Raw genomic sequence first — 56,879 nt, 5'->3', positions numbered from 1 at the left:
GCACGAGGTGCTGGCCGCCGACCCCGGTGCGGAGGTGACGGTGCTGGACCGCGACCTGGTGGGCTCCGGCGCGACCCGCCGCTCCGCGGGCCTGCACTTCCCCCGCGGCGCCTCCCCGTCGGTGCGGGCGATGGCCTCCGAGAGCCAGCGCTACTACGCCCAGCTCCTCGCCAAGCGGCCCGAGCTGCCGATCCACCCGCTCGCGATGACCGTCGTCGCGCCCGAGTCGGCCGCGCTGCGGCTCGACGAGGTGTACCTGCCCGAGACGAACCTGCGGCGCGTGGACAAGGTGCCGTCGGCGGCCGTCAGCCTGCCGGCGGGCGCGGCGGCCTGGGCCGGGGACGGCTGCCAGTACGCGGACGTGTCGGCCCTCACCCAGGCCCTCGCCGCCGAACTGCGCCCGCGCGTGGAGTTCCGTGAAGGCGTGGCGGTGACCGGCCTGGAGCCGGACACGGACGGCGTCCGGCTGACATTCAGCACCGGCGACGTGCTCACCGCACGCCAGGTGGTGCTGGCTCCGGGACCGTGGCTCACCCACCCCGCCTGGCGCGACCTCGTGGCGCCGCTCGGGGCACGGGTGAAGAAGATCGTGGCGCTGCACATCGAGGACGCCCCGTCCGACGACGACGGCGCGATCGTTTTCCACGAAGAGGACGCGTTCCTGCTGCCGTACCGGCAGCGCGGCCACTGGCTGTTCAGCTACACCTGCACGGAGTGGGACGTGGACCCCGACGCCGTCGACCCCGGTCTCACCTCCGTCAACCGCGCGGAGGCCGTGGAGGTGCTGGCCGGCTACGCGCCCCGGCTCGCCGACCGGATCCGGTCGGGACGGGTCTTCTGCGACGCCTACAACCCGGGCGGCGGTCCGCTCGTGCAAACGCTCACCGAGGACGGGCGCCTGATCTTCGCGGGTGCCGCCGGCGGCTCCGGTTACCGCCTGGCCCCGGCCATCGCCGCGGAGAGCGTCCGCCTGCTGTCCAAGCACGCCGCCTGACCGGCGCCTTCGCGAGGCCTTCCCGGTTCTCCAATGCCTTCCCGGGCGTCCTCCGAGCGGCCTTGCCGAGCCCTCGGAACGTCCTCCCGAAAGGAACCGACATGATCTTCAGTCGCTACGACGCGCGTGCCCTCCACGACGCGTTCGGCATCCGCATGAGCAGCATCGAGGGGCTCGGCGTGGGGGCCGGCTGGGGGCGGGTCGCCCCGGGGCAGGCCTCCACCGGTCACCAGCACGACGAGACCGAGTTCTTCGTCATCGTCGCGGGCCGGGGCGAGTTCGTCGTGGACGGCCGCAGGCATCCCGCCGAGCCGGGCACGCTGGCCCTCTTCGAACCCTTCGAGACCCACGTCCTGGAGAACACCGGCGACACCGACCTGATCTTCGTCACCCAGTACTGGCGTGACCCGGGCCGCGCCCTGCGGTCCGCCGGCAACGAGGAGCGCCGCGCCTTCGGCGACCGCCCGGTGTTCGTCTTCTCCACGCCGCCCACCCCCAACGGCGACCTCCACCTCGGTCATCTGTCCGGGCCCTACCTCGGCGCCGACGCCTTCGTCCGCTTCCAGCGTATGAACGGCACCGAGGCCTGGCACCTCACCGGCAGCGACGACTACCAGAGCTATGTGGTGGGCGCCGCCCGTCAGGAGGGCAGGGAGCCCGCCGAGACGGCCGCGCACTACAGCGCCGAGATCGCCCGCACCCTCGACCTGATGGACATCAGGCCCGACCAGTACACCGTCACCGACGCGGAGCCCGGCTACCGGGACGGCCTGCGCGACTTCTTCTCCCGTGTGGTCGCCTCCGGCTGGGCCACCGTCACCGAGAAGGACGCGCTCTTCGACGCGGAGAGCGGTCAGTACCTCTACGAGGTCGACGTCAAGGGCGGTTGCCCCGGCTGCGGTTCGGGCACCAGCGGCAACATCTGCGAGGAGTGCGGCGAGCCCAACACCGTGGTGGACCTGGCCGAGCCCCGCTCCGCCGCTTCCGCCGGCGAACCGCGGCGCGCCCCGCTGGCCCGCTACTCGCTGCCGCTGCACGTGTTCCGCGAGGAGGTCGTCGCTCACCACGGCCTCGGCCGCGTCCCGGCCCGGCTGCGCGAGCTGAGCGACCGGCTCTTCGCCCGGCCCGCCATGGACATCCCCCTCACCCACCCCTCCTCATGGGGCGTCGCGCCCACGGAGACGGACGTCGGCGGACAGGTCATCTGGGTGTGGCCCGAGATGTCCTACGGCTTCCTGCACGGCATCCAGTCCCTGGGCGTGCGCCTGGGCCGCGACTGGAAGGCCGCCGAGCCCGGCCAGGACTGGAAGATCGTCCACTTCTTCGGCTACGACAACAGCTTCTACCACTCCGTGCTCTACCCGGTGCTCTACCGCTTGGCCCACCCCGACTGGGAGCCGGACATCGACTACCACGTCAACGAGTTCTATCTGCTGGAGGGCAGCAAGTTCTCGACGAGCCGGCGCCACGCCGTCTGGGGCAAGGAGATCCTGACCCCCGACTCCGTCGACGCCGTGCGCTACTTCCTGTCCCGCACCCGGCCCGAGGGTGAGCGCACCAACTTCCGCCGCGTGGACTACGCACGGACGCTCGACGAGACCCTGATCGGCACCTGGCAGCACTGGCTGCACGACCTCGGCGCGCGGATCGCCAAGCACTACGACGGCAAGGCACCCGACGCCGGCAACTGGACGCCGGAGCACTCGGCGTTCCTCGCCCGGCTCGGCGCCCGACTCGCCGCCGTCGGCGGCAGCCTGCGCGCGGACGGCTTCTCGCTGAACCAGGCCGCGGCCGAACTCGACGGTCTGGTCGCCGACACAGTCCGCTTCTCCGCCCTGGAGTCGCTCACCGCCCAGAGCGCCGGCTGGCAGAACGAGGCCCGTACCGCCATCGCGCTGGAACTGGCCGCGGCCCGGCTGCTCGCCCATGTCGCCACGCCCGTGATGCCGCGCTTCGCCGGCCGGCTCGCCGCGGCGCTTGGTCTGCCGGAGCCCGCCACCTGGCCGGACACGGTGGAACTGATCGCTCCGGGCACGGAGATCAGGCTCTCCGAGACCGTGTTCTTCAAGTCGGCCGACGCGACCGGCACGGACACCCGGCCGGGGGAGGAGGACCGGTGACGGACGACACGCTGGGCCGGATCCTCTCCGCCGAACCGGGGGACGGGCACATCCGCGTCGCCAGCCTGCTGGGCACCCAGACCCTCTCCCTGCGCGAGCTCCACCGTCGCTCCGGCCGGGTGGCCCGATGGCTGCGGGAGCAGGGCATCCGCCCCGGTGACCGGATCGGGATCCTCGCGGCCAACAGTCTGGAGTGGGTCATGCTGGACCTGGCGGCGCTGCGGCTGAAGGCCGAGACCGCCGGGTTCGAGCCGGGCAAGTTCGCAGCGACCGCCGATCTGATGGACAGCTACGGCATCCGTCTGCTGTTCACCGACCGGCCCTTTCAGGGACCCGGTATGGTCCCGATCGGCGAGGTGGCCCAGCTCGCGGAGCGGGCGGACCTGGACGGGACGCCGCTGCCGCCGGTGACCTGGGGCCCGAAGGACGTCACCACCATCAAGTTCACCTCCGGCAGCACCGGTGAGCCCAAGGGGCTCGGCGCCACCGCGGGCAGCATCGACAGCTCGCTGCGGGCGGTGCAGGAGATCTTCGAACACGGCCCGGACGACGACCTGTTCGTGTTTCTGCCGCTCTCCCTCCTCCAGCAGCGGTACTGGGTCTACTCGGCGCTGCTGCACGGCCACGACATCACGGTCAGCACCTACGAGGCCGCGTTTGCCGCGCTGCGCCGGGTGCGCCCGACCGTGGTGATGGGTGTCCCCGCGTTCTACGAGACCGCCAAGCGGCAGATCCAGGCCAGGATGCGCCGCGGCGACGGTCAGACCGCGGGGCAGGCGGCACGGACGGTCTTCGGCGACCGCGTCCGCTATCTGTGGACCGGATCGGCGCCCGCGGCCTCCAGCATGCTGCGCTTCTTCACCGAGGCGGGGCTGCCCATCTACGAGGGCTACGGGCTCAACGAGACCTGCATCGTCACCAAGAACCACCCCAAGGCCCACCGCGACGGCAGCGTCGGCAAGGTGCTGCCGGGCAAGGAGGTCCTGATCGGCGAGGACGGTGTGGTCACGGTCCGCAGCGAGCACCCGGTCAACGACCACTACGCCTACTGCCGGCCGGGCGACTCCGAGCGGGTGTTCGGTCCGGACGGCACCGTCCGCACCGGCGACCTCGGCTACATCGACGAGGACGGATTCCTCTTCATCCGCGGCCGGGCCGACGACGTGATCGTCCTGGACAACGGCAGGAAGGTGATCGTCCGGCCGATCGAGGAGGACATGAAGGCCGATCCGGCCATCGCCGAGTGCGTCCTGTTCTGCCCGGGCCAGACCGAGCTGGTGGCCGTGGTCTCGCCGGCCACCGAGCCCGCCGACGAGAAGGCGATAGCCGCCCGCCTCGCCCGCACCAACGCCTCCCGCGCCGCCGACGAACGGATCGGCCGCGCCATCGTCGCCGACCCCCCGTTCTCCATCGACAACGGCCTGCTCACCTCGCAGTACAAGCCGAAGCGAGCACGGATCCTCGACGCCTACCACGACGCCGTCCACGACCCCGAGGAGGGAATCCATGCTGTCTGAGTCCACGCAGTCCAAGTTGGAGGGCGCGGCCCGCGAGCAGCTGGCCGCCGTACTGACCCACGACATCGCCCCGACGGCGCTCGATCTGGACGCCGACATGGCCGGTTCCTACGCCCTGACGTCCTTGAACAAGGTCTTGTTCCTGACGGAGCTGTGCGAGGCTACCGGCGTCGACCTCGGACATTTCACCGAGGACGACCTCGACCGGATGCGCACCCTGCGCGACGTCGTGGAAGCACTGGCCCGTTACTCGACCGAGGGAACCTGACCTATGACCTGGGCCCAGAAGGCGGCAGCCGTCCTGGAGAACGACCATGTACGCCTGCACCCGGTGACGGAGGCCGACCGCGAGGGGATCCGGGCGGTCGCCATGGACCCGGACATCTGGCGGTACTTCGTCTCCCGGGTGGAGGACGAGGCCGACTTCAAGGTGTTCTTCGACACCTGCCTCGCCGACCAGGCGGCCGGCCGCCGGATCGTGTTCGTCGTCACCGACAAGTCCTGCGGTCGGATCGCCGGGAGCATGTCCTACGGCAACCTCGCCGAGGCGGACGCCCGGCTGGAGATCGGCTGGTCCTGGCTGGGCCGCGACTTCCGCGGCCAGGGCGTCAACCGGTGGGTGAAGTACCTGCTGCTGGAGCACGCCTTCGAGCAACTGGGTGCGGAACGGGTCGAGTTCAAGACGGACGTGCTCAACGAGCAGGCGCGACGCGGGCTGCGCAACATCGGCGCGACCGAGGAAGGCGTCCTGAGGAGCTTCAACTACATGCCCGACGGGCGTCGGCGGGACGCGATCTTCTACAGCGTCCTGCGCGCCGAATGGCCTCGGGTGAAGGAACACCTCACGATTTGAGGGGTGTGACGAAGGGGGATCGCACATGATCGACGGCCTGTTGCTCCGTAAGTTCCTGCGCGTCCACGCGCGCCAGATCGGCTACCGCTCGGCCGCGACAGGGTATGCGGCGCTGGTCGACCAGACCGAGCACGAGTACGCCCGGTTCTCCGGTGCGGAGCTGGTCAGCGCGGTGCACGGCTCGTACACGGGCTGGATGGGCGGACGCCGGGCGGTCGGGGTCCTGGGCCGTCTCGGACGACGGGCGCCCCGCGCGGCGGCCCGAACCCTCACCCTGGCGACACCGAAGCTGTTCCGGTGGCTCGTCGGCCCGATCCGGCGCACGGGCCCGACCGAACTGGTGGTGCAGCGGTGCAGGTTCCTCGCCGAGACCTCGCCGGAGATCTGCCTGCGGGTCTGCAAGGCTCCCACGGAGAGCTTCTTCACCGACACGCTCAACATCCCCACGACGCTCACCCCCGACCTCCGTCGGTCCACGTGCCGCGTCTCCTTCACCCCGGCTCCGCGCCGGGCCCGGTGACCCGTACCCCGCCGACCCCACCGGCGGGGTACGACGGGTGAACGGGCTTATGGCGTGGCCGAGATGGCGTACGGCCCCCTCACGGGGGCGATGTCATCCGGGTGCGGGGTGGACGGGATCATGGTGGTATGCCTGACACTTCCAGACGCGGCCTTCTCGCCGTCCTCGTGGCCTCGGCCGCGTCCGCGCCGCTCGCCGGGCTCGCCGCCGCGAGCCCGGCGAGCGCCGCCGGCCCGGCCGCCACCGTTCCGCCCTTCCCCGCTCCGGCGGGCCTGAGCTCCGCGCGTTCCTCGGTGACTCTGCCCCCGCTGGACGCCTCCTACTTCACCCCGGTGACGCTCGGCACCCCGCTCACCGCCACGGTGCTGCCCGGAACCCCGGCCCGCACCGAGGTCACCTCCGGCGGCCGGCGTGTCGCCCTGCTGACCCACGGCGCGCGTACCGTCGTCGTGCCCGGTCCGCAGCGCACCTTCGCCGAGAACAAGCGGCCCTTCGCGGACGACTTCCAGCGCACTCTGCCCGATGTGTCGCTGCCCGTCGCGGACCGCGAGTACTGGGGGGCCTCTCCCGGGGGCGGAAGCTGGTCCACCCTCGGGCCCGCGGACACCGACTACTCGGTCGTCCCGGGGGCCGGCGTGATCAGCCTGACGACCGACTTCGCCAGCCGCCATGCCACGCTCAGGGACGCCGACATCACGGATGTCGATGTGCGGTGCGTGGGCCGCTTCGACAAGGTGCCCACCGGTCAGGCGTGTTCGTTCGCCCTGTCCTTCGGCTACCAGGATCCCCACAACAACTACCGCGCCCGGCTGTCCTTCCTGACCACCGGCGCCGTCGAACTGCGGGTGGAGAAGGAGGTGTCCGACGCCGTCACCCAGCTGACGTCGGCCCTGACCCTCGCCACCGGCGTGCCCGCGGGCACCGACTGGACGATACGGGTACGGCGTGAAGGCCCCCGCATCCAGGCGAAGGCCTGGCGCGCGGCCTCGGCCGAGCCGTCCGCGTGGGCCGTCGACGTCACCGACCCTGACCTCGCCAACGGCCGGGTGGGCGTGCGCGCCCTGGCCAACAGCGGCTGCACCAACCTGCCCGTCAAGCTCACCGTGAGCAACTTCGAGGTGGACGCCGCGAACTGGGCGGCTCCGCCGACCGTCACCCACGGCGACTGGGTGCGGGTCCTTCCCCAGCCGTTCGACGGCACCTGGAGCGACGGACTCGAGCAGACCATCCGCGCCTGGGCCGGTTCCATGACCCCGGACGTCCTCGCGTATGCCGCGATGTTCCTCGGCGGCGCGCCCGCCGTGACGGCCGGTGCGGGGCCCGCGCAGGGCAAGCAGGTGCTGGGGGAGGCGGGCTACGGCTACCTCGATCCGCACGGCTACCGCTACGAGGGCGCCGACTTCCATGAGTACATGAATGTGGGCTGGACCTTCGACGACGGCGTCCACACGGGGCCGTCGAGCAAACAGGTGGGGAACCTGGACTGCTCCGGCTACACCCGCATGGTGTACGGCTACCACATGGGCGTGCCCATGGCCGCGGGGCAGGACACCTCAAAGGAGAGGCTGCCGCGCAAGTCCCGCGACATGGCCGAGTACGCGCCCGGGGTGCGCATCGACCGGACCGACGGCACCAACCCGCCCGCCGCCACCCTGCTCCAGCCCGGTGACCTGGTCCTGTTCAACGCCGACTCCGGTGACGACAACCCGACCGTCACGGTCGACCACGTGGGCATCTATCTGGGCCAGGACACGATGGGCAAGCGCCGTTTCCTGTCCAGCCGCAAGACGGTCAACGGGCCCACGATGGCCGACCTCGGTGGCGCCTCGCTACTGGACGGCACGGGCACGTACGCCAAGAAGCTGCACACCGTGCACCGCATCTGACACCGACCGGGCCGGGGGAGTCGTCGTGCACGGCGACTCCCCCGGCGCCGGGGGGACCTGCTCAGGAGGGCTTCACCGCCGAGACCGCGGTCACCGTCACCTTGTTGTCGCACTCGGCGAACTCGCCGTCCGCCAAGGCAACTTGGTGCGCCCCTGCCCCCGGCACTCCCACGACCAGGGTCGGGTACACCACGGGCTTCGCCCCCGACACGCAGTAGCCGTCGCCCTCGCCCTGGACCTGGACGAAGGTCAGCTTCGCCCATGACCTGCCGCCCGGCGCCAGTCGCACCGGCGAGGCCGTGCCCGTGCGGGTCACCGACAGCGGAACATTGTGCTGCGGGGACCCGTTGCCCGCTCCCGCCACGGTCGGATGGCCCTGCAGGACGCAGGGCTGCCCGGAGACATTGGTGAACTCGGCGATCACCGCTCCGGTCCCGGTGCCCTGGGGGCGATGGGCGGCCGGGTACACGGCCGCCTTGAGGGCGCCGGCCGTACAGGCCTTCGCCGGGCTGCCCGACGTCTTGACCACGGAGGAGGCGCCGGCCGCGGGCGCCGACGGGGCGGCCGTACCGGAGGCCTTCGAGGGCGCAGAGGCCGTCGCGCCTGACGCCGCCGTACTCGACACCCCGGAGGGCGCCTTCGACGTGGACCCGGCGGCCTTCGGACCGTCACCCGGCTGGCACGCGGTCACCAGCAGCGCGGTCGCGACCGCGGCCGTCGCCAGTGCGGCACCGCGGTGGGTTTTCGTGTACGGCATGACATCCCCCGACTTTCGCATTGCGTGGACACCGGTCGTGCACCGGCGCTCGCCGGTTCAGACGGCGTGGCCGGACAGCGGGTTCGCCGGCCGGTCAGCTGTCACACGACAGTGACAAGGTCCTTGCCGTTCTGCCGCAATCGCTGCGATTCTGCCTGGCTGCGGGCCCCTTGAGCGGCCGTGCACCGCACGACCCGCCGATGTCCACCGGTTGACGTAGCGTCATCTTCAATGGTTCAGTGGCTCAGCCACTCAACCACTCATCCGCCGGGGGCCGAGGTGGAACCACTGCCACGCGAGACGATCGTCGACGTTCTGGAGAAGCGGCTGCGCGAGGAGATACTCGACGGACGCCATCCGGCCGGGAGCTATCTGCCGCCCGAACGCGAACTGGCCGACGGATTCGGGGTCACGCGCACCACGCTCAAGCACGCCTTCGGCCGGCTGGTGCACGCCGGACTGCTGGAGACACGGCACGGAGTGGGCACCCGCGTCCGTGACTTCCTGCGCCTCGGCGGGGCGGATCTGCTGCCCATGCTGGTACGCCACAGCCCGGACTGGATCGGCGAGATCTTCGAAGTCCGCCGTAGCATCGGCGCGTTGATCGCGGAACGCGCCGCCGTCGGCGCCACGGCCCCGCAGATCGCCGAACTGCGCACCCTGCTCGCGGCCGTCGGGGACGCGGCGGGCGGCGACCCCGTGCAGCTGGCGGACGCCGAGGTGCACCGGGCGCTCGCCCGAGCCACGGGCAACCGGGTGTACGTCCTGCTGACCAACACCCTGTTCAACGCCTATCTGCCGGTGCGTGCCGCGCTCGTCGGCCCCTTCCAGGATCCCCGGGCCGCGCGGGACCGGCTGGCCCCGGTGGTCGAGGCCGTGGCCACCGGCGACCAGGCGGCGGCGCGCACCGCCGCCGGCGACTATCTGTCGGCCACGGAACGCATCATGCTCGAAGGGCTGGCAGCCGCCCACGGACGCCGGGACGAATCCCGGTGACCGCACGAGGGACGGTCTTCGAGGAGACGATGCTGGGCCGTGTGCGCCTCGTCCACGACGACCGCGACCGCCCCGTACGGCTCGATCTGACGGCCCGGGCCGACGACGTCCTGCTGCCGCACCGCACGACACACGCACGGCTGACCGGACGCGTGCGGATAGCCGGACGGGCCGACGACCCGGAAGCCGTAGGGCAGTTGGAGATCTCGCCCCTGGCCCGCCGCAGGATCCGCTACCGGATCACCTTCACCCTGGAGGGCCGGCGCCTGACACTGGACGGCTGGAAGTCCGTGTCGCCCCGGCGCCCGCTCACCTCGCTGACCGTGTTGCCGTACACCCTCTACGAGGACGGCGAGCGCGTCGGCGACGGCACCCTGCGCTTCCCTCTCACCATCGGCCTGCTGCCCTTCCTCACCAGCTTCCGGTTCCCCCGTGCCGGCGTGCCCGCCGCCGACCGCGATCACGCGTCACGCTGGGACGGCACCCCCGGGCGGACCGAGGTCTGGTACACCACCCTGACCGACCCGGCGACCGGCAGCGGGGTGTGGCTGCACCATGAACTGGTCGCGCCCACCGACGGCTCCGGCGCCTACGCCCACGGGTGGGCCGCCGTCTTCCCGAAGGACGGCCCCGTCGAACACGCCCTCTTCGGCCCCGTCCCCTGGGAGGCGGGTCCCGACGGCTTCACCGCCGAGGGCGTCAGCGCCGTCCCCGGCCGGCTCACCGGCTCCGTAGGGCCGTTCGCCTGGGCACTGACCGAGACACCCGAGGGCCCGCCCCTCCACACCTTCCCCCGCTGGTCCTGGCGACGCCCCTGGCTGCCGGCCGCGCAGATGCTGCCCGCCACCCGCGCCCGCTACACCGGCACGGTGCGGTACGGCACCCGCGAGCTGTCCCCGGACGGCGCTCCCGGCGCGAGCGCCCGCATCTACGGCCACGGCAATGCCCGGCGCTGGGCCTGGCTCCACGCGGACCTGGGCGGCGGCGACATCCTGGAGATCATCGCCGCGGTCTCCATGCGCCGGGGACTCGACCGGCTGCCCCCGCTCGTCTTTCTGCGGCTGCACCGCGACGGCCGCACCTGGCCCCGGCGCGTGGAGCGCTCCGCCGTGGGCTGGGCGGGTCTCGGCCGGTTCCGCGCGGACATCGGCCTGCCCGAGTGGCGGGTGGAGGGCCGGGCGGGCCGCCGCCGCATTCGTGTGACGGTGACCCAGCCGCCCGAACGGACGCTGTCCCTCGACTACACCGACCCGGACGGCTCCCGCGCGGTCTGCCGCAACAGCGAGGCGGCGGACGCGGTCGTCCAGTTGGACCGCTGGTGGGGCGGCTGGCGGCCGGAGGCCACATGGCGGCTGTCCGGCACCGCCCATGCGGAGGTCGGGGAGCGATGAGCCACTCGCCACCCGCCGCATGGGCGGGACTTGTCGCGGCGCTGCTCGCGGACGACGGCACCGCCGACTGGACACGGGCCGTGCCGCGACGGCTGGACACGCTCCTCGGCGCCATGCCCGCCGCGGCACGGGCAGCGGTGCGCGGCGCGGCCGCCGCGATCGACGCGTACGCCGTGGCCCGCACCGGACTGCGACTGTCGGGCCTGAGCCCCGCCGAACGCGAGAACGTGATGGCCTCGCTCGCGTCCCACCGCGCCCTGCTGCCCCTCCTCGACGCGGTGAAGGTACCGGTGCTGCTGGCGGCCGGTACCGAACGGACGCTGCGGCACGGCGGCATGTCCGTGCGATCCGCGGAGTCGGCCCCCGACGATCCACCGCTCCACTGCACGCCCTCCGCCCAGTGGCCCACGCGGTCCACAGCGGACGCCGTCGTCATCGGATCCGGTGCGGGTGGGGCCATGGCGGCGCGAACACTCGCCCGCGCCGGCTTGGGTGTCGTCGTGGTCGAGGAGGGCGAGCACCACTCCACCGCGTCGTTCGCGCGACGGGCCCCGCTCGACCGCTTCGGCGACCTCTACCGGGACGGCGGCGCGACCGTCGCCGTCGGCAACCCGCCGCTGGTCCTGCCCGTGGGCCGCGCGGTCGGTGGCACCACCGTCGTCAACTCCGGGACCTGCTACCGCACACCGGGCCACGTCCTCACCCGTTGGGTCCGCCGCCATGGCTTCGCGGCCGCCGAAGGCCTCGACGGCCGCCTCGACGAGGTCGAGCGCACCCTGAAGGTGGCGCCCCAGCCGCTGGACGTCCTCGGCACCAACGGGCTGCTCGCACTGGCCGGGGCCCGGCGGCTGGGCTGGCCCGCCGCACCCATCAGACGCAACGCCCCGGGCTGCGCCGGCTCCTGCCAGTGCGTGGTCGGCTGCCCCACCGGCGCCAAACAGAGCGTCCAGCTGTCCGTGCTGCCCGAGGCGTGTGCGGCCGGTGCCCGCATCGTCACGAGCGCGCGGGTGCGGCGGATCCTCACCGACCCCGACCGGCCCGGCGGCCCACGGGCCGCGGGGGTGCTGGTACGGCGCCCGGACGGCTCCGACCTGGAGATCCTCAGCGCGCTGGTCGTGGTCGCCGCCGGAGCCCTGGAGACCCCGCCGCTGCTGCGCCGCTCCGGCCTCGGCCGCCACCCCGGGCTCGGCCGGAACCTCAGCGTGCATCCGGCCATCAGCGTCGCGGGCCGCTTCGACCGGCCGGTCACCAGCCGGCAGGCGGTGCTGCAGAGCGTCGGCGTGGAACACCTGCGTGTCGACGGCATCCTCATCGAAGCCACCGCGGCACCCCCGGGCATGAGTTCGTTCGTGCTGCCCGGCGTGGGACGCGAACTGCGCCGCGAACTGGACGGAGCGGACCGGCTGGCCACCCTCGGCGCCATGATCGCCGACCGCCCCTCCGGCCGCGTCCACGGCCGGGACCGCACCCTGGTCCGCTACGACCTGGCCCCGAGCGACGCCCGCCGCCTGCTGCGCGCCCAACGCGCCATGGGCGAGCTGCTGTTCGCCGCGGGCGCCGAGGAGGTGCTCACCGGAGTGCCGCACGCCCCGCGCGCTCGTACCCCCGCCCAGCTGGAGAGGCTGCTCGACACGGTGACGGCGCGCCACCTCCATGTCTCCGCCTTCCATCCCACGGGCACGGCCGCCGCCGGGTCCGACCCCGAGCACGCACCGGTCGACCCGGACGGGTGGCTGCGCGGCATCCGCGGCGTGCTGATCGCCGACGGCTCCGTGCTGCCCAGCTGCCCCGAGGTGAATCCCCAGCTGAGCATCATGGCGGCCGCCCTGGCCATCACTGAGCGCCACGCGGCGAACGCTCTGTGACACCGCCCCCGAGTCTCGCGTAGCGGGCAGTCGCCCGAGACGACCGAACCCGCACCGCCCCCGGCGCGGCCGCCCGGTGGAGGGGGCCACTACCCGGCGGAATATCCGCCCCCGCTCCAGATGTGCCACGTCGGTTTGCGACGACTATGGAAGGAGGCACAGCGGTCACCGAGGCGCGGCACGAGCCATGACCCACTGGGAGAGGGGATCGGTGCATGGGGACGACGGACTCCTCCCGGCCCGGCCGGCGCCCGTCACCGGTCGGTCCCGCGGTGCCGCCCAGTGGCCTCCTCGATCTGCTGAGCGTCGCCGCCGTCGTGCTGGACTCGAAGGGCCGCGTGATCTTCTGGAGCTCTCACGCCGAGGAACTGTTCGGTTACACGGCGGCGGAGGCGCTGGGCCGGTTCGCGGCGCGGCTGATGGTCCACGAGGAACACTGGGACGAGGTGGTCCTCCTGTTCGCCGAGGTCATGGAGTCCGGCGTCGACTGGGCCGGGGCCTTCCCGATCCGGCACAAGGACGGCAGCACGCGCCTGGTGGAGTTCCGCAACATGCGGCTGCTGGACGACCTGGGCGACACCTACGCACTGGGACTCGCCGCCGACCAGGCCACCGTCGAGCAGGTCGAACGGGACGTCGCCCTGTCCACACGCCTGGTGTCCCAGTCCCCGATCGGGCTGGCCGTGCTGGACACCCGGCTGCGGTTCCTGAGCGTGAACCCGGCTCTGGAGCGCATCGTCGGCCTGCCCGCCGCCGAGCAGGTGGGCCGGTCGATCCCCAGGGTCCTGGGGTTCCTCGACACCACGGGCTTCGAGGAACACCTCCTTCGCGTTCTCGACACCGGGAAGCCCGTCGTCGACAGCCATGTCCTGTGTCACCCCCCGGCCGACCCGGACCACGAGCACGCCTGGTCCGTCTCCTACTACCGGCTGGAGGACTCGGGCGGCCGGGTGCTGGGCATAGCCTTCTCCGTCATCGACGTGACCGAACGTCACCGGGCGGCGACGGAGGCGGCCCACGCCCGGCAGCGGCTGGCCCTGATCGCCAGTGCCTCGGCGTCCGTGGGCACCACCCTCGATCTGGAGATCACGGCGCGCGAGCTCGCCGATGTCGTCGTGCCGGTCCTCGCCGACGTGGCCTCGGTGAACGTGCTCGACAGCGCGCTCACCGGCCGGCCCGCGGCGCCCTCGGGGCCCGCCCGCTTCCGCGTCCTCGCCGTCGCCGCGTCCCGCCCGGAGGAGGCCTACCATCCGGACGGACGGCCCGGGCGCGGCATCACCTACGACACCGACCACCTGATCACGCGGTGCGTGCAGACCCGCCGGCCGGTGCTGCTGCCGCACATCACGCCCTCGGATCTGCCGCGCATCACCCGTCACCCCGATGCCGCCGCCCGGCTCACGGCGGCCGGACTGCACTCCTATCTGGCCGTCCCGCTCATCGCCCGCGGCGAGGTCCTTGGCGCGCTCGCCCTCAAACGCACCCACCACCTGGCCCCCTTCGGCGAGGAAGACGTCTTCCTCGCCGCGGAGTTGGCCGCCCGCGCCGCCGTGTGCATCGACAACGCCCGCGGCTACCAGACCCAGCGCCATGCGGCTCTCACTCTCCAGCGCAGCCTGCTCCCCGAACTCCCGTCGAGCCGACCCGGTCTGGAGGTCGCCTGGCGCTATCAGCCCGCGGGCGCCGCCAGCGAGATCGGCGGTGACTGGTTCGACGCCATACCGCTGCACGGGGACAAGACCGCCCTGGTCGTCGGAGACGTCATGGGCAGCGGCATCAACGCCGCCGCCACCATGGGCCAGCTCCGCAGCGCCACACGCGCCTTCGCAGAACTCGACCTGGCACCCGCCGAGGCCCTCCACCATCTCGACCACCTGAGCGAGGGCATGGGGCGCGCCATCACGACGTGCCTCTACTGCGTCTACGATCCTCACCGGGGCCAGTGCGAGATCTCCCTCGCCGGCCATCTGCCGCCGGTCCTGCTGCGCTCGGGCGGTCCTGCGCAACTGCTCAACCTGCCCCCCGGTGTGCCCCTGGGCGTGGGCGGGATCCCCTTCGACACCACCACCATCGTCTTCCGCCCCGGCTATCAGCTCGTCCTCTACACCGATGGTCTGGTCGAGACCCGGAGCGACCCCATCGACGTCCGCCTGAACACCCTCCTCGACGCCCTGACCGCGGCCCAGCAGCAGGATCTGGAGGAGACCTGCGACCGTCTTCTGGCGATCCTCCGCCCGCCGGGCGGCGAGGACGACGTGGCCCTGCTCATCGCCCGGGCCCGGACCTGATCCTGCTCTCGGTCAGGCGCCGTCCGGCCGGACGTGTTTGCCGTCGGCGGGAGCGGTAACGCGGTGTCCATGAGCGAACCGAACAGCGGAACGAACCAGAAGACCGATGCCAAGCGGACGCCCGCGGCCAAGGCCGGGCGTACCGCGCAGAAGGCCACCGCTCCGGCCTCACGGGCCGCGAAGAACGGCGCGGCCGCCACGACCGACGCGGCGTCGGCGGCGAAGTCGGGCGCCGAGCGTACGGCGGAGTCGGCGGCCGGGGCCGTGCACGTCGCGGCCAAGGGGGTGGAAGTGGGCCGCCAGGCCGTCCTCGCGACCTCGGGTCATGTCGCGGCGACGGCGAAGACCGCCTGGACGGTCATAGCCCACCGCAAGCTCGTCGCCGCGGGCGTCGGGGCCGGACTGACCGCGCTGAGCGCCGCGTCGTACGCGGTGGGCCGCCGCACCGGGAACCGAGCCCAGGGTCCCCTCACCCGGCTCACCGGCGGCCGCATCTGACGCGCGAGGGCGCCGCCCCCTCGGTGGCCCGGCGACCGGATCGCCGGTGGCCCGAGGGCCGGGTCGGGCCGCGGACGGCGCGGCCACGACCACGGCCGGTCGGCAAGCGGGCCGGTCTCAGCCCAGATTGCCCAGCCGGGCGTCCTGCCACAGATCCACGCCGCCCTCGGTGGCGTACTTGTCGATCTCGGCCAGCTCCTCGCTGCTGAAGTCGGGGTTCTCCAGCGCGGCGACGTTCTGCTCCAGCTGCTCGACGCGCGAGGCGCCGATGACGAGCGAGGTGACGCGTTCGTCCCGCAGGGCCCAGGCAAGAGCCATCTGCGCCAGGGTCTGCCCCCGGCGTGCGGCGATGTCGTTGAGGGCGCGCAGCCTGTGCAGCATGTCCTCGGACAGCCAGGCGGTGTCGAACGACGTGCCCGCGGCGGCCCGCGAGCCCTCCGGGATGCCCTCGAGGTAGCGGCCGGTCAGCAGGCCCTGAGCCAGCGCCGTGAAGCCGATGACGCCGAAACCCTCCTCCTGGGCGGCGTCGAGGAGGCCCTCGGTCTCGATCCAGCGGTTCACCATGCTGTAGGACGGCTGGTGGATGAGGAGCGGGGTGCCCAGCTCGCGCAGGATGGCGACCGCCTCACGGGCGCGCTGGGTGTCGTAGGAGGAGATGCCGACGTAGAGCGCCTTGCCCTGGCGGACGGCGGTGTCGAGCGCGCCCATCGTCTCCTCGAGCGGCGTGGTCGCGTCGAGGCGGTGGGAGTAGAAGATGTCCACGTACTCCAGGCCCATGCGCTGCAGCGACTGGTCGAGCGAGGCGAGGAGGTACTTCCGGGAGCCGCCGCCCTGGCCGTAGGGCCCGGGCCACATGTCCCAGCCGGCCTTGGTGGAGATCACCAGTTCGTCCCGGTACGGCGCGAGATCCTGCTTCATCAGGCGCCCGAAGTTGATCTCGGCGGAGCCGTAGGGCGGGCCGTAGTTGTTGGCGAGGTCGTGGTGGGTGATCCCGAGGTCGAAGGCCCGCAGGGCGATCTCGCGCTGCGTCTCGAACGGCCTGTCGTCCCCGAAGTTGTGCCAGTAGCCGAGGGACAGGACGGGAAGGTCGAGCCCTGAGCGACCGGTGCGGCGGTAGCGCATGGTGCCGTTGTAACGCTCAGGATCCGCGACGTGGTTCATCGGGTGATCTCCGGATGATTCGGTGAAGGGTGCCCCCGCCGGGAGACAGGGGACGTGCCCACACTGCCTCCGCGTGATCCTGAAGTCCAATAGCTCCTTTTCATCGGATTCAGTGGTGTCGCTTCTGAATCGCTCGCGGGAGCCGCACCGCCGTCCGGATCAGCGCATCAGGGCCTTGCGGACGGTGGGGTAGCAGTCGATGACCGTGTCGAGTCCGACGATCTGCATCACGCGCATCACGGGCTCGGTGAGATGAGCCAGGCGCAGCCAGCCACGGGCGCGGTGGGCCGCGTGATGGGCGGCGACGAAGGCGTTGACGCCGCTGGAGTCCATGAAGGTGACGGCTTCGAGGTCCACCACGGTGTACCGCGGGCCGGAGCCGTCCCCGGGAATCAGTGTCCGGCGCAGGCCGTCGGCGGTGTCGTGGTCGATCTCGCCGCGCAGGGTGATGACGCGGATGCCGTCGACGGTGGTGCGGACGATCGACAGCCGGGCGGGACCGGTTGATCCTGCGGTCTCTGTCACGCTTCCCCCACCAGCAGTCGGTGACGCCGTCGGCCACCTCCTCCGTGCGAAAGGCTGCCCTGGATGCGACGGGGAATGCTTCCGGCGCCGAGTCTGTCCGCACGCATGGGGCGTGGGCGGCGCGGCTGCGGGTAGACGCGGGGCGTGAACGGGGTGGCAGAGGCGGTCCGAATGGATCCATTTCCGCAGGGCGAGAGCCGTACGAGGCCGGACGAGGGCCAGCTACGGACCACGATCGTGCTGGACGGCGGCGGCGCGTGCATCGCCGACGCCCGGCACCTCACCGCGGCGTTCCTGGCGCGGGTGCAGGCAGTACACGGGATTCCGGTGTCCCTCCGGGCGATGGACGTCACCCAGCTCGTGGTGAGCGAGCTGGTGACCAACGCCCGCAAGTACGCTCCCGGTCCCGTGCGGCTGGAGCTGCGGGTCGTCGGTGCGGCGGTCGACGTGACGGTGTGGGACAGCGATCCGGTGCTGCCGGTGGCCCAGGCGCCGGACCCGGGAAGAGTGGGCCGGCACGGTCTGGAGATCGTCAGGGCCGTCTCGCAGGGGTTCGAGGTGCGGCGCGAACGGGTCGGCAAACGCGTCAGGGCGCGTATGGCCCTGTGGGACGACCCAGAAGGCCGGCCGTCCGGACACCCTCCCCTGTAGCGGGTGCCTCGCGTCGGCCGCCGGGTACGGCCGCGGAGTTCGGGAGTCACGGTGGGGTGACGCGGGGCGCGAGGGTACCGGCCTGGGCGCCGGAGAGCTTCTCGAGGGAGTGGCCGCGGGTCTCGACACGGAAGACGAGCGTGATGAGGAACCCCAAGGCACAGGCCGCGGCCACCGCGTAGAGGAGCGCGGCCTCGCCGATGCCGGCCAGCATCACCGGGAAGAGGAACGTGCCGAGGGCCGCGCCCAGTTTGCCGCAGCCGGCCGCGAACCCGTGTCCCGCCGCGCGCATTTCGGACGGGAACACCTCGGCGGGCAGGGCGAACGTGGTGGCGTTGGGCCCCAGGTTCATAAAGGTGTTGAACAGCGCGAAGCCCAGCATCACCAGGCCGAGATGCGCCTTGGCCCCACCGGACAGCTGGGTGCTCGAGGCGAGGACGCACAGCGCGATCGCCATGACCGCGAAGCCGGTCAGTTGCAGTGGGATCCGGCCGACCCGGTCGATCAGCAGCACCGCCACGACGAACCCGATGACGAGGAAGACGTCCAGTACGGCGGTGCCCTTGGTGGACGCGATGGCGTCCGCGATGAACGTGGCGTCGGCGTGGCGAAGCGCGAACGAGGCCAGCAGGGTGGGGGTGAAGATGCCGACCCCGTAGGTGGCGATGTCCATCAGGAACCACGGGGCCGCGGTGAAGACGGTGCGTCTGCGCCACTGCCGGGAGAAGAGCTGGGGCTGGAGGAACGCCCGTACCCCCTCCGCCGGCGGCGCGTGCCGTTCCCGGTCCGCTGCGGTCACCTGCACGGGTGTGCCGACGAGCGCCCGGCCGACCTCGCGGGCCTGGTTCTCGCGCCCGTTCTGGGCGAGCCAGCGGGGACTCTCGGGCACCCGGCGGCGCAGCCAGATGATGAACAGGGCCGGGATCATCCCGAATCCCAGCATGATCCGCCACGAGCTCACCTGCGGCCGGGCCTGGAGGACCACCACTCCCGTAGCCGCCCCCAGCACGATGCCCACCGCCTGCAGGCTGAAGGCGCTGACCAGCCATCGACCACGCGCCTTGGACGGCAGGATCTCGGCCAGGTAGCTCGCGGCGATCGGGTAGTCCAGGCCGACCGCGATGCCCAGCGCGCATCGGAAGATCATCAGGGACCAGACGTCCCACGCGACCGCGCACAGGATCGAGAAGACGACGAACAGCCACAGGTCGACCCGGAAGATACGGCTGCGTCCGATGCGGTCTCCCAGGGGTCCCAGCAGCGCCGCGCCGAACACCGAGCCCACGATGGCGGCCGCGGACAGCATGCCCTTCTGCACCGCGGTGACCGAGAAGTCCTTGGCGATCAGGGGGTTGGCGACACCGATGATGAAGAAGTCGAATCCGTCGAGCAGAATGCCCAGACCGGCCAGCAGCCAGAACCGGATGTGCAGGCGGGAGATGGCGGCGTCGTCCAGTGCTTCACCCAGGGGCCGCAGTCGGTCGGCGCTCCTGAGCGGTGTCTTGGTGGTCATGTCGTCCTTACCGGTGGCTCGGGGACAGGGCTCGCCGTGGGCCATCCTCCCGACGTGATCGCGCCGGATGGGGACGACGGGCGACGCGACGGCACCAAGGCACTCGAACGGACGTACTTGCTCCGGCCGGGCCGCCGGCCCGCGCAGCCGCCGACAGCCCGGGAAGGCTCCCGATTGACCATGCTCAGCTGCTGGGTTTCTTCGCAGAACTGGCTATCGTGAAGGCATGAAACGGACCTCATTCTCCGGCTGGCCCTGCTCCATCGCGCGGACCGTCGACCTGCTCGGTGACAGCTGGACGCCCCTCGTGCTGCGCGAGGCCTTCTACGGGATCCGCCGCTTCGACGAGTTCCAGCGGGGGTTGGGCATCGCCCGCAACACGCTGACCGACCGGCTGAACGTGCTGGTGGACGAGGGAATCATGGAGAAGCGGCTCTACCAGAGCGAGCCGCGGCGCTACGAGTATCTGCCGACCGAGAAGGGGCGGGATCTCTTCGCTGTGCTCGCCGCGATGTCCCGGTGGGGCGATCGGTGGCTGGCGGGGGAGGAGGGCGTCCCCGTGGTGCTCCACCACGATGTGTGCGGTCATGACACCCATGCGGAGGTGGTGTGCGCCGCGTGCCACAAGCCGCTGGAGGCCGAGGACACATCGATACGGATGGGGCCCGGCTACCCGGAACGCCTGAAGCGGCGGCCGGATGTCCAGCGACGGTTCGGCACCGTCTGAACGATCCCAGCCGCGCGGTCCCTTGACAGGTGAGTCTCGTAAAGCAACTCTGGTGGTCATTCCCTGGATGCTGAGGAGGTCGACCGACTTGGAGTGGACGGGCGCACGCTACGCGGACAAGCCCACCCTTGAGGTGAGCACCTGGATCGACGCTCCACCGGAACGGGTGTGGGGTCTGGTCTGCGACATCAGCCTGATGCCGGGCATGAGCGATGAACTCCAGTCGGTCGAATGGCTCGACGGCGCCGCCGGACCCGCGGTGGGAGCCAGATTCGTCGGCCACAGCAAGCACGAGGCGTTCGGGGAATGGCACACGACCTCCCACGTCATCGAGTACGAGCCGGGGCGGGTGTTCGCCTGGGCGGTGGAGGATCCGGCCGACCCCTCCGCGGTCTGGCGCTTCCGCGTCCGGCCCAAGGACGGCGGGACCGAGCTGTCGGAGTGGATGCAACTGGGTCCGGGCCGCTCCGGTCTGTCGTTCGCGATCGACCGGATGCCGGAGAAGGAACAGAAGATCGTGTTCGTGCGGCTGCGCGAGTTCGAGGGTGCCATCGCCGCCACGCTGGAGAAGATCAAGGAAAGGGCGGAGGCCTGATGCGCACTGCCACAACGATCGAGGCGTCCGGCGGCGAACCGTGGTCGCAGCAGACCGACTTCGTCGTCGAGGCCGAGAAGCTGGGCCTGGACATCTGCTGGGTGGCGGAGGCATGGGGCTCGGACGCGCCCTCCGCGCTCGGCTACTACGCCGCGCTGACCGACCGCATGCTGCTGGGGTCCGGTGTGATGCAGCTAGGCACGCGTACCCCGGCGGCCGTGGCGCAGACCGCGATGACGTTGTCCAATCTGTCCGGCGGGCGGTTCCTGCTCGGCCTGGGCGCCTCGGGTCCGCAGGTGATCGAGGGCCTGCACGGGGTCCCGTTCGCTCGGCCGCTGAAGCGTATGCGTGAGACCGTGGAGATCGTGCGGCGGGTGGTCGAGGGCGGCAAACTCTCGCACTCGGGGTCGGAGTTCCAGATTCCGCTGCCCGGCGGCGACGCCGTCCCGATGCGGCTGTCGATGCGAGCGGAACACCGGATCCCCATCTACCTGGCCGCACTGTCCCCGGCCATGCTGCGACTGACCGGTGAGGTCGCCGACGGCTGGCTGGGAACCAGCTTCGTGCCCGAGGGCGCCGCCGACGCCTACTTCGCCCATCTGGACGACGGCCTGGCCCGCAGTGGGCGTACCCGGGCGGACCTCGACATCTGCCAGGGCGCCGAGGTCGCCTTCGCCCCGGACGAGGACGCACTCGGTGAGATGACCGCCCGGCGGAAGAAGGAACTCGCCTTCAGTCTGGGGGGCATGGGATCGGCGTCCACGAACTTCTACCACAACGCCTACAGCCGCCAGGGCTGGGCCGAGGTCGCCACCGAGATCCGCGCCCGCTGGCAGGCCGGTGACCGGGACGGTGCGGCGGGCCTCGTGACCGACGAGATGGTGCTGGGCACGACGCTGATCGGTACCGAGCCCATGGTGCGGCAGCGGCTGAGGGTGTGGCGCGACGCCGGCGTGGACACCGTCCGTCTCTACCCGGCCGGGGAGACCCTGGAAGCCCGGCTCACCACGCTGGCGAGGGCGATCGAACTGGTGCGGGAGGTCGACAACCCGTCATGAGCACGGTCGCCGCGCCCGGCGGCCGCAGGGCGGTTTCCGGGTGTCGGCGGGCCTGAATGAACGTCACATTCCCTTTCATCGCCCCTCCCCTCTTGGGTAACCCGCCCTTTCTGCCGCCGAAATCACCCTGGCCAGCGACGACAGCGGTGCCGCCCTGGTGAGAGCCGTTCACCGGTGTCTGGGCGACCGCTGGGACATCGCGCAGGTGCCGTACATCCACGGCGGCAGCGACGGCGATGTCGTGGTCACCGCGTTCGAGGCGAACGCGGTCAGGCAGCTCTACGGCCCGGACAGCGATGTGGTGATGACGTCGCAGGAGGCCTGCTTCGGGCACAACGGCGCGCCGTCGGGCTGTGTCGGGGTGGCGCTGAGCCTGCTGATGATGGAACGGGGCGAGGTCTGTCCCACGGCGAACTGCGAAGAGCCCGCGGACGACCTGCCGTTCGACCCCGTCGCCGGGACCCGCACCAGGCCCCTCGACTTCGACTACGCGCTGACCTGCAACTACCAGATCGGCGGGGTGAAGAGTGTGATTCTCGTCGGCAGCCCGGGCGCTGTCTGACACCGCTCCGCACACCCCGCGGGTCCGGCTCGCGCCCCGGACCCGCGGCCCGCGGAACGCGCCCGGTGCCGTGCTCACCGATCCAGCGGGCCCCGACCGCCTCCGCCCTCGGCGCGTCACCTTCAGCACCGACACACCACCCCGACGACGACCGCCAAGGGAGGGGCTAGTGGAACACAAGGAGCAGGAACCGGCAGGTGGCGACGGCGGACGCAGCGCCGTCATCGGCATGCGCTGCCGGCTTCCCGGGGACGTCGACTCGCCCGGTGCGCTGTGGCAGTTGCTCGCTGCCGGACGCGACGCGGTCGGAGACCCGCCGCCCACCCGTACGGAGATCGGACGGACACCGGATGCCGCGTCGGCCCGGCAGGGCGGCTGGCTCAGCGACATCTCCGGCTTCGACGCCGCGTTCTTCGGGGTCTCGGGACGGGAGGCGGACATACTCGACCCCAGCACCGGCTGTTGCTCGAGGTGTCCTGGGAGGCCCTGGAACACGCGGGCCTGCTGCCCGACCGCCTCGTGGGCACGCCGACCGTGGTGTTCACCGGCCTGAGCTACACCGACTACATGGACCGCCTGGCCGGGCACCCCAAGGAGCTGGAGGGGGCCGTCCTCACCAACGGGCACTGCGTCGCGCCCGGCCGTATCTCCTATCTCCTCGGGCTCCAGGGGCCGTCCGTCGCCCTGGACACCGCGTGCTCGTCCTCCTTGGTCGCCCTGCATCTGGCCGGGCAGGCCCTGGAGAGAGGGGAGTGCGATGTCGCCCTCGCCGGGGGCGTCACCCTGATGCTCGCCTCCCGCATCACGCGGTCGTTCCTCCGTATGGGCATGCTCTCGCCGACGGCGCGCTGCCGCGCGTTCGACGCGGCGGCCGACGGGTTCGTGCGCGGCGAGGGCTGCGCCGTCGTCGTGCTCAAACGGCTGCGGGACGCCGTGCGGGACGGGGACCGGGTGCTGGCCGTGGTCCGGGGCTCCGCCGTGAACCAGGACGGCCGTTCGGACGGCCTTGCCGCACCGTCGGCGGCGGCCCAGCGGGCGCTGTTCCGTCAGGCCCTCACCCGCGCCGCCGTCGACCCCGGCGACGTCGGCATGGTCGAGGCGCACGGCACGGGCACCCCGGTCGGTGACCCCGTGGAGTTCACCAGCCTGGCCCGCGTCTACGGCACGGGACCGCTGTGCCCTGGGTTCGGTGAAGACCAACCTGGGGCACCTGGAGCCCGCCGCGGGCGTCACCGGACTGCTGAAGGTGGTGATGTGCCTACGAAAGGGTGTGGTCCCGACGAGCCTGCACTTCACCCGGTTGAACACTTCCATCGAGGCGGAGGGAACGCGCTTCTTCGTGCCCGACCGGCTGACGGACTGGCCCGTACGCACCGCGACCCGGCTCGCGGCCGTCTCCTCGTTCGGATTCTCCGGCACCAACGCCCATGTGGTGCTGGAGCAGGCGCCCGCCCCTGCCCGGCGCGGCGCACCGGGCACCCGTCGTCCCGCACGTCCGGCGGCCGCCCGCTCCCATGTGCTGCTGGTACCGGCGGACTCCGCCGACGTGTTGCCCACCGCGGCCCGGCGCCTCGCCGACTGGCTGGAGGACGAGGGAGCGAGCACGCCCCTCGGCGACATCGCCCACACCCTCGCGCTGCGCCGCCCGGCCGGACGCGGCCGACTGGGCGTGGTGGCGTCCTCCCGCCCCTCTCGCGTGGCCGCCTTGCGGGCGTTCGCCGACGGACAGGCCGTGCCGGGCGTGGTCTCGGGCACCGTGGCGGCCGGTGTGTGCAGGCAGCCGGTCTGGGTCTTCTCCGGACAGGGCTCGCAGTGGCCGGGCATGGCCCGCGCGCTCCTCGCCCACGAACCCGCCTTCGCCGCCGCCCTGACCGAGGTCGACCCCCTGATCGCCGAGGAGGCGGGCTTCTCCGTCCTGGACATCGTGCGGGAGGGACGGGAGGTGACCGACTGCGGTCGCGTGCAGCCGGCGCTGTTCGCCGGGCAGACCGCGCTGGCCGCCACCTGGCGGGCCTACGGTGTGGAGCCCGCCGGGGTCATCGGCCACTCGATGGGCGACGTCGCCGCCGCGGTCGTCGCGGGAGCCCTGTCGCTGCGGGACGGCGTCCGGGTGATCTGCCGGCGCTCCGCGCTGCTGACCCGCGTCGTGTCCGCCGCGACCGCCGACGGGCTGCCGCTCCGCGGCGTGGTGCACTCGGCCACGGTCCTCGACGACGCGGTGGTCGCCCACATCACCGACGAACAACTCGAACGCGTATGGCGGCCCAAGGTCACCGCGGCATGGCGATTCCACGAGGATCTGGCGGATCAAGCGCCCGACTGGTTCGTGCTCCACTCCTCCATGGCCTCGCTCCTGGGTAATCCGGGCCAGGGTGCGTATGCCGCCGCCAACGCCTGGCTGGACGGTTTCGCCGCCTGGCAAACCACCCAGGGGCTGCCCACCTTGGCCGTCAACTGGGGCCCCTGGGGAGAGACCGGCCGCGCGACCGGCTTCGCCGACCGGGGCTGCGACACCATTCCCACCCAGGACGGCCTGCGCGCCCTGGGCGTACTGCTCACCCACCGGCGCACGGCCACCGGCGTCCTGCCCGGCCCACCGGCGACCTGGATCCTGCCCGCCGTCCGCACCACCACGTTCTTCGCGGGTCTGCTGGGCGAGGGCCACGAGGGCCAGGGCACCGCACCCGCGCACAGCGAGCCCGCGACCGGACCCGACATCCGCTCCCGGCTCGCCGGTCTCGACTCCCCGCACGCCCGCCGCGCGCGCTGGAGGACTATCTCGCCGACGAGATGCGCACCGTCCTGCAGTCCGGCAACTCCCGGCCGGACCCGCAGACACCGCTGCGCAGCCTCGGCTTCGACTCACTGCTGTCCATGGAACTGCGCACACGCCTCCAGGCGGGACTGGGCATCAGACTCGCCAACGACTTCGTGTGGAAGCACCCCACCATCGCCTCGCTCGCCACCGGCCTGGCCCGCCGGATGGGCCTGGACCTGTCGTGACGGCAGGACGGGGACGCCGAACACCAACGACCCTGCCGGGTTGTCGGGTCGCCGCGACCGGGACGTGGTGACGGCCCGGCAGTACGGCACCCGACATGTCCTGTGAATCGGTGACTGGCCGTACACTCAGCAGTCGCCCATACGGCTGTAAACCGTCTACAGGAAGGTCTTGTTGCACGTGTTCCAGGACGCCCCGATCTATCACCGGCTCGTAGCAGAGCGCGGCGACGTGCCCGCGCGCGTCCGCGACGCGGCCGAGAGCATACGCCGCGAGTTGGAGGGAGTCATGCGCACGGGGCAGCCACCCGGCCCTTCCCGACCGGACCTGTTCACTCCCACTTCGCAAGGTCGGCAGGCCTCCGCGCTGCCCCCTGGCTCGCTGCCGCAGTGACGCCGAGTCGCCGGTCGCGGCTCCCGCGAGGCAGGTGACGAGGGCGGCGCTTGCCGGGCCCGCCGCTCCGCAAGCGCCGCCCCGACCGTCTTCACACATGCCGCCCCACGCCCGCTCGCCGGGGTCTCCGGGTGGTTCGTTCCGCGTCACGGCAGACTGGGTCGCGTGGACGAAGAGGTCAGAGCTCTGCACGAGCGACTTGCGCGACTGGAACAACTGCTCACCACGGCCGTGGAGAGGCCGGCCGAGCCGGCCTGGCGCCGGCCCACGGCCCGCGAGTCGCGCTGGGCCGTCACCGCGGCCGTGCTCGGCGCGGTCGCTCTGCAACTGCTGCTCCCCGAGCGGTTGGCGTTCCGACCGGAATGGCTGCTGCCCGCGCTGGAACTGCTGCTGCTGGTCCTGCTCCTCCCGGCCCGCCGCGCGCGTACGAAACGTACGACCTCGCTGCTGCGGGGCTGCGGGCTGACGCTGGCAGGCATCGTCAGCCTCGCCAACGGCTGGTCCGCGGTGCTCCTGATCCGGGGTCTGGTGCGTGGCACCGAGGGAGGCGACGCCGGAACACTGCTGATGACGGCAGTGGCCATCTGGCTGACCAACGTCATCGTGTTCGCACTCTGGTACTGGGAGTGGGATCGGGGCGGACCGGTGGCCCGGGCCGAGGGCAGCAGTGACTACCCGGACTTCCTCTTTCCGCAGATGCAGAGCAAGGAACTGACGCAGGCGGACTGGGAGCCGGCCTTCGCCGACTACCTGTACGTGTCCTTCACCAACGCCACCGCCTTCAGCCCCACCGACACCATGCCCCTGTCCCGCTGGGCGAAGCTGCTCATGGCGGCACAGGCGTCGATCTCTCTGCTCACCCTGGCCCTGGTGGTCGCGCGTTCGGTGAACATCATCGGCGGGTGAGCGGCCGTACTCCGGCAGGGGGAGCCAGGGGCCGCGTCACGGCCGGGTGTACCTCCAACTGCTGATGACCAACCCCGCACGGCCGGGACGCACCGTCAGGACCGGCCCCACGGTGGGACGGCTCGCCCGAGGGGGGACAACCGGGTGCAGCGACGGTCGTGGGCGGGTCGGGCCCGGTACGGCGGGGACGGTGGGCTTGAGAGGCACGGCGGGTGCGGCAGTCGCAGTCGGTGGCTTGGGGACGAGGGGCACAGGGGGCACCGCGGGTGCGCTCGGGACGGCGGGCGCCGTGTGCGTGGCGGGCGCGGAAGGTGCCGGTGGTGTGGCGGTGCCCTGAAGGCGGACGGGTGTGCTCAGGTGGGCGAAGACGACGGTGTTGGACAGGTACTCATGGGCGCTGCGGTCGTAGGAGCCGCCGCAGGTGATGAGGCGTAGTTGGGGAGTGGGAGCGTCGGCGTAGACCCGCTTGTCGGGGAAGCGGGCCTTGCTGAAGGTCTCGACCGAGTCGACCCGGAAGCGGGCCGTGATGCCGTCGGCACGGGTGATGTCGATGGTGTTGCCGGGCCTGAGGAAGCGCAGGTAGACGAAGACGGCGGGCCCGGTGGTGGTGTCGACATGGCCGGCCACGATCGCCGTGCCTCGTTCACCCGGTGAGGTGCCGTTCTTGTACCAGCCCGCGAGGTTCCTGTCGGCGGCGGGCGGCGGTTTCAGATGTCCCGAGGAATCCAGGGACAGATCGGTGAAGGGGGCGTTCACGCCGATCTGGGGGATGACGAGCCGTTCGGGTGCCGACCGGGGCAGTGCTCCCAGGACGGAGGGTGCGTTCGTCCTCGGCACGGGCTCAACCGGAGGCAGAGCGGCGGGCGGCGGACCGGCCGCCGGCTGGAGGGCCGCCGCGGACGGGGTCGGGGGTTCGGGATCGGAGGGGGGCGCCATGGAGTGGTGAATGAGCAGGCCGCCCAAGGCCACGGCTGCGGCCGGCCACAGAAGGGCGCGGTTGACGGTACGGACGGGTGGGGTGGCGGGCTGGTCCGTGGGGGCCGGCAGTGAGGAGGTCATGGGAGCGCGCCTGTTCATCAGCGGGGCGGCGGTGATGCGTCGACGGGTCGGCCGTCGTCCGGCACGGGCACCGGCACCCGCGGCACCACCACGGCCGGGGCTGCTGTCGCCGTTTCGTGGAGCGACAGCAGCCCGTGACCGTGACCGCATGAGTGCCGGCGGGGGTGCGCCGGTCAGATTCCCGCGGCGTTGCGGCGGCGGAGCATGAAGGCGCCCGCGCCGAGGCCGCCGAGGAGCAGGATCGATCCTGCGGCCAGGCCGCTGGTGCTGGTGGACTGGGCGAGGAAGCCGCCGCCGGCGTGGACGCCGCCGCGGGGCGCCTGGCGGGCGTCGTCGTGGTGGCGGGCGCCGTGGCCCTCGTTGGCGGAGGCGTCGTCCTCGCCGGCACCGGCGGCGTCGCCGCCGGCCTGGGCGTCCTGGTCGGTCGCGCCGTCCTGGGCGTCGGCCTGGGGGCCTCCCTGGGATTCTTCCTGGCCCCCATTGCCCTCGTCGTCGTGCCGACCCTGCTGGCGGCCCTCGTCCTGGCCCTCGTCCTGGCCCTCGTCCTGGCCTTCCTCGCGGCCTTCGTGGCGGCCCTCGTGGTGGTCGCCGTGGTGGTCCCTGGCCAGGGCGAGGAAGCCGCCGCCGGCGTGGACGCCGCCGCGAGGCGCCTGGTGGGCCTCCTGTCCGGCCTCCGGCCGGGCTTCCTGGTGGTGGCGGCCGCCGTGCTCGGCGTGCTCGGAGTCGCCGTCCTCGAGGCCGCCCATCTCGGCCTCGGGGCCGCCCTGCGACTCGTCCTGGGCGTCCTCGCCGCCCTCTTCGTGGTGCCTGCCGTGCTGGTGGTCCCCGTCGGGGTCGTGCTCGTGGGCGGCGTAGGAGGTACCGCCGTCCGCGACCCGATGCCCGGCCGGCGACACGGCGTGCGCGGCGGGAGCGGAAAACGCGACGGCCGCGGCAACTGCCGCGGAGGCGAACATGGTCCGGGTCACTCGCATGAGGTCGTCCTTTCGCCGCCGCCGCGAAGGCCGGCACCACGCCGGCACAGCGGAATCGCAGCAGCAACGTGATTACCCTCAACCCCACCTCCGCCCGCGCCCCTGAAGGACACGGAAAGGGAGCGGCGCCCTTACTCCCTCCGAGTGCCTCCGAGCCGAAAAGTAACCCGGTCGGCCGCACGCCCGATCCGCCAGACCGACGTATGCGGCCATACAAGCGCGCCAAGCGTCAGGGACATGTCGTAGACACACGTTCGATGACGCTGTTTCAGGCTGCTCGCGGGCCACCCGACGTCGATGCGTGTGCCTGTGCCGAGGCCGAACGGGGGGGAACGGCGAGAGCCGTGACGCATCCCGTCCCGCCGCCGTCGTCAAGAATTCCGCGAAACGAGGGAAAGAGCGAAAGTGAACTCGAACTGCCCACACTCACAGGGAAGTTGGTGCACACGGCGATGGAGTCCGAAGATCACGATGGCGTAGTTTGGGCCCATGGTGGAGGGGGCGAAGAACATGACGGAGACCGCGTCGTCCGAGCAGTCGGCACCGGGGAGGCATGCCGCTCGGCGGAAGAAACCGGCGGGGGGAGGCGTGGGCCGTTCGTCCCTGCTGATGGTCATGGGCACCGTCGTGTCCAGGGCCACGGGGCTCATCCGCACGGTGTTGCAGGCCACCGCCTTGGGCACCGGCCTGCTCGCCAGTACCTACAACACGGCGAACACCGTGCCGACCAGCCTGTACACCCTCTTGATCGGCGGTGCGCTCAATGCGGTGCTGGTGCCTCAACTGGTACGGGCCCGGGCCACGGATCCCGACGGCGGGCAGGCGTACGAGCAGCGGCTTGTGACCTTGGTGGTGTCGGTGCTGGGCGTGGGGACGGCGCTGGCGGTGTTGGCGTCACCGCAGATCGTCGGCATCTATATGCGGGACACCCCCGCCACACATCAGGCGTTCGAACTGACGGTGGTCTTCGCCCGTTTCCTGCTGCCACAGATCTTCTTCTACGGCCTGTTCAGCATCTACGGCCAAGTCCTCAACGCCCGTGAGAAGTTCGGGGCGATGATGTGGACGCCGGTCCTGAACAACGTCGTCCTGACTGGCATGTTCGGCGCCTACCTGAGCCTGATGATCGTCCCCGACCGGGTGGAGGACATCACCACCACCCAGGTCCGGCTGCTGGGCATCGGGACTACGGCGGGCATCGCCGTCCAGGCCCTCGCGCTGATCCCGTTCGCGCGAGCCGCGGGATTCCGCTTCCGGCCACGGTTCGACTGGCGTGGCACGGGCCTCGGTTCCAGCGTCCACGCCGCGAAATGGACGCTGTTGTTCGTGCTGGTCAACCAGGTCGCCCTGACGGTGGTCACCAACTACGCGAACAGCGCCGACCAGGAACTGCCGAACGCCGGTGTGGGCTACTCCGCCTACACCTACGCGCAGACCATCTGGATGCTGCCGCAGTCCATCGTCACCGTCTCCCTGGTGACCGCGCTGCTGCCGCGCATGAGCAAGGCCGCCGCCGAGGGCCGCATCCCCGACCTGCGGGCCGATCTCTCACGCGCGTTGCGGGTCAGCGGAGTCGTCGTCGTGCCCGCCGCCTTCTTCTTCCTCGCACTCGGCCCGCAGATCTCGACGCTGCTGTTCGCCCATGGCGCGACCGACCCCGCCAAGGCCCAGCCGCTCGGGCACATGCTGCAGGCCTTCGGCCTCGGACTGATCCCCTTCTCCGCCCAGTACCTCCTGCTGCGCGGCTTCTACGCGTTCGAGGACACCCGCACCCCGTTCTTCATGGCGCTGTGGACCGCGACGGTCAACATCGTCCTGGCCACCACCTGCCATGTGCTGCTGCCCGCGCGCTGGGCCGTGACCGGGATGGCCGGGGCCTACACCCTCTCCTATCTGGCCGCCCTCGCCCTCACCGCGCGGCTGCTGCGCCAGCGGGCCGGCGGCCGCCTCGACGACGGGGAGGTGCGCCGCACCTACACCAAGCTGGTGTGCGCCGCGGCACTGAGCGCCGGCCTGTCCTGGCTCACCGCACGCCGCTGCGCCTCGGCCCTCGGGCCGGGAACCTGGCCCACCGCCGTGAGCCTGGCGGCCGGCACGCTCACGCTGAGCGCGGCCTACCTCGTCCTCGCCCGACTGATGAAGGTCGGCGAGCTCCGGCGTCTTCCGGGGCTGCGGTAGGGCGCGCTGCGGCGCGGGGCTCTAAGGTGAGCCGACGTCTGCGTTTGGCCGGAGGGGAACTCATGGTGCGTAGATCCAGGATCGTCCGCTATGCCGCTACGTTGGCGGCCCTGCTGCTCTCTGCCTCGTTCGTCCAGGGAGCAACCGCCAACGGCGCTCCTGACCGGTCACGCAAGCTCGCCGTCCAGCTCAACGCCTACTGGACCCCGGCCCGGATGGCGGCCGCCCTCTCCAGCGACGCCGACCAGGGCGCTGAGTCCGCTCCGAGTGCCCCCGCCGGATCCCCCGCGGGGGACGGGCCTCAGCCGGGTGAGTACATCCCGCCGAGCGAGGCCTTCGACGGCATGCCCCAGGTGGGCACCTTCTTCTGGACCGACACCACCGGCGCCGGCCGCACCTGCAGCGGCTCCGTGGTGCGCAGCCCCGGCCGCGTCCTCGTGCTCAGCGCCGGTCACTGCCTGAAGGACTATGCCGGCACTTCCCCCCAGCGCAATCTGGCCTTCGTGCCGCAGTACCACGACGGGCTCAAGCCCTACGGTGTCTTCCCCGTCATGAACAACGGCGTCTATGTCTCGCAGCAGTACTACGACCTGGGCCAGGACGCGGGGGCCGAGTACGACTTCGCCTTCGCGGTCACCGAGCCGAACGAGGACGGGAGACTGGTCCAGGACGCGGTCGGTGGGCTGCGGTTGCTCACCGGGACGGGGTACGACCACGCCCCGGTGCGGATGGTCGGGTACCCGGCGGCGACGGAGAAACCGCTGGAGTGCTGGAGCCGGACCACCGAGTGGGCCAGCGACGACCCGGCCGATCCGGGCACCTTCCCGCGCATCGCCTGCGACGGTTTCGTGGGCGGAACCAGCGGCGGACCGATGCTGGTGCCATGGCTGAGCGGATGGGCCGTGATCGGGGTGATCGGCGGGTACCACACCGGCGGGAACACGCCCCAGGTCTCCTACAGCGCCTACTTCGGTGCCGCCACCCAGAGGCTGTATCAGGCCGCGACCACCGGCGCCCCCCCGGCAGGGCCGACGTCCTGAGGCCGGCCGTCGTCGTCTGGAAGCCGACACCGTGACCTGCCCGGGCCGGCATCGGCGAAGGTCCCGTGTCGACGGGCTCACAGGCCGGCTGCGGCCCTCCTCCGCGCCTGCTCGAACTCCGCCAGCGGATCGCCACCGGTACGCCAGGGCCATACGGTGACCGTGCCGCCGAGCGCCTCGAAGACCGGATGGGCCTCGTGTCGCCGGTCGGCCGCCATCAGCGCGTAGGCGAGGAGATTCAGGTCGGCCAGGGCGGTGGCATGGTGGAAGAACTCCGGCCTGGCCCAGGTGCGGACCGCGCGGTCCAGGGCCTGGGTCGCTTCCCGCTGGCCCCAGTGGTTGCCCGCCACCAGGGCCTCGACGCCGCCTCGTGCGAGAACGGACTGGTACTGCAGCACCTGGGCGGTGAGTTCGGTCGCCGCGCACGGCGCGTTCGCGGGCATACGGGCGGAGAGGGCGTCGACGAACTCGAGCACCTGGACCCGCGAGCCCCCTTCCTCCGGAGTGAGATAGCCCAGCATGTTCAGATAGGCCTCGCGATTCCAGCGGTCGCGGGCCAGAACCTCGTTCCACAGGCCGAACACCTGCGACTGATCCCAGCGTTCCAGCCGTGCCGCACCGAGCAGGACCACCCAGGGAGTGGGGTCTTCCGGCGCCAGCTCGGCAGCCTGGAGGCAGCTCCTGGTGACCTCGGCCCTGTCGTCCAGGCCTCCTTGGGCGCGGCCTCGTGCCAGCAGTGTCCCCGCGTGGAGAACGAGTGCGCTCGCGTTGTGCGGCTCCCGCTTCGCCCAGCTCTGCGGCAGGTGTGATGCGCGAAGATAGTCCGCGAGGACAGTCATGCGGTGCGTATGGCGGTCCCAGTCGCCCGGGTTCTCGTCCATGAGGCGCGATATCTGTGCCACACACAGGTCTGTCGTCGCGATGGTGCCTGTTCTGGTGGTCGCCACAAGGGACTTCAAAAGCCTGCCCAGGGCCTGGTCATCGAGTTCCGGGGCAAGGCGGGGTCTTCTGCGGCGGCTTGAGAGGAATGCCATGCACGGAGGCTAAGGCGGACTCGGTGTCGCACAAGACATACGCCAAGATCGTTATCAGTTGCACGTCTTATCTGCTGTTACCCGTTCGTATGGCGAGATACATGCATCTGACACCTGACGGTGGGGGACGACGGTGGCCGGGGGCCTCAGGGGCGCGGGTCCACCGCGCGACAATGGGGAGATGACCACCCCCGAGCCGCTCGCGTCCGCCCATGAGATGCACGGCTATCTGATCGGGCAGTTGAATCTCGCTGTGCGCCGTCCGGGCATGCACGGCGGTGAGCCGGCCCTGCAGATGCTGATGGACCATCTGCTGTTCCTGGAGCGCCGGCGCGAGGCATGGAGCGAGCGCGTACGTGCATGGGAGGAACGCCGGGCCTGGACGAGCATCGGAGTCATCGGTGCTTTCCACAACGCATTCCCGGGCGTGTTCTCCGACGAGTGCAGTGCGGCCTCGGTGTACGCGGAGTTCGCCCGGGACTGCGGCTGGCTCCGGCCCGACCGCGAACTGACCGCCGATGTCCACGCGGCCCTGCGCGGCACGGTCCGGCAGTGGGCGGGTGAGGACCGGGTGTGGGCCGACGTGGCCGAGGAGTTCGGTCCCCCGAGCGTGCTGATCGGGGGGACCAATCCGTTCTGCGGCAAGACACTGGCGTACGTGAGCGAGAAGGAGGACGACCCCATCGTCTCCTTCCACCTCTGGAACGGCAGCACGTCCGGCTCCTGGCCTCCCGACCACCAGGAGCCCCTGCTGCTGGCCGTGCGCTACGGGGACGGACCGTTCCGGCAGAGGTTCACCCTCACTCCCGAGGGCGAACGCCGCCTGTCCTCGGTCACCCCGTCGGCGCGCTGATCTCCCGCTTGAGGATCTTGCCGGTCGGCCCGGTCGGCAGGGCTTCCACGAGCCACACCATGCGGGGGTACTTGTACGCCGCCACACGGTCCCTGACGAACTGCTGAAGTTCCTCGGCGCCGGCTCGGGCGCCCTTGCGCAGCACCACCGCGGCCGCGACCTCCTCGCCGAGCCGCTCGTGCCGCACGCCCACCACGGCCGCGAGCGCGACGGCCGGGTGCTCGTGCAGCACCTCCTCGATCTCGCGCGGGTAGACGTTGTACCCACCGCGGATGATCATGTCCTTCTTGCGGTCGACGATATAGAGGAAGCCGTCCTCGTCCTGGCGGGCGAGGTCGCCGGAGCGCAGCCAGCCGTCCGGGATGGCGGCCGCGGTCGCCTCGGGCAGGTTCCAGTACTCCTTCATCACATTGGGTCCCCGCACGGCCAGCTCACCGACCTCGCCGGGGCCCACGTCCCGCCCGTCGTCGTCGAGCAGCCGGACCTCCACGTCCTGGATCGGAGTACCGATGGACCCGGCTTTGCGGGGCCGGTCGAGGTGGTTGAAGGTGACCACCGGGCTGGTCTCGGACATGCCGAAGCCCTCCAGCACCGTGCAGCCGAACCGTCGCTCGAAACCGTGCAGGACCTCAACCGGCAGCGAGGCACCCCCGGACAGGCACATTCGCAACGTCGGCACTTCCACCTCCGCCGGATGCTGGAGCAGCGCCGCGTACATCGTGGGGACCCCGTCGAAGACCGTGGCCCCGTCCCGGACGATGGCCTCCAGAACGGTCGCCGGGTCGAAACGCGGGATCAGGGTGAGCGAGGCGCCGCTGTGGACGGCCACGCTCATGGCGCAGATCTGGCCGAAGATGTGGAACAGCGGCAGGCAGCCGACCACCACGTCCTGCGCCGTCATACGCTGCACATGTTCGGTGTTGACCTCGGTGTTGTGCCGCAGTCCGGCATGGGTGAGCGCGGCGCCCTTGGGCCGTCCCGTGGTGCCGGAGGTGTACAGCAGCACGGCCACGTCGTCGCCGGCCGTCTCCGTCACCGCCGTGAGCGGCTCGTGCCCGGACAGCAGCCCGGCGAGGGAGGAGGGTTCGACGACGATGTGCCGTGTCCCCGCGGCGGCCGCTCCCTGCGCCCCTTCGCCCGGCGCCTGGTACCACTCGAACAGCAGCGCCGCACCCGAGTCCCCGAGCTGGTACCCGATCTCGCGCGCCTTGAGCAGCGGGTTCATCGGCACGACGATCGCGCCGGCGCGCAGGATGCCGTAGTAGAGCACGACGAACTCCGGGACGTTCGGCAGCATCAGGGCCACCCGGTCGCCAGGCCCCACACCCTCGGCGCGCAGCAGTGCCGCGACCCGGGCACTGCGCTCGTCCAACTCGGCGTACGTGGTGATCTGCGTGTCCAGACGCAGCGCGGGACGCTCCGGCTGCCGCTGTGCCGTCCGTGTCAGGAACTCCGCCAGATTGGGCATGATCCCGCCTCCACGCATATCGCCGCTGAACTCCGCTGTTCACCTGGACGACATGGTGCAGTGGCCGACTGCGACGATCCATGGGGCGGACGACAGAGTCGCCTCCCCGGCTTTGTTCCCGGTGACAAAAACAGCTCGTTACACTGCGTCGATGGACTTCAGGGGCGTAGCAGGGGCACTCCATGCGCGGCTGCCGGAACTCGGTGAGCGCATCGCGGAGCGCATCCAGGCGGATGTCGTCGCCTACCAGGACGAGGCGCTCATCCCCTTCGACTCGCTGCGGCACTCGTGCACGGCCAATGCCGATCTGGTCCTCAAGCATCTGTCCGACGCCGCAGCCACCCCTGACCCTCTGCCGGCCCGGGACACCGGCCGTATCCGCGCGAAACAGGGCGTGCCGCTGGCCGACGCCCTGCACGCCTACCGGATCGGCTTCGAGTTTCTGTGGTCGGAGATCCTCGACGAGGCCTATCGCCATCCGGACGTCTCGGACGCCCAGCTGGTGGCCGAGTCCGCCAAGATCTGGTCGCTGTTCGGCCGCTACGCCGAGGCGGTGGCGGAGGCCCATCGCGAGACCACCGCCGAACTCACCCTGCAACGGCAGGCCCGGCGATCCGCGCTGGTGGAAGCGCTGTTCACCGGCGCCATCGCCGACCGCACCACGCTCTGGGAGGCCGCCCGTGAACTGGGCCTGCCCGAACACGGACCGTACGCGGTCGTCGCGGCCGAGTCCGCGGCACCCGGCACCGAGCCGCTGGTCGGCATCGAATCCGCGCTCCGCCAAGCCCATCTGCCTTCGGCGTGGCGGCTGTTGCCGGACCAGCAGATCGGGCTGGTCGCCCTGACCGCGCAGACGGCGGAGACCACCGGCCTGCGCATCCTGCGCCGGGCCCACGCCCGTGTGGGCGTCAGCCCCGGCTTCCACTCCTTGCGCGAGACACCCCAGGCCCTGCGCTTCGCCCGGCTGGCCCTGGCCAGCCTGAGCGGCAGCGGCCCAGGGGTCGCGCGCTTCGACGACAGACCCCTGGCGATGGTCGTGGCCGCCGCCCCGGCCGAGGCGTCCCATCTGATGAAGGTGGCGCTCGGGCCCCTCCTCGACCTCCCGGCCCCGGAGCGCGCCCGCCTGTTGGCCACGCTGGAGCACTGGTTCGCCGCGGCCGGTTCCGTCGCCGACGCGGCCGAGGCGTTGTTCGTCCACCCCAACACAGTCCGCTACCGGCTGCGCCGTATCGAGGAACTCACCGGCCGGCTCCTGTCCGACCCGCGCACGGCGGCTGATTTCGGCGCTGCGCTCCTCGCCGTGCGCAGCCCCGCCCAGGAGCAGCGGGGGACCTGACAGGGTCACTCGATCCGGCGGCTCTCCCGTCCGTCGCGGCGGTCGTGCCGGCTGTCCGGGCTCGGCACCGAGGGGCGATGGCCGGCCCCGTCGTCGGCACGATCCGTACCGTGTCCCGGCCCGGCGCCTACGGCCGAGGCCTCCAGGGCGCGGGATCCGGGCTCCGGCGGGGTGGCCGGCCGTCGCGCGGCGGAGCGGCGCTTGCGGAGCAGCAGCCGTCGTCCGGGGCGTTCCACCGCCTCGTACAGAACCCAGGACAGTCCGAGCGACAGGGCGAACGCGCCGGCGGTGACGGCAAGCGCCGTCGGCAGTCCGAAGCGAGGGGAGTCGCCCAGCAGGTGTACACCGGCCCGCAGCACCAGCAGATGGACCATGTAGAAGGCGAACGAGAGTTCGCCCAGGCGCACCAGCCGCCGATGCCGCCACAGCGAGGGCTGATCCCGCAGGTCCGCGACGGCCGCGGCCGGAATGAGCAGGGCGAAGCCGATGAGGGTGCAGGGGGTGGCCGGGTACCCGGCGGTGACCTGGGGGACGAAGAAGTAGCCGATGATCGCCACGGCGAGCGAGGCCTCCAGGCCGGGACCACGCCACCGGTCCAGGATCACCAGGCGTGCCACGGCGGCGCCGAGGACGAACTCCGGCAGCCGGGCGACGGGCAGTGAATTGACCGGCTGGCTCAGCCACTGGTGGGCGTCCACCCGGCTCAGGACCAGGACCGTCAGCACCGACGCCCCGGCCAGCGCCGTCGTTCCCCGGGCGCCCAGACGCCGCAGCAGCAGCGCCAGCAGCGGGAAGGCGGCGTAGAAGAACGCTTCGCAGGCCAGGGACCAGCTGACCGGGTCCAGGGTCTGCCACCACGGTCGCCACCAGGAGTGCACCAGCAGAACGTTCGCCAGTCCCTGGAGCGGTTCCGGCCTCGCTCCGCGGTCCAGCGTGTAGGCCATGAGCAGCGCGATCGCCACGGTGACGAGATGGACCGGATAGATACGGGCGAAGCGGCGCCGCCAGAAGGTGAGCGTTCGATCACCGGGTCGCGCGGACCACATCAGGACGAATCCGGACAAGATAAAGAAGAACGACACTCCGGTCGCTCCGGCTCCGAATCCCCACGTCATGACGCGGCCGCCGGTGCCGCCGAAGTAGCCGAAGTTGCGCACGTGCAGTCCGAAGACCAGCAGCGCGGCGATCCAGCGCAGTCCGGTGAGGGACGGCAGCGAGGGCGCCGAAGAACGCGGGGGAGTTCTGGGAGTGGCCGTGGTGGCGGTGGCGGGCGGCGTCCGGGTGGCGCTGGTCGCCGTCGTCATCGTCTCACCTGCTGGGGTTTTGGGTTTGGGGCATGAGAGGGAACGTTGCCCATTCAGTCGATTTCATTCCGGTGTGGTTGCGCACGTCACATCGGTCGGTGTGACGCCGCACGGGCGTGGCCGGGTCAGCAGGGCTTGCGCCACACTCCCAGCTCCGGTTTCTTCTGCATCGACGACAGCTTCAGTCGTCTGGACTCGGCGCAGAACTTCTCGGTCGGCTCGGCGTATTCGACGTGGAAGACGGCCTTGCCGGCCTTGATGAACGGAGTGAGTTCGGCGCACTCGCCGTACTGGGCGCACTCCTCGTTCACCGCGAAGTCGAAATCGCGCAAGAGGTGCGGTATCTGCGGGAGGTCGTTCTTGAGGCCGACCGACAGTCCGCGGTCGTGGGCGAGATCCGCGATCATGCGGTTGTAGGCGAGCTGGTCACGCGCGGTGAGCGGGAAACCGGTCGTGTTGCCGTAGCCCTCCACCAGATCCGGCTCCACCGCGTCGAAGCCCTTGGTGCGGCACATGTCGAAGCGCCGCGCCATGATCGGGCGCAGCACCGAGCGGTGGCGGATGTCCAGCCATCGTTCGCCCGACCAGCCGTTGGACTTCCCGAGCAGCGAACGCGGGAAGACGCCCTTGTCGGGACGGAAGTCCTCCCAGGCGCCCACGTTGACGTAGCAGATCACCTTGCGCCCGGCCCGGTGCAGACGGGCCACGTCCGCCGCGGAGTTCTCGAAGCCGTCGATGTCGTACACGGGCACGTCGGCCGCGGGGTCGACCTTCCCGTCGAGCTGCCACTGCCAGGCCAGGCCGGGGCGGGGCCGCCAGAGGGCCTTCGCCGGACGGGACGGTCTCGCCGGTGCGGTGGCAGTCCTCCCGGCGGACGGTCTTCCGTGCGTCGAGTCCGGGCGGTCGCCGTCGCGCGCGCCGTCCGTGACGGAGCAGCCGGTCAGTGCGGAGACCGCCACCGCGGCCGCCAGGGTGACGCGGGCCCACATCGTGCTCTTCATCGCTCCCTTCCGTTCAGGGCTGGGGTCAACTCCCCCCAGGGGTTGGGGGGTTCGCCGGTCACGGGACCGCAGACCGCCGCGCCGCGCTCGTGCGCGGTGCGCACGGCGAGCGGCACCAGGGCCTCGGGCACCCCGTACACAAGATGGCAGAACCGCTCGGGTGGTTGCCGCGTCGTCCATTTCGGTCTGCTGAAAGCCGACACATACGTCGACCAGTGGCCCTCGAAGGTGACGGTGAGGTCGGCGAGGCGGGCGTATCCGGGGGCCGGGTGAACTCCCGGATTGAGTACGACCGTTGTCGCGCCGAGTCTTCGTACGGCGCGGACCAGCCGGCGGCACGCCGGCAGCCCGCCCGGAGTCGCGGTCACCCGGTCCAGGAAGCAGCCGTCGGCCGCGTACCACCACTGGTACCGGCGCAGGTCCTCGGCGATCTCGGCACGGTCGCGACGGCCGTAGTCGGTGTCCACATAGCCGAGCAGCCGGGCCCCGGCCGCCCGCAGCGCCTCGGCCACCGAGGTGAACGCCCGGTCCGGGGCCGCACCCGGTCCGTTCGCGGGGTTCAGCACGATGGCGTAGGTGCGGGCCGCGGCCGTGATCAGTCGGTGCCAGGCGCCCGGATCCTCGGCGGGGTGGACATACAGCGGAACCAGCAGGGTCACGGAGCGCGCTCGCCTTCCGGGTGGGGGCAGGAGCCCTCGGCCGTGGCCGACCACAGCTCGGCGAGCGCATCGTCCAGCGTGCGGGACGGCCGCCAGTCGAGGGCCTCGTTCGCGGCGGTGATGTCCGAACACTGCCAGGACACCTCGGCCGAGCGGGCCGAACCGCCCGCGTTCTCCTCGATCCGCCCCCGGAAACCCGCCGTGCGGGCCAGTCCTCGCACAAGTTCCCGAACCGCGACGGCACGGCCTGCGCCGATGTTGAGGACCGGGGGCAGCGGGCCCGGCGCGGCCAGCGCCAGTTCCACCGCCCGGGCGACATCGCGTACGTCCACGAAGTCGCGGTACGCGGACAGATCACCGAGCCGCAGCACCGCCTCCGGGTCCGCCCCGGCCGCGCGCAGCAGCGCGGCCATCCGGCCGGGCAGCCCGGTGACCGGCGCACCAGGCCCCACCGGATTGCCCACCCGCAGCACCACCGCGTCCAGGCCCGAGGCGGTCACGGAGATGGTGCCCGCGAGCTTGGTCGCGCCGTAGGGGCCGACCGGCCGGGTGGCCGCCGACTCCGTCACCCGGGTGCCCCGGACGCCCGGTCCGTACTCGGCGGCCGAGCCCAGATGGACCAGCCGCGCCGCGGGCGCCGCCTCCCGCAGCGCGGCACACAGCACCGCGGGGCCACGGGCGTTGACCTCGGCGAGGGTCACGGCGTCGCCGCCGGTGACGCCCGCACAGTTGACCACCGCGTCGGGCGCCGCCGACGCCAGGGTCCTCGCCAGCGCTTCGGGCCGGTCGGAGGCGAGGTCGACGGTGAAGTCGGCGCCGGGTGAACGGCCACCGTCGAGGACCAGCGCACCCGGCCGGGCGCGCAGCCGTTCGACGAGGTGACCGCCCAGAAACCCGGTTCCGCCCAGGACGAGAATGCGCATGTGGTGCTCAGGCTCCCTTGAGCAGAAGCGACTTGCGGGTGGTGAACTCGGCGTTGGCCCGGTCGTAGTCGTCCGGGCGGCCGATGTCCAGCCAGTAGCCGTCGAACTCGTAGGCGTGCGGCGGCCGCTGAGCCGTCAGCAGGTCGAGGACCAGTTCGTCGAAGCCCAGCGGCAGCCCGGGGGTGTAGCTGTCGAGCGTCTCCCGGGACACTCCGTAGACCCCTATGGAGACGCGGTAGTCCATGCTGGGCTTCTCGGTGAAGGCGACGACCTTGCTGGACTCCGTGGTGAGCACTCCGAAGTCGATGTGCACCTTGCGGGCGTAGGTGGCGATGGTCAGCGGTGCGCCGGAGTCCCGGTGCGTGCGCAGTACGTCGGCGTAGTCCAGGTCGGTCAGGACGTCGCCGTTCATCACCAGGAACGTCTCGGGCAGCCGGTCGCGCAGATTGAGCAGCGGGCCCATGGTGCCGAGCGGGCTCTCCTCGGTGGCGTAGTCGACGGTCATGCCCCACTGGGAGCCGTCACCGACGTAGGCGCGGATGATCTCGCCGAGATGGCCGATGGCGAGGGTGCAGTGGGTGAAACCGGCCGTGGCGAGCTGACGCAGCACGATCTCCAGGATGGCGTGCTCGTCGCCGATGGGGACGAGCGGCTTGGGCAGCGCGGTGGTGTAGGGGCGCAGCCGGACGCCCTTGCCTCCCGCCAGGATCACAGCGTGCATGGGGCTCCTGCTTGGTGCCGGGGGACGACGAGCCGGTCGGGGTCAGATGTTGTAGATGCCGGTCTTGTAGCGGGCGAGGTTGGCCGGATCGTGGAAGAACGCCACGGTGTGCGCGAGGCCTTCCTCCAGCGTGTGGGCGGGCCGCCAGCGCGTCGCCGCGGCGAGCCGGGAGGCGTCCGCGACCAGCCGCATCACCTCCGAGTTCGCGGGCCGTATGCGTTCCTCGTCCTCCCGTACGTCCAGCGGGGTGTCCATCACCTTGCCGATCAGCGCGACGAGGTCGCCCACCGAGATCTCCCCGCCGGTACCGGCGTTGAAGGTACGGCCCACGACCCGCTCGGCCGGTGCGCCGCCCACCGCGAGGAACGCCTGCGCGGTGTCCTTGACGAAGGTGAAGTCCCGCGTGGGGCGCAGATCCCCGAGGGTGATCGTGTGCTTCCCGGCCGCCACCTGGCCGATGACGGTGGGGATCACCGCGCGCATCGACTGACGCGGCCCGAAGGTGTTGAACGGTCTGAGCGTCACCACCGGCGTGTCGAAGCTGGCGTGGTAGCTGTCCGCCAGCCGGTCCCCGCCCGCCTTCGAAGCGGCGTACGGGGACTGGGTGTTGATGGGGTGGTCCTCGGTGATGGGCACGGTCTGCGCGGTGCCGTACGTCTCGCTGGTGGAGGTGTGCACCAGCCTGGGCGTGCCGAGGGCGCGCACCGCCTCCAGCACGTTCAGCGTGCCGGTGACATTGGTGTCCACATAACTGTGCGGCGCCCGGTAGGAGTACGGGATCGCGATGAGCGCGGCCAGGTGGTAGGCGGCATCGACGCCTTCGAGCAGGCCGCGGACCGAGCCGGGGTCGCGGACGTCGCCCAGCACGATCTCCACCTGGTCGAGGACGTCCGGGGCGAGGGTCTCCAGCCAGCCGTAGGAGGAGAAGGAGTTGTACAGGACCATGGCCCTGACCCGGTGCCCAGAGGCGACCAGCGCCTCGGTGAGATGGGAGCCGATGAAACCCTCGGCTCCGGTGACGGCGGCAAGCGGTGCGGAGGTCAACTCATTTGTCCTTCCGATGGGTTGGGTGGGTTTGGTGCACCCGGAGGCAGGCATGGCAGGTGCTGCCGTACGGCGGCACGCACAGGCCGGTTCATCAGTCGTGCGGGGCGGGCCGTCCGAGCAGGCGCAGCGCGCACGCCGCCAGACACAGCGCGGCGGCGCCGCACCCGAGCGGCAGGATCACCGGGCCCGGTGGCAGACGCAGCAGCGTGACCGCCCCGGCGGCGGCCGCGGCCGCGAGACAGATCACCGCCGACGGCCAGGCCACCCCGAACGCCTGGAGCAGCAGCGCGGTCCACAGGGTGGCCGCGAGCAGCAGCAGCGCGGTCGGCTCGGCCCCGGTCAGCAGGGCGGCGGGCAGCAACGGCAGCACGTAGCCGAGGAGACACAGGGCGAGGACGCCCGCCGAGCGCAGCAGGAAACCGGCGGGCGTCGCGGCCGCGCGCATTGCGGAGACCGACAGTCCTCGGTAGCGGTACAGCAGCCATTCCGCCGGCCCCATGCTCACGGTCAGCACGATCACCGCGTACGGCTCCCGTCGCCCCTCCAGCAGCACCAGCGTGCCGGCGGCCAGTCCGAACAGGCCGTACGGCAGCGACGACAGCAGCCGCGGTCGGTCGGCGCCGGCCGTGGGCGGGGTGGTGAGGACCTGGCCCAAGGCCAGTCCTGCGGCGGTCAGCGTCCCGGCCAGCGCCAGCATCGGCAGGCCGACCCGCAGCGGTGCGCCCGGCTCCCACCACGGGAGTACGGCCGTACCGGCGGCCAGCGGTGACAGCGCGGCCAGCAGCAGTCGTTCGCGGCCCAGCACCAGCAGGACGCCCGCCGCCGCCAGGTACAGCGACTGCGCGGCCGCCGCCAGTGTGACCGGACCGCCCCCGGCGGGCAGGGCGGCGAGTGCCGTGGCCAGCGCCGCCCCTGTCGGCGCGCCGATCAGGAGCGTCCGCCCGGCCTCCCGGCGCCCGGCCGCCATCCGCAGATGCGCGCGGTGGCCCAGCGCCTGCCCCCAAGCCCAGGACGCCAGTCCGGCCACGACGAGCACGGCGGCATACCGGCCGGGGTGCCACAGGGGTGCGGTGAGCAGATAGGCCAGCCCCGGCAGCGCGAACAGCGCGCCCCGCAGCAGACAGCGCACAGTGTTCGGACGCCAGGGGTCGGGTGCCGGACCGGGCTCGGGAAAGACCCGTGGCACCCGCTCGTAGAGCGCGGCGGCGAGCGAGAACAGGTTGGGGTGTCCGTACCGCTCTCTGATCACGTCGGCGGACAGGCCCTCCGCCTCCAGCAGCGCGGCGACCTCGTAGGGATGCACCGCGGGACCGATGCGCTCGGCCAGTTCGGCGGCCAGTCGGCTGACCGCCTCCTCGTCCGGGCCGTGCCCCGGCAGCCGCAGCGTGAGCGTGCCGTCGTCGGCCGGGCGGGAACGCGGCGAACGCCTGCTGGTTCCGGCCAACCGCAGGGCCAGAGTGTCCTGTTCCGTCCCGCCCGGCTCCAGTGCCATCGGCCCGCTCATCCGGCCAGGCTCCTCGCGTCGGCGGCCACCGAGGCCGGGGCGTCCGCGCCGGGCACCGCGTCCGGAAGCGTGGACGTGGGCACCGTCGCGGGCTCGGACGGAGGCGGGGACGGGGGCGTGGACATGGACGTGTACGTCGGCGAGGTGCGGGGGAGCGTCGCCAGTTCCAGGTAGATGGCACGGAAGGTGTCGATGGTCTGCCGCAGGGTGAACCGCTCGATCACCCGTAGCCGCGCCGCCTCGCCCATCGCCCGGCGGCGCCCGGGCGCGCCCAGCAGCTCCAGCGCGGCCGCGGCCATGGCTGCCGGATCGCGCGGTGGCACCACGAGCCCGGTGTCGCCGACGGCCTCCCGCACCCCGCCGACGTCGGTGGAGACGGTCGCCCGGCCGCACGACATGGCCTCGATCAGGGTGAACGGAAAGCCCTCGCTGATGCTGGAGAGCATCACGACGTTGCCGGCCGCGTAGGCGTCCTTGATGTCGTCGACCCGGCCCTCGAAGGTGACGGCGTCCGCGTGCCCGAGTCCGGCCGCCAGCGCCTCGCACCGCTCCCGGTAGGCCTCCCCGCCACGGGGCGTTCCGCCGAACAGCCGGAGCCGGGCCTCGGGTATGCGCTCCCGGACCTCGGAGAACGCGCGGATCAGGGTCTCCAGGTCCTTGATCGGGTCGACGCGGCCCGCCCAGCTGAGGGTGGGTACCTCCGGTTCGGGTCCGGCCGGCGGGAACGCGGCCGGGTCCACGCCGTTGTACACGGTGCGGATGGACTCCGGGGCGGCGCCGCCCTGTTCCTCCCACAGCCGGTTGTAGCGGTTGCCCGGCGTGATCAGGGCCGCCCGGCGGTAGCTCTCCTCCGCCAGCAGCCGGAAGAAGCCGAGGACGACGGCCTTCACGGGCCAGCGGTAGGGGGTGGTGCGGTAACCGAGGTAACGTTCCCGCAGATAGACCCCGTGTTCGGTCAACAGCAGCGGAACGCCGTACCGTTCCAGCCCGGCCAGCCCCGGAAGGACGGCCACGCCACCGCTGACCGCGTGCGCGACACCGTCCCGCGGCGGCGGCGCGGCCAGGGGACGCAGTGCGTGCTCCAGCAGAGCGGTGGCGGTCAGCGCGTCGTGCAGGGTCGGGCGGGCCTCTCGCACGGCCAGGCCAGGACGGTTCCACACCCCGCTCAGGATCGCGATCGCCCGGTCGCCGCGCAGGAACGGGCTGAGCGCCCCGTCCGCCGCGGCCCGCGCCAGGTCGTACAGAGCCGGGGCGAAGCCGTCCTCGGCGCAGGGATCGAGCAGCGCGGTCAGGAACCGCTCATAGGCGGCGACGAGCCGGTTGCGAGCGCGGCCCCGCGGTGCGCGCCCCTCGGGCGGGGCGCCCCACATCGGGACGGACCGGACGCCGGCGACCTGGGCGGGCAGGTCCCACACGACGGGCTCCCGTCCGGTGCCGGTGACGGCGACGACGTCGAAGTCGAGGTCGGGCATGCCCTGGACGAGCTGGTCGCACCAGACACTGACCCCGCCGTGACTGTGAGGGTAGGTGCCTTCGGTGAGCAGGGTGACGCGCGTCGCGCCGGGGCGTCGCGCGCCGTGGTGAACGTGCATCGATGTGCTCCACGGCCGAGGTGTGGGGTGGTCGTGCCGGTCCCGGCCGCCGGTGGGCGGCCGGGACCTTCGGTCGGTGCGCCGTTCAGTGCTTCGCTGTGAAGTGCTTCGCTGTGAAGGGGACCTGTCGCTCGACCCCCGCGGGGACGCGGGTGTCGGGGGCGGGGCCGGTGGCCGGGGCCAGTCGGGTGGCATGGGTGGCCGGAGCCGCGGCGGAGGCCGGCAGGGTGAGGGTGAGCGGGGTGCCGGACGAGGGCGCCCAGCCGGACACCGCGCCCGCGTACGCCGAGCCGAAGGCGCTGCCGGTCAGCTGGGTGCCGGTGGGCAGGGTCGCGGTGGCCGCCACGCCGCTCGGCGCCTGGACGGTCACGGTGTCGCCCACGCGGTAGGCGGTGACCTGGCCGGCCCGGAGAGCGGCCTGCCAGGCGGCGCGCCGCTGCAGCTCGGTGCCGATGTCCTTCATCCGGAGGTTCACCACGGGGGTGTTGTCCGCGAACAGGGCGTCGTACCCGTCGAGGACACCGCTCAGGACCGGGTAGGCGATGCGGTCCTCGGCGAGGTTGGACTGGTGGATGAAGTGCGGCTTGGGGTCGTTGGACAGCACATGGCCGAGGGCGATCCGGGTCTCCATCGGGACGATGTAGCCGCTGTAGCCGGTGGCGGCGTCCAGGGGCGCCGGCAGACAGGTGGTGGTGTCCGGGTGGTCCTCGCAGACGCCGCTTCCGCCCTGGGCACGGCTGGTGTACAGCCAGTTGTACTCGTCGACCTGCTCGGCCTTGTGGCCCGCGTTGTAGAAGATGTTCATCGGGTGGCGGGGGACCGTCAGGGCCGGGCCGACGGAACGCTGCCCGGGCTCACGTGAGTTGTCCGAGGCGAGCCAGGTGACGTGGTTGTCGGCGAGTGCGGGGGCGAGATCGGGGTTGTCGTCGGGCTGCTGCGGCAGCACCTTCATCCCCGAGTGCTCACCGGTGACCAACTCGCTGTCGTCCAGCGGCAGTCCGGCGGCGCGTGCCCAGGCCCGGTTGTTCGCGATCTCGTCGGAGATGGTGGTGCGGCTGACCCACTTGGTGCTGCCGTCGGCGCCGGTGATGCATCTCCAGGGCACCACGGTGGTGTCCTGTTCGCAGCCGAGGAAGGCGTGGGTGTAGGTGTGGTTGATCCAGCGGAACTGGTCGCGGTCGGCGATCAGTCTGTCGGCGAGCTGGTCCACGCCGTTGTTGTCCTCGCGCTGGTCCACGCTGCCGGAGCCGTTGAAGACCATGTCCAGGGTGAAGTGGTGACTGTTCTGCCAGGCGGTGGCGTGGTCGACGTCCGCGGAGGTCATCCGGATCGGGTTCGGCGTGCCGCCGCCATTGGTGCAGTCGACGTCTCCCGGTGTGCAGTTGAGCTGGGTGTCCCAGCGGTCGTCGGCGGCGAAGACGTCGTCGACGTGCACGGCGAAGTAGTTGCGGGAGGCCCCGAGGTGTACTCCGCCGGTCATCCACTCCACGATGCCGCGGGCCAGCAGCCGGAACTGCTGCTGGTACTGGTTGTAGACGAAGGTGACGACGAGCTCGCGCCGTCCGTCGTGCCGGTACTCGCCCACCAGCGACCCGCGCTTCGACGTGCCCGGGATGGGCGCTTCGACGTACGGGGTGAAGTCCACGCCTGCGGCGGGGGCCGACAGGTAGGCGTAACTCTCGTTCACGGTGGGTGAGTTGTCCTCGAAGGGCACCGCTCCGTCGAGATAGCCGAAGGGCCCTGCCTTGCCGGCGCCCGTCACCTGCGCCTGGACGCCGTCGAGGCTCCCGGAGTAGCCGCCGTAGGCCGGATACTGCAGGCCGGCCTCGGGGCGCGCATAGGTGTAGGCGTCGACCTGCGGGATCCCGTACGTCTGCTCGTAGGCCGCGAGCGCCGCCATCTCGGTGGAGCCCGCCGCGAACGGGTTGTCGTCGGGCAGGACCACGGCCTGGAACTTGGCCCGGGGCCGTCCGTCCACGGTGTCGGCGAGGAAGCCCGCGTCGATGGCCGGCCGGTCGGCGCGGACGAGGTCGATCTCGGTGTACGGCGTGCCCGCGGCGTCCAGTTCGGCCGCGATGGCCTCGGTGGCCGGCCCGCCGTCGCTCACCAGCAGAACCCGCAGGTCGATACGGGGTGCTGCGGTGTCGGCCTGGGCCGCGCCGGCCGGTAAGCCCAGTGCGGCGATGAGCGCGCCCACCGTCAGCGCACTGGTGCGTATGGTCCGCTTCATGCGGTGAAGTCCCCTCCCCGGGCAGGGGTGAGCACAGCTCCCATGGAGCGGACGCACCCCCTGGCGCGACGCCGGCGCCCCCTCAGAAGCCGGTCGTCGACGCTCTCGTCGCGTACATGGTGATGGCCCTGTGTAGCTTTCGTGGTCGTGCGGCGAAACATGACGGAAAAGCGAAGGTGACCAACTCGGCATGCCAGCAAGGGAATTGAGCGTCATCTGCACCGGGGCCGCCCGGGCCGGGAGGGTGTGCCGGGGGTCGCGTGCGCTGGTCCGGGACCCGAGCGGCGCGCCGGCGGACCCAGGGGTCCGCCGGCCGGAGTGTCAGAGGTCCAGACCGCGGTGGGTGCCAGGTCGCAGGCAACGGTGGTGCGGCCGGGCGGTATTGGAGTATACGAAACCTGCGGGCCCCACGACATGCCGGACGACTCCGGGCGTACGGAGGGATGTTCTCGGCCATCCGCGCATATCCGGCCCCCGCCGTGAGCCCGTGCCGTCAGTGTCGCGCGTCACATCGCCCTCATGTCACAGATGGACGGGCAGCTCCCATCTCCTGGTCGTCAGCAGCGGTTGGAGGAAGGCGGAGGAATGAACACACGACACACAACCGGCGCCGCGACCACGCACCGTGTGGTGATCCTGGGCGCGGGATACGCGGGCCTGTCCGCGGCCGTCCAGCTCGCGGCCCGGGTCACCGGGCGCGAGGACGTGCGGGTGACCCTGGTCGATGCGCAGGAGCGGTTCACCGAACGGCTTCGGCTCCATATGGCGGCGACGGGACAGCAACTCGCCGAGATGAACATCCCGGAGCTGCTGGAGGGTACGGGGGCACTGTTCGTACGCGGCTGGGTGACGGCGGTGGACGCGGAGGCGAAGACCGTGCGGATCGACGGCGAGCGCGAACTGCCCTACGACACTCTGGTGTACGCGTTGGGCGGCGTGGCCGACACCGCGGCCCTGCCGGGCGCCGAGGAGCATGCGTACACCCTGAACTCGACCGGGGACGCGAAGGTGCTGGCCGACCGGCTCGCGCGGCTCGGCAGCGGCACGGTCGTGGCGGCCGGCAGCGGACTGACCGGCGTCGAGGCGGCTGCCGAGATAGCCGAGCAGCACCCCGAGCTCAACGTCGTGCTGCTCGGCCGGCACGATCCCGGTGCGGCCATGACCCCGAAGGCCGGGGCGTATCTGCGGTCGGCGCTCCAGCGCCTCGGGGTGGAGGTGCGCGCCGGGGTCGAGGTGCTCAAGGTGCTGCCCGACGGGGTCGAGCTGGCCGGCGGCGAGCACGTGGCCGCCGACGCGGTCCTCGGGACGAGCGGGACGCGGGTGTCGCCGCTCGCGGCCGCCGCCGGGCTGGCCGTCGATGAGCGCGGCCGCATCGTCACCGACGCCACGCTGCGGTCGGTGTCGCACCCCGAGGTGTACGCCGTGGGCGACGCGGCCGCGATCCGCCAGCGCTACGGCGTCATGCACGGCACCTGCCAGAGCGGCATGCCCAGTGGGGTGCACGCCGCGCTCGCGATCCTCCGCGCGCTGGAAGGCAAGCGGCCCAAGCCGTTCCGCTTCGGCTACTACCACACGCCGGTGAGCCTGGGCCGGCACGATGCGGTCGTGCAGTTCACCCGGCCCGACGACACCCCTCGACGGTTCTGCCTGACCGGTCGCACGGCCGCACGCTACAAGGAGACGGTGACCGCTTCCCCTTGGCCCACATGGGTCCGTATGAAGAAGATGCCTTCCTCAGGCGCGTTCTGGCCTCGCGGCGGACGCTTCACCCGGAACCGGGAGGCACAGTGACCGGCCCGTCCCCGACCAACGACCAGCAGGTGTTCACCCGCCATCGCAATCTGCTGTTCTCGGTGGCCTACCGCATCCTCGGCAGCGCGGCGGACGCCGAGGACGCGGTCCAGGACGCCTGGATCAAGTGGTCGGCCGCCGACCGCTCGCAGGTGGCCGAACCCAAGGCCTATCTGACGCGGATCGTGTCGAACCTGGCGCTGGAACGGCTGCGCTCGACCCGGCACCAGCGGGAGGCCTATGTGGGGCCCTGGCTTCCGGAGCCCATCCTCACCGGCGGGGATGTCGCCGAGGCCGCCACCGTGACGGAGTCGGTGTCGATGGCGATGCTGGTGGTGCTGGAGACACTGAGCCCGCTCGAACGCGCGGTGTTCGTGCTGAAGGAGGTCTTCGACTTCAGCCATGCCGAGATCGCGGAGGCGGTGGGGCGTTCCGAGGCCGCGGTGCGGCAGGCCGTGCACCGCGCCCGCGAACATGTGCGGGCCCGGCGGCCTCGCTTCACCGCCGACCGGTCGCGGCAGCGCGAGGTCACCGAGCGGTTCTTCGCCGCCGCGACCGGGGGCGATGTCAACGCCCTGATGGAGTTGCTGTCCCCGGACGTCACCCTGTGGACCGACGGCGGCGGCAAGGTACGCCAGGCGTTGCGCCCGGTGGTGGGCGCGTCCACGGTGGCCGCCTGGTTCGCGGCCATCGGCACCGTCACCTACCAGGGCGTCGAGCCCGCCGACATGAACGCCGAACTCGCCCAGATCAACGGGGGAACGGGCATCGTGTTCAGCGGACCGGATCGGGTGATCGCCACGGTCACCTTCGATTTCGACGCCGACGGCCGTATCACCGCGATCCACAATGTGGCCAACCCGGACAAGCTCCAGGCCGTCGCCGACGGCACCGTTCACGACATCGCGGAACAGCGAACGCGATGAACGGTACCGACCGGGACGGTGGATGGGCGGCCCGGCCCGACCTGACCTGATCGGGCCTTCCTCGCCGATCAGCCCGACTTGGGCCGGCGGGCCGCCATCACCGCGTAGACGATGATCCCGGCGAACAGGAACAGAACCCCCTGGTACACCGCCGCGTACCCGGCGCCTGCGACGAGCCACAGGGTGAAGGCGGCCGCGACCGCCGCCACCACGGCGTCCCGCACCAGCCGCGCCCGGTCGACCCGCTCGCGCCGGCCGGAGACCAGATGGAAGAGCTGTGCGGCGGTGGCCAGCAGATACGGCACGGTCGCGGTGAAGGTGGTGACGAGGACCAGGGTCTCGAAGACCTTGCCCGCGCCCGAGGTGTAGGTGGAGATCGTGAGCAGGGAGGCCAGCACGACGGTGACGGCGACGCCGAACGTGGGCACACCTCGCCGACGGCGTGCGAAGGCGGCGGGGAACAGCCCGTCCTGCGCGGCGGCGTACGGCGTCTGGGCGCTCAGCAGGGTCCAGCCGTTGAGGCAGCCGGTCATCGACACGAGCGCGGCGAGCGCGACGGCCCAGCCGCCCCACGAGCCGCCGAACATCGCGTTCACGGCGTCCGAGAAGGGCGCGGTGGAGTGGACCAGGCGGTCGTGCGCGACCGTGCCGAAGACGGACAGCGTGCCCAGCAGATAGACCAGCGCCGCGCCCGTGGTGCCGATGACTGTGGCGCGCCCGACATTGCGCCGGGCGTTCTTGACCTCGCCAGCGCTGACGGCCGCGGACTCCACACCGAGGTAGGAGAACAGCAGGACCGCGGCGGCGGCGGACACGGCTCCGACCGCGCTGCCACCGCTCGCCTGGAACGGACCGAGGTTGTGCGGGTCGAAGAAGAACAGCCCGCCGACCGCGACCAGCAGCAGCGGCACGAACTTCAGCACGGTGGAGACGAGTTGGACCGCGCCGACGTAGCGGGTGCCCGCGAAGTTGGCGAGCGCGGGCAGCCACTGCAGGGCGAGGGCGGCCAGACATGCGCTCCAGCGGTGGTGGTTGACCGGGATCAGCACGTCGAGGTAGCCGACGGCGGCGACAGCGAGCGCCGCGTTCGACACCCAGGTGGTGATCCAGTACGCCCAGGCGGCGAGGAAGCCGGCGAAGTCACCGAAGGCCTCGCGGGCGTAGACATAGGGTCCGCCGGTGCGCGGGTCGCGCTCGGCGAGCCGCCCGAAGACCAGGGCGAGGGCGATGGCGCCGACGGTCAGGACGCCGAAGGCGATCAGGCTGACCGTGCCGTACGGGGCGACGGAGGCCGGGAGCAGGAAGATCCCGCCGCCGATGATGTTGCCCATGACCAGTGCGGTGGCGACGGGCAGCCCGAAGCGCCGGGCGTGTCTGCCGGTGTCGCCGGTGGGGTCCTCGGCGGGGGAGGGAACCGCGGGGGCCTCTCGCGGGGCCGGAGCCGACTGCGGGACGGTTCCGGTGTCGTGCATAGGGTGGTGCTGCCTCTCTCGAACAGGTGCCCGGGATCGCCGGGCCGGGGCCCATGGTCCGGCATGAGACGACATCACTCCAAATCGCACGTTTTTGTCCTGTGGGTCTCGTCGAGAGCCGCAAAAGGCACGCTGCCACGGGCTCTCGGCCGGGAATCGTCCAGCGGCCTGCCTGGTGCATGCCTGGGCGCCCGGGGTCTGCCGGCTGTGACGAACCGGCCGGGACTCCCGGGTGAGCTGTGACACTTCTGCTGCCGGAACTGTGGCCTCAGTCACGGCCGTCGGTCGCCTCACGCTGGTGGGGTCGGGTGATGGCGTTCCTGCTCCTGCTGCTCATCCCGGCCGGATTGGTCGTTCCCTTCGCCCTCGCCGGTCATGGCCTCGGCACCCTCGGCAGAGTCGGCCTCCGAGGTGCCGACCGCCGGACATGGTTCCGCAGTGGTGCCTCTCTCCTCGGCGGGGTCGCGGCCGCCCTCTACACATGGGGCCTGCTCCTGATCGCCCTGGCGGTCGTGGATGCCGAGGACGGCGGCACCGACTCGTCCCCGCTACGGCCCTGCCGCACGCCGGGCCGATGGGAGCGGGCGCTGACCGTCGTGGACTACACCGTCGACTACGTACCCCTCCGGTTCGTCTGCGAGACGAAGCACGGCGGACGGTACGCGGCCGAGTCCGTTCCCGGCTACGTCAACCCGGCCGTGCTGGGCTTCGCACTGGCCGCGGTCGGCTGCGCCGCGGCGGCCCTCGTGCCGGAGGACCGCCCGGAGCGGGACCCGGCCGTCTGACGGCGCCGATTGTCAGTGGCTCGTCCTACGGTTTGATCACTGGGACCTGCCGGAGAGGCCGTGGGTCCGTCCTGGGGAGGGGTCTGCCATGTCTACCGGTTCCACGGTGTCGACGACGTATCTGGAGCTGTCGCAAGAGGGTGACGGCGCGCACAAGTTCTACGAAGTGACCGTCGACGGCCTGGTGGTGACGGTGCGGTACGGACGGATCGGTGCCGCGGGACAGACGCAGACGACGACGTTCGCGACGGCGGAGAAGGCGCGGAGCGCTGCCGCGAAGAAGGTCGGGGAGAAGGTCCGCAAGGGGTATGCCCCCGCCGTTCCGGGACAGCGCGCCCCGCGGTCGGTGACCCGGCGTCAGGTGGCCTCGGCCCCCTCCACCGCCCGCGCGGTCGCTCCCGTGCTGTGGCGGTTCCGCACCGGTTCCTCGGCGTTCGGTATCCATGTCGACGACGAGCGCTGCTGGGTCGGCAACCAGGCGGGCGACGTCTACACCCTGGATCACGAGGGTGGCCTCCTCGCCCGGTTCAGCCTGCCGGACGGCGTGAAGTGCCTGGTCGCCGACGACTTCTGGATCTACGCGGGCTGCGACGACGGCAGGGTCTACGACCTGTCCTCGAAGCTGCCGTTCGCGGCGTACGACATCGCCGCGGACGTCGACATCTTCTGGCTGGACATCCACGAGGGCATCCTGAACGTCTCGGACCGCGCCGGCCGGCTCACCGTCATCGACCACGAGGACGAACACCAGTGGGCCCGCCGCAGCCAGGGCGAGCACGCCTGGATGGTCCGCGCCGACGACCGTGCCGTCTACCACGGACACCAGCGGGGCGTCACCGCCTACGCGCCCGACGGCGGCGGCGAGCTGTGGCACACGCTGACCCGGGGCGGCGTCCTGTTCGGCTGGCAGGAGGACGGCACCGTGTACGCGGGAACCACCCACCACGTGGTCCAGCGGCTGTCCAAGACGACAGGCGCGATCGAGGCCACGTACACCTGCGACAGTTCGGTGTACTCGTGCGCCACCTCGCCGGGTGGGCGGTTCGTCTTCGCCGGCGACTCGGCGTCGTCCGTCTACTGCTTCGACCAGGACGGCACACGCCTGTGGAAGCTCGGCACGGGCGACGGTTCGGCGCTGTCGATGCAGTACCGCGACGAGCGGCTGTACCTGGTGACCACGGCAGGCTCGCTGGTGTGCGTGGACGCGAGCGAGGCTGCCATCGCCGCGGCGCAGCAGGGCACGGTGCCGGTGGCGCGGGACATCAAGCTCGCCGCGGCCCTGCCGACCTACGCGCCTGCCACGGCCGTCGGCGCGGTGGCCACCGTCGCCCACGCCCCCACCGGGGCGGTCGTCGTCGAGTGCGTCCAGGAGAGCGGGCGCATGCGTGTGCATGTGGTGTCCGAGGGCTATGACACGTCCTGGAACGTCCAGTTCCCGCGCGCGATACGGGAGCCCGGGGCCCGCTATGTCGTGGACGCGCTGCACGCGGCGGCCGGCGGCTTCTACCGCGTCCGCGGTGACATCCGGCGGCTGCTGTGACCGGGGCGGGCACCGATGGTTCAGCTGCTTCAGCCGATGACCGCAGGTCGTCGTCGGCCAGCGGCCAGCGGTCGGCGCCCTCGGCGCCCGCCGACCGGCCGTGGTGGCTCGATCGGCGGACGCCGCCGGGATCGGTCCTGTGCTGCGGTCAGTGACGCGCCGCCTGCTTGATCAGGGTGCTCACTGACTCGCCCTTGTCCGGGGCGAACGCGGCGATGTACACCAGCGACGTCACCTTCTCGTGGTTGCCCGCCTCGGTGATCACCGCCCCGCCGTAGGAGTGGCCGACCAGGGTCCCAGCCGGAGCCGTCCACGAAACTTCCGTGGACGAGCACGACACTCCCGTGCGATGCGTTGTCGCTCATGATTCCTCCAGGGTCCTTCGGGCCCGAATGCGCGGCCCTCGGGTGTTCAGGCAGCGGAACCATGCCGCGCGGTCACGAATGCGGCGACCCGCACCGGCGAACCGCTCGGGCTCCTTCAGGTGGCCTCCCGATCTTGAAGGCGGTCCGATGAACACCGACAAGATGCGCGAGCGAAGCGAAAGTTCGATCGCGAAGATATGACGTGCGTCACGTGATTTTCGCGGGGGTGGCAACCGCGTCAGGTGACGCGAGCCGCCCTGCCGTCCATGCCAGCGTCGCTCGCCTCGGCGGCTCGGGAAAGATCACGCGGAGCGTTCGCACTCGTCTGTTCTGCCGGAACATGAGCCAGACGAGGGTCGGCGGGCAGGGGTTGGCGGCCCCAGGGGTGTTGGTGACGTCCATCTCCGAGAGAGTGATGTCGCGGCTGGCCACCACGTGACGCACGTGCTGGCGTACCCCGGCCTCCCGGTTCCGCCGCATGGCCGGGAAGGGATGGGTGCGTTCTCCGGGCGGGCTGAGTGGGTGTGACGCTCGTCACGAGGTCGTTGCCGACGGCGGGCGTGCCGTCGGCGAGGGCGGCGGCAGACACCGTGCCCTGAAGGGTCGTAGCCGCCGGGTCCGGCCTGCCCGCGCGGGTAGGCCCGGCCGAACCTCGTCCTTCCGCTGCCTACGGTGTGGCCCGCAGGCCCGCCAGCAGCACCTGCAGCGCGAGATCGGTGGCCTCGTCCAGAGGCGTGTCGTCGAGCAGTCCGCCGACGGCCAGGGTGGCCAGCCCGTGCACGGTGGAGAAGGCGATCTGGGCCAGTCGGGCGGGATCGCCGGTACGGACGATGCCGTTCCGCTGTGCCTCGGTGATCAGGTGGGCGGCTATCTCCAGGGCCTGGTGGCCGAGTTCGCGCAGTTCCTGGCTGGACTGCTCCTCGTGTTTCGCGGTGAACATCAGCTGGAGCAGGGCGGCGCGCTCCACGGCGAAGCCCAGGTACGCCCGTCCGAGCGCGATCAGCCGCTGTTCGACCGGTCCGGGTTCGTCCGCGGCCGCCCGCAGGCGCCCGTTGAGCTCGGTGAAGCCGTTGACCACGAGTGCGTCCAGCACGGCCTGGCGGTCGCGGAAGTGGCGAGTCGGTGCGGCATGACTGACGCCGAGGTCGCGGGCGAGACCGCGCAGGGAGAGCCCGACGGCTCCGGACTCGGTCAGAACGGCCTCGGCCCGTTCCAGTAGGGCGGCTCTCAGGTTGCCGTGATGGTAGGAGCCCTCGGGCACAGCGCCTCCTCAATGTTGGCGGTTGACTACAATGTATGAACTTGCCTACATTGATTGTCCCGCATGTCGCGGCAAGGGAGCGGAGCACCCGACGATGTCCAAAATGTCCTATCGATCCACGACGGCCCTGATCACCGGCGCCAGCTCGGGACTGGGCGAGGAGTTCGCCCGGCAGTGGGCCGAGCGAGGTGCCGACGTCGTCCTCGTCGCCCGCCGCCTCGACCGGCTCCACGAGCTCGCCATCGAGCTGGAGAAGAACCACGGAATCACCGCGACGCCCATCGCCGCGGACCTTGCCCGGCCGGGAGCCGCCGCGGATCTGAAGGCGGAACTCGCATCGCGTGGCATCACCGTGCGGACGCTGATCAACAACGCCGGCTTCGGCAGCCACGGGGCGTTCGTGGAGCAGGAGCCGGAGGAGATCTCCCGCATGGTCCAGCTCAACATCGGGGCGGTCGCCGACCTGTCCCGGGTCTTCCTGCCCGAGCTGATGGCCGACGGCCGGGGCGCCCTGGTGACGGTGGCGAGCACCGCCGCCTACCAGCCCACCCCGGCCATGGCGGTCTACGGCGCCACCAAGGCGTTCGTGCTGAACCTGACGGAGGCTCTGGCCTACGAGACCCGCCGCTCCTCGCTGCGCGTGCTCGCCGTGTCGCCCGGGCCCGTCAGCACCGAGTTCTTCGACGTGGTCGGCAGCCGCGATGCGATGGTGGGGCGCGTCGCCACGGCCACGCAGGTGGTGACGGCGACCCGCCGCGCCCTGGAGCGCGGCAATACTCCGCCGAGCGTGGTCGTGGGGCTGGGCAATCGCCTGTCGGTACTGTCGTCCAGGTTTGCGCCGCGCCGAGTGGTCCTCGCGGTCGCGGGCCGTGCGCTCAAGGCCTGACCGCTTCACAGCGCGCACGACACCTCTGAACGACACGGCGGCGGGGGGGGGGGGGGGGGGGGGGGGGGCGGGCCCCCCCCCCCCCCCCCCCCCCCCCCCCCGCCACTCGACACCGACGGGGCACGCGGAGGACGGGTTCCCGTTCAGCTGTCG

General features: G+C 71.7%; 47 protein-coding genes and 3 pseudogenes (1 of these 50 running past the window's edge). 30 read left to right on the top strand and 20 right to left on the bottom strand.

The genetic code is table 11. From position 1 onward, the window contains the following. The 7 genes from ACFYX0_RS09385 to ACFYX0_RS09355 form a co-directional block, all read left to right on the top strand. On the top strand, nt 1–994 hold the 3' portion of the coding sequence (locus ACFYX0_RS09385; protein ID WP_388968360.1) for an NAD(P)/FAD-dependent oxidoreductase. 65 nt of this gene lie to the left of the window's left edge; only the last 994 of its 1,059 coding nucleotides appear in the window; the start codon falls outside the window, past its left edge; it ends in the stop codon at nt 992–994. Nucleotides 995–1,095: 101 nt separating this feature from the next. Beyond that, complete coding sequence (locus ACFYX0_RS09380) at nt 1,096–3,114, top strand: class I tRNA ligase family protein (RefSeq protein WP_388968357.1); 2,019 nt, start codon at nt 1,096–1,098, stop codon at nt 3,112–3,114. Next, nucleotides 3,111–4,631 (top strand): AMP-binding protein, encoded by a 1,521-nt coding sequence (locus ACFYX0_RS09375; RefSeq protein ID WP_388968354.1) that lies wholly within the window; start codon nt 3,111–3,113, stop codon nt 4,629–4,631. Before ACFYX0_RS09380 ends, ACFYX0_RS09375 begins: the two co-directional genes overlap by 4 nt. Next, nucleotides 4,621–4,899, top strand: a complete 279-nt coding sequence (locus ACFYX0_RS09370) for an acyl carrier protein (RefSeq protein ID WP_311698920.1) — start codon at nt 4,621–4,623, stop codon at nt 4,897–4,899. Before ACFYX0_RS09375 ends, ACFYX0_RS09370 begins: the two co-directional genes overlap by 11 nt. Before the next feature lie 3 nt (nt 4,900–4,902). After that, the gene (locus tag ACFYX0_RS09365) at nt 4,903–5,484 is read left to right on the top strand and encodes a GNAT family N-acetyltransferase (protein WP_388968351.1); all 582 of its coding nucleotides are present in this window, start codon (nt 4,903–4,905) and stop codon (nt 5,482–5,484) included. A gap of 25 nt (nt 5,485–5,509) precedes the next feature. Next, nucleotides 5,510–6,004 carry a beta-carotene isomerase domain-containing protein gene (locus tag ACFYX0_RS09360; protein WP_388968349.1) on the top strand — a complete coding sequence of 165 codons (495 nt, stop codon included), beginning with the start codon at nt 5,510–5,512 and terminating at the stop codon, nt 6,002–6,004. A gap of 128 nt (nt 6,005–6,132) precedes the next feature. Next, on the top strand, nt 6,133–7,890 hold the full coding sequence (locus tag ACFYX0_RS09355) for a C40 family peptidase (RefSeq protein WP_388968346.1): 1,758 nt from the start codon (nt 6,133–6,135) through the stop codon (nt 7,888–7,890). A gap of 61 nt (nt 7,891–7,951) precedes the next feature. Here the strand turns inward: ACFYX0_RS09355 and ACFYX0_RS09350 are convergent, their stop codons facing one another. Beyond that, nucleotides 7,952–8,647, bottom strand: a complete 696-nt coding sequence (locus tag ACFYX0_RS09350) for a DUF4232 domain-containing protein (RefSeq protein ID WP_388968343.1) — start codon at nt 8,645–8,647, stop codon at nt 7,952–7,954. 279 nt (nt 8,648–8,926) lie between these two features. On the opposite strand from ACFYX0_RS09350, the gene ACFYX0_RS09345 reads away from it, so the two are divergent. The 5 genes from ACFYX0_RS09345 to ACFYX0_RS09325 all read left to right on the top strand — a co-directional run bounded on the left by ACFYX0_RS09345 (nt 8,927) and on the right by ACFYX0_RS09325 (nt 15,685). After that, nucleotides 8,927–9,643 (top strand): FCD domain-containing protein, encoded by a 717-nt coding sequence (locus tag ACFYX0_RS09345; protein ID WP_355916233.1) that lies wholly within the window; start codon nt 8,927–8,929, stop codon nt 9,641–9,643. Continuing rightward, a complete protein-coding gene (locus tag ACFYX0_RS09340; RefSeq protein ID WP_388968340.1) occupies nt 9,640–11,034 on the top strand; it encodes a hypothetical protein in 1,395 nt (464 codons plus the stop codon). Before ACFYX0_RS09345 ends, ACFYX0_RS09340 begins: the two co-directional genes overlap by 4 nt. Further along, nucleotides 11,031–12,899, top strand: a complete 1,869-nt coding sequence (locus tag ACFYX0_RS09335) for a GMC family oxidoreductase N-terminal domain-containing protein (RefSeq protein WP_388968337.1) — start codon at nt 11,031–11,033, stop codon at nt 12,897–12,899. The genes ACFYX0_RS09340 and ACFYX0_RS09335 overlap by 4 nt, the downstream gene beginning before the upstream one ends. Before the next feature lie 215 nt (nt 12,900–13,114). After that, nucleotides 13,115–15,187 (top strand): SpoIIE family protein phosphatase, encoded by a 2,073-nt coding sequence (locus ACFYX0_RS09330; protein ID WP_388968334.1) that lies wholly within the window; start codon nt 13,115–13,117, stop codon nt 15,185–15,187. Between the two features lie 69 nt (nt 15,188–15,256). Continuing rightward, the gene (locus ACFYX0_RS09325; protein WP_355916221.1) at nt 15,257–15,685 is read left to right on the top strand and encodes a hypothetical protein; all 429 of its coding nucleotides are present in this window, start codon (nt 15,257–15,259) and stop codon (nt 15,683–15,685) included. Nucleotides 15,686–15,802: 117 nt separating this feature from the next. Here ACFYX0_RS09325 and mgrA read toward each other — a convergent pair whose 3' ends face one another. Together mgrA and ACFYX0_RS09315 are read right to left on the bottom strand one after the other, a co-directional pair. Next, complete coding sequence (gene mgrA / locus ACFYX0_RS09320; RefSeq protein ID WP_388968331.1) at nt 15,803–16,846, bottom strand: L-glyceraldehyde 3-phosphate reductase; 1,044 nt, start codon at nt 16,844–16,846, stop codon at nt 15,803–15,805. Between the two features lie 159 nt (nt 16,847–17,005). Further along, the gene (locus tag ACFYX0_RS09315) at nt 17,006–17,371 is read right to left on the bottom strand and encodes an STAS domain-containing protein (RefSeq protein WP_388968328.1); all 366 of its coding nucleotides are present in this window, start codon (nt 17,369–17,371) and stop codon (nt 17,006–17,008) included. 171 nt (nt 17,372–17,542) lie between these two features. Here ACFYX0_RS09315 and ACFYX0_RS09310 point away from each other — a divergent pair, with 171 nt between their 5' ends. Then, nucleotides 17,543–18,022: an ATP-binding protein gene (locus ACFYX0_RS09310; RefSeq protein WP_388968325.1), complete on the top strand. Its 480-nt coding sequence runs from the start codon at nt 17,543–17,545 to the stop codon at nt 18,020–18,022. Nucleotides 18,023–18,068: 46 nt separating this feature from the next. On the opposite strand, the gene ACFYX0_RS09305 is transcribed toward ACFYX0_RS09310, so the two are convergent. After that, a complete protein-coding gene (locus ACFYX0_RS09305) occupies nt 18,069–19,535 on the bottom strand; it encodes an MFS transporter (RefSeq protein WP_388968322.1) in 1,467 nt (488 codons plus the stop codon). Between the two features lie 226 nt (nt 19,536–19,761). Here ACFYX0_RS09305 and ACFYX0_RS09300 point away from each other — a divergent pair, with 226 nt between their 5' ends. The 8 genes and pseudogenes from ACFYX0_RS09300 (at nt 19,762) to ACFYX0_RS09265 (ending at nt 26,777) form a co-directional block, all read left to right on the top strand. Continuing rightward, complete coding sequence (locus ACFYX0_RS09300; RefSeq protein WP_388968319.1) at nt 19,762–20,262, top strand: winged helix-turn-helix transcriptional regulator; 501 nt, start codon at nt 19,762–19,764, stop codon at nt 20,260–20,262. A gap of 88 nt (nt 20,263–20,350) precedes the next feature. Further along, entirely contained in the window at nt 20,351–20,857 is a 507-nt protein-coding gene (locus tag ACFYX0_RS09295) for an SRPBCC family protein (protein ID WP_355916203.1), read from the top strand. After that, entirely contained in the window at nt 20,857–21,915 is a 1,059-nt protein-coding gene (locus tag ACFYX0_RS09290) for an LLM class flavin-dependent oxidoreductase (RefSeq protein ID WP_355916200.1), read from the top strand. Before ACFYX0_RS09295 ends, ACFYX0_RS09290 begins: the two co-directional genes overlap by 1 nt. Before the next feature lie 127 nt (nt 21,916–22,042). Beyond that, nucleotides 22,043–22,477 (top strand): annotated as a pseudogene (locus ACFYX0_RS09285) (ketoacyl synthase); the annotation flags it as partial. A gap of 229 nt (nt 22,478–22,706) precedes the next feature. Further along, a pseudogene (locus ACFYX0_RS09280) lies at nt 22,707–24,887 on the top strand (beta-ketoacyl synthase N-terminal-like domain-containing protein); the annotation flags it as partial. Between the two features lie 380 nt (nt 24,888–25,267). Next, nucleotides 25,268–25,480 carry an acyl carrier protein gene (locus ACFYX0_RS09275; RefSeq protein ID WP_388968778.1) on the top strand — a complete coding sequence of 71 codons (213 nt, stop codon included), beginning with the start codon at nt 25,268–25,270 and terminating at the stop codon, nt 25,478–25,480. Nucleotides 25,481–25,658: 178 nt separating this feature from the next. Further along, entirely contained in the window at nt 25,659–25,871 is a 213-nt protein-coding gene (locus tag ACFYX0_RS09270; protein ID WP_311698941.1) for a hypothetical protein, read from the top strand. 165 nt (nt 25,872–26,036) lie between these two features. Next, a complete protein-coding gene (locus ACFYX0_RS09265) occupies nt 26,037–26,777 on the top strand; it encodes a hypothetical protein (RefSeq protein ID WP_388968317.1) in 741 nt (246 codons plus the stop codon). Between the two features lie 36 nt (nt 26,778–26,813). Here the strand turns inward: ACFYX0_RS09265 and ACFYX0_RS09260 are convergent, their stop codons facing one another. Together ACFYX0_RS09260 and ACFYX0_RS09255 are read right to left on the bottom strand one after the other, a co-directional pair. After that, nucleotides 26,814–27,836, bottom strand: coding sequence for a class F sortase (locus ACFYX0_RS09260; protein ID WP_355916185.1), 1,023 nt, complete (start codon nt 27,834–27,836; stop codon nt 26,814–26,816). Nucleotides 27,837–28,009: 173 nt separating this feature from the next. Further along, nucleotides 28,010–28,810 (bottom strand): hypothetical protein, encoded by an 801-nt coding sequence (locus tag ACFYX0_RS09255; protein WP_388968314.1) that lies wholly within the window; start codon nt 28,808–28,810, stop codon nt 28,010–28,012. 489 nt (nt 28,811–29,299) lie between these two features. Here ACFYX0_RS09255 and murJ point away from each other — a divergent pair, with 489 nt between their 5' ends. After that, nucleotides 29,300–30,988, top strand: coding sequence for a murein biosynthesis integral membrane protein MurJ (gene murJ / locus ACFYX0_RS09250; RefSeq protein ID WP_388968311.1), 1,689 nt, complete (start codon nt 29,300–29,302; stop codon nt 30,986–30,988). A 62-nt stretch (nt 30,989–31,050) separates the two neighbouring features. Beyond that, nucleotides 31,051–32,028: a trypsin-like serine peptidase gene (locus ACFYX0_RS09245; protein WP_388968308.1), complete on the top strand. Its 978-nt coding sequence runs from the start codon at nt 31,051–31,053 to the stop codon at nt 32,026–32,028. A 77-nt stretch (nt 32,029–32,105) separates the two neighbouring features. Here the strand turns inward: ACFYX0_RS09245 and ACFYX0_RS09240 are convergent, their stop codons facing one another. Continuing rightward, nucleotides 32,106–33,062 carry a hypothetical protein gene (locus ACFYX0_RS09240; protein ID WP_388968305.1) on the bottom strand — a complete coding sequence of 319 codons (957 nt, stop codon included), beginning with the start codon at nt 33,060–33,062 and terminating at the stop codon, nt 32,106–32,108. 181 nt (nt 33,063–33,243) lie between these two features. Here ACFYX0_RS09240 and ACFYX0_RS09235 point away from each other — a divergent pair, with 181 nt between their 5' ends. Next, on the top strand, nt 33,244–33,915 hold the full coding sequence (locus ACFYX0_RS09235) for a hypothetical protein (protein ID WP_388968302.1): 672 nt from the start codon (nt 33,244–33,246) through the stop codon (nt 33,913–33,915). On the opposite strand, the gene ACFYX0_RS09230 is transcribed toward ACFYX0_RS09235, so the two are convergent. Next, entirely contained in the window at nt 33,896–35,383 is a 1,488-nt protein-coding gene (locus tag ACFYX0_RS09230) for a long-chain fatty acid--CoA ligase (RefSeq protein ID WP_388968299.1), read from the bottom strand. The two genes, ACFYX0_RS09235 and ACFYX0_RS09230, sit on opposite strands and share 20 nt — an antisense overlap. Before the next feature lie 151 nt (nt 35,384–35,534). Between ACFYX0_RS09230 and ACFYX0_RS09225 the strand changes: the two genes are divergently transcribed. Further along, nucleotides 35,535–36,719 carry a PucR family transcriptional regulator gene (locus tag ACFYX0_RS09225; protein ID WP_388968296.1) on the top strand — a complete coding sequence of 395 codons (1,185 nt, stop codon included), beginning with the start codon at nt 35,535–35,537 and terminating at the stop codon, nt 36,717–36,719. A 5-nt stretch (nt 36,720–36,724) separates the two neighbouring features. On the opposite strand, the gene ACFYX0_RS09220 is transcribed toward ACFYX0_RS09225, so the two are convergent. From ACFYX0_RS09220 to ACFYX0_RS09180, 9 genes are all read right to left on the bottom strand, one after another. Beyond that, on the bottom strand, nt 36,725–38,023 hold the full coding sequence (locus tag ACFYX0_RS09220; protein ID WP_388968293.1) for an acyltransferase family protein: 1,299 nt from the start codon (nt 38,021–38,023) through the stop codon (nt 36,725–36,727). Nucleotides 38,024–38,148: 125 nt separating this feature from the next. Then, nucleotides 38,149–39,024 (bottom strand): endo alpha-1,4 polygalactosaminidase, encoded by an 876-nt coding sequence (locus tag ACFYX0_RS09215; protein ID WP_388968290.1) that lies wholly within the window; start codon nt 39,022–39,024, stop codon nt 38,149–38,151. Further along, nucleotides 39,021–39,683, bottom strand: a complete 663-nt coding sequence (locus ACFYX0_RS09210; RefSeq protein ID WP_388968287.1) for a spherulation-specific family 4 protein — start codon at nt 39,681–39,683, stop codon at nt 39,021–39,023. Before ACFYX0_RS09210 ends, ACFYX0_RS09215 begins: the two co-directional genes overlap by 4 nt. After that, a complete protein-coding gene (locus tag ACFYX0_RS09205) occupies nt 39,680–40,606 on the bottom strand; it encodes an NAD-dependent epimerase/dehydratase family protein (protein WP_388968284.1) in 927 nt (308 codons plus the stop codon). Before ACFYX0_RS09205 ends, ACFYX0_RS09210 begins: the two co-directional genes overlap by 4 nt. A gap of 7 nt (nt 40,607–40,613) precedes the next feature. Then, the gene (locus tag ACFYX0_RS09200) at nt 40,614–41,327 is read right to left on the bottom strand and encodes an NDP-sugar synthase (RefSeq protein ID WP_388968281.1); all 714 of its coding nucleotides are present in this window, start codon (nt 41,325–41,327) and stop codon (nt 40,614–40,616) included. Between the two features lie 42 nt (nt 41,328–41,369). Further along, the gene (locus ACFYX0_RS09195) at nt 41,370–42,371 is read right to left on the bottom strand and encodes a GDP-mannose 4,6-dehydratase (RefSeq protein ID WP_388968278.1); all 1,002 of its coding nucleotides are present in this window, start codon (nt 42,369–42,371) and stop codon (nt 41,370–41,372) included. A 94-nt stretch (nt 42,372–42,465) separates the two neighbouring features. After that, the gene (locus tag ACFYX0_RS09190; protein ID WP_388968275.1) at nt 42,466–43,878 is read right to left on the bottom strand and encodes a hypothetical protein; all 1,413 of its coding nucleotides are present in this window, start codon (nt 43,876–43,878) and stop codon (nt 42,466–42,468) included. Next, a complete protein-coding gene (gene pelF, locus ACFYX0_RS09185; protein ID WP_388968272.1) occupies nt 43,875–45,470 on the bottom strand; it encodes a GT4 family glycosyltransferase PelF in 1,596 nt (531 codons plus the stop codon). Before pelF ends, ACFYX0_RS09190 begins: the two co-directional genes overlap by 4 nt. An 85-nt stretch (nt 45,471–45,555) precedes the next feature. Next, nucleotides 45,556–47,700, bottom strand: coding sequence for a hypothetical protein (locus tag ACFYX0_RS09180; RefSeq protein ID WP_388968269.1), 2,145 nt, complete (start codon nt 47,698–47,700; stop codon nt 45,556–45,558). 585 nt (nt 47,701–48,285) lie between these two features. Here ACFYX0_RS09180 and ACFYX0_RS09175 point away from each other — a divergent pair. Both ACFYX0_RS09175 and ACFYX0_RS09170 read left to right on the top strand, forming a co-directional pair. Further along, complete coding sequence (locus ACFYX0_RS09175; RefSeq protein ID WP_388968266.1) at nt 48,286–49,491, top strand: NAD(P)/FAD-dependent oxidoreductase; 1,206 nt, start codon at nt 48,286–48,288, stop codon at nt 49,489–49,491. A 29-nt stretch (nt 49,492–49,520) separates the two neighbouring features. Then, a complete protein-coding gene (locus tag ACFYX0_RS09170) occupies nt 49,521–50,417 on the top strand; it encodes an RNA polymerase sigma-70 factor (protein ID WP_388968775.1) in 897 nt (298 codons plus the stop codon). A gap of 68 nt (nt 50,418–50,485) precedes the next feature. Here the strand turns inward: ACFYX0_RS09170 and ACFYX0_RS09165 are convergent, their stop codons facing one another. After that, nucleotides 50,486–51,889, bottom strand: coding sequence for an amino acid permease (locus ACFYX0_RS09165; RefSeq protein ID WP_355923030.1), 1,404 nt, complete (start codon nt 51,887–51,889; stop codon nt 50,486–50,488). Between the two features lie 311 nt (nt 51,890–52,200). Between ACFYX0_RS09165 and ACFYX0_RS09160 the strand changes: the two genes are divergently transcribed. Both ACFYX0_RS09160 and ACFYX0_RS09155 read left to right on the top strand, forming a co-directional pair. Beyond that, complete coding sequence (locus ACFYX0_RS09160; protein WP_388968263.1) at nt 52,201–52,674, top strand: hypothetical protein; 474 nt, start codon at nt 52,201–52,203, stop codon at nt 52,672–52,674. Nucleotides 52,675–52,762: 88 nt separating this feature from the next. Continuing rightward, nucleotides 52,763–54,214, top strand: coding sequence for a WGR domain-containing protein (locus ACFYX0_RS09155; protein WP_388968260.1), 1,452 nt, complete (start codon nt 52,763–52,765; stop codon nt 54,212–54,214). A 169-nt stretch (nt 54,215–54,383) separates the two neighbouring features. On the opposite strand, the pseudogene ACFYX0_RS09150 reads toward ACFYX0_RS09155, so the two are convergent. Together ACFYX0_RS09150 and ACFYX0_RS09145 are read right to left on the bottom strand one after the other, a co-directional pair. Beyond that, nucleotides 54,384–54,506 (bottom strand): annotated as a pseudogene (locus tag ACFYX0_RS09150) (alpha/beta hydrolase); the annotation flags it as partial. A 740-nt stretch (nt 54,507–55,246) separates the two neighbouring features. Beyond that, nucleotides 55,247–55,840 carry a TetR/AcrR family transcriptional regulator gene (locus ACFYX0_RS09145; protein WP_388968256.1) on the bottom strand — a complete coding sequence of 198 codons (594 nt, stop codon included), beginning with the start codon at nt 55,838–55,840 and terminating at the stop codon, nt 55,247–55,249. Between the two features lie 103 nt (nt 55,841–55,943). Here ACFYX0_RS09145 and ACFYX0_RS09140 point away from each other — a divergent pair, with 103 nt between their 5' ends. Continuing rightward, nucleotides 55,944–56,726, top strand: a complete 783-nt coding sequence (locus ACFYX0_RS09140) for an SDR family NAD(P)-dependent oxidoreductase (RefSeq protein WP_388968252.1) — start codon at nt 55,944–55,946, stop codon at nt 56,724–56,726. Nucleotides 56,727–56,879 lie beyond the last annotated feature (153 nt).

The organism is Streptomyces sp. NPDC002573, assembly GCF_042889625.1.
Classification (GTDB): domain Bacteria; phylum Actinomycetota; class Actinomycetes; order Streptomycetales; family Streptomycetaceae; genus Streptomyces; species Streptomyces gibsoniae.
This window is presented reverse-complemented; position numbering and strand designations above follow the sequence as displayed.

Excerpts from the sequence above, each read along its gene's own strand:
- ACFYX0_RS09355 (WP_388968346.1), top strand. The coding sequence starts at position 6,133 with ATGCCTGACACTTCCAGACGCGGCCTTCTCGCCGTCCTCGTGGCCTCG.
- ACFYX0_RS09245 (WP_388968308.1), top strand. The coding sequence starts at position 31,051 with ATGGTGCGTAGATCCAGGATCGTCCGCTATGCCGCTACGTTGGCGGCC.
- ACFYX0_RS09325 (WP_355916221.1), top strand. The coding sequence starts at position 15,257 with ATGAGCGAACCGAACAGCGGAACGAACCAGAAGACCGATGCCAAGCGG.
- ACFYX0_RS09205 (WP_388968284.1), bottom strand. The coding sequence starts at position 40,606 with ATGCGCATTCTCGTCCTGGGCGGAACCGGGTTTCTGGGCGGTCACCTC.
- ACFYX0_RS09255 (WP_388968314.1), bottom strand. The coding sequence starts at position 28,810 with ATGCGAGTGACCCGGACCATGTTCGCCTCCGCGGCAGTTGCCGCGGCC.
- ACFYX0_RS09370 (WP_311698920.1), top strand. The coding sequence starts at position 4,621 with ATGCTGTCTGAGTCCACGCAGTCCAAGTTGGAGGGCGCGGCCCGCGAG.
- ACFYX0_RS09365 (WP_388968351.1), top strand. The coding sequence starts at position 4,903 with ATGACCTGGGCCCAGAAGGCGGCAGCCGTCCTGGAGAACGACCATGTA.
- ACFYX0_RS09310 (WP_388968325.1), top strand. The coding sequence starts at position 17,543 with ATGGATCCATTTCCGCAGGGCGAGAGCCGTACGAGGCCGGACGAGGGC.
- murJ (WP_388968311.1), top strand. The coding sequence starts at position 29,300 with ATGGTGGAGGGGGCGAAGAACATGACGGAGACCGCGTCGTCCGAGCAG.
- ACFYX0_RS09230 (WP_388968299.1), bottom strand. The coding sequence starts at position 35,383 with ATGCCCAATCTGGCGGAGTTCCTGACACGGACGGCACAGCGGCAGCCG.
- ACFYX0_RS09350 (WP_388968343.1), bottom strand. The coding sequence starts at position 8,647 with ATGCCGTACACGAAAACCCACCGCGGTGCCGCACTGGCGACGGCCGCG.
- ACFYX0_RS09140 (WP_388968252.1), top strand. The coding sequence starts at position 55,944 with ATGTCCTATCGATCCACGACGGCCCTGATCACCGGCGCCAGCTCGGGA.
- ACFYX0_RS09225 (WP_388968296.1), top strand. The coding sequence starts at position 35,535 with ATGGACTTCAGGGGCGTAGCAGGGGCACTCCATGCGCGGCTGCCGGAA.
- ACFYX0_RS09190 (WP_388968275.1), bottom strand. The coding sequence starts at position 43,878 with ATGAGCGGGCCGATGGCACTGGAGCCGGGCGGGACGGAACAGGACACT.
- ACFYX0_RS09330 (WP_388968334.1), top strand. The coding sequence starts at position 13,115 with ATGGGGACGACGGACTCCTCCCGGCCCGGCCGGCGCCCGTCACCGGTC.
- ACFYX0_RS09300 (WP_388968319.1), top strand. The coding sequence starts at position 19,762 with ATGAAACGGACCTCATTCTCCGGCTGGCCCTGCTCCATCGCGCGGACC.
- ACFYX0_RS09155 (WP_388968260.1), top strand. The coding sequence starts at position 52,763 with ATGTCTACCGGTTCCACGGTGTCGACGACGTATCTGGAGCTGTCGCAA.
- ACFYX0_RS09260 (WP_355916185.1), bottom strand. The coding sequence starts at position 27,836 with ATGACCTCCTCACTGCCGGCCCCCACGGACCAGCCCGCCACCCCACCC.
- mgrA (WP_388968331.1), bottom strand. The coding sequence starts at position 16,846 with ATGAACCACGTCGCGGATCCTGAGCGTTACAACGGCACCATGCGCTAC.
- ACFYX0_RS09235 (WP_388968302.1), top strand. The coding sequence starts at position 33,244 with ATGACCACCCCCGAGCCGCTCGCGTCCGCCCATGAGATGCACGGCTAT.
- ACFYX0_RS09165 (WP_355923030.1), bottom strand. The coding sequence starts at position 51,889 with ATGCACGACACCGGAACCGTCCCGCAGTCGGCTCCGGCCCCGCGAGAG.
- ACFYX0_RS09200 (WP_388968281.1), bottom strand. The coding sequence starts at position 41,327 with ATGCACGCTGTGATCCTGGCGGGAGGCAAGGGCGTCCGGCTGCGCCCC.
- ACFYX0_RS09215 (WP_388968290.1), bottom strand. The coding sequence starts at position 39,024 with ATGAAGAGCACGATGTGGGCCCGCGTCACCCTGGCGGCCGCGGTGGCG.
- ACFYX0_RS09360 (WP_388968349.1), top strand. The coding sequence starts at position 5,510 with ATGATCGACGGCCTGTTGCTCCGTAAGTTCCTGCGCGTCCACGCGCGC.
- ACFYX0_RS09180 (WP_388968269.1), bottom strand. The coding sequence starts at position 47,700 with ATGAAGCGGACCATACGCACCAGTGCGCTGACGGTGGGCGCGCTCATC.
- ACFYX0_RS09220 (WP_388968293.1), bottom strand. The coding sequence starts at position 38,023 with ATGACGACGGCGACCAGCGCCACCCGGACGCCGCCCGCCACCGCCACC.
- ACFYX0_RS09175 (WP_388968266.1), top strand. The coding sequence starts at position 48,286 with ATGAACACACGACACACAACCGGCGCCGCGACCACGCACCGTGTGGTG.
- pelF (WP_388968272.1), bottom strand. The coding sequence starts at position 45,470 with ATGCACGTTCACCACGGCGCGCGACGCCCCGGCGCGACGCGCGTCACC.
- ACFYX0_RS09305 (WP_388968322.1), bottom strand. The coding sequence starts at position 19,535 with ATGACCACCAAGACACCGCTCAGGAGCGCCGACCGACTGCGGCCCCTG.
- ACFYX0_RS09240 (WP_388968305.1), bottom strand. The coding sequence starts at position 33,062 with ATGGCATTCCTCTCAAGCCGCCGCAGAAGACCCCGCCTTGCCCCGGAA.
- ACFYX0_RS09275 (WP_388968778.1), top strand. The coding sequence starts at position 25,268 with ATGCGCACCGTCCTGCAGTCCGGCAACTCCCGGCCGGACCCGCAGACA.
- ACFYX0_RS09160 (WP_388968263.1), top strand. The coding sequence starts at position 52,201 with ATGGCGTTCCTGCTCCTGCTGCTCATCCCGGCCGGATTGGTCGTTCCC.
- ACFYX0_RS09335 (WP_388968337.1), top strand. The coding sequence starts at position 11,031 with ATGAGCCACTCGCCACCCGCCGCATGGGCGGGACTTGTCGCGGCGCTG.
- ACFYX0_RS09380 (WP_388968357.1), top strand. The coding sequence starts at position 1,096 with ATGATCTTCAGTCGCTACGACGCGCGTGCCCTCCACGACGCGTTCGGC.
- ACFYX0_RS09290 (WP_355916200.1), top strand. The coding sequence starts at position 20,857 with ATGCGCACTGCCACAACGATCGAGGCGTCCGGCGGCGAACCGTGGTCG.